The sequence below is a fragment of the Cyclobacterium sp. SYSU L10401 genome (genome assembly GCF_010993705.1).
In the GTDB taxonomy this organism is placed as follows: Bacteria; Bacteroidota; Bacteroidia; order Cytophagales; family Cyclobacteriaceae; genus Cyclobacterium.
Window position 1 is genome coordinate 171,573 of sequence record NZ_WOFO01000005.1, and the last position, 57,671, is coordinate 229,243.

General features: G+C 44.1%; 53 protein-coding genes (2 of these 53 cut by a window edge). 16 read left to right on the plus strand and 37 right to left on the minus strand.

The window, feature by feature from the left end:
- The 3 genes from GL182_RS13755 to GL182_RS13765 all read left to right on the plus strand — a co-directional run.
- Positions 1–310, plus strand: the final stretch of a protein-coding gene (locus tag GL182_RS13755; protein WP_163380263.1) for an alpha/beta hydrolase. 845 nt of this gene lie to the left of the window's left edge; the window shows 310 of its 1,155 coding nt (coding positions 846–1,155); its start codon lies beyond the left edge, outside the window; the stop codon is at positions 308–310.
- Positions 311–481: 171 nt separating this feature from the next.
- Entirely contained in the window at positions 482–712 is a 231-nt protein-coding gene (gene vap15, locus GL182_RS13760) for a type II toxin-antitoxin system VapB15 family antitoxin (protein ID WP_163380264.1), read from the plus strand.
- A complete protein-coding gene (locus tag GL182_RS13765) occupies positions 693–1,127 on the plus strand; it encodes a putative toxin-antitoxin system toxin component, PIN family (protein ID WP_163380265.1) in 435 nt (144 codons plus the stop codon). Before vap15 ends, GL182_RS13765 begins: the two co-directional genes overlap by 20 nt.
- A gap of 100 nt (positions 1,128–1,227) precedes the next feature.
- Here the strand turns inward: GL182_RS13765 and ftsY are convergent, their stop codons facing one another.
- The 4 genes from ftsY to rpmB all read right to left on the minus strand — a co-directional run bounded on the left by ftsY (position 1,228) and on the right by rpmB (position 2,922).
- A complete protein-coding gene (ftsY, locus tag GL182_RS13770) occupies positions 1,228–2,184 on the minus strand; it encodes a signal recognition particle-docking protein FtsY (protein WP_163380266.1) in 957 nt (318 codons plus the stop codon).
- A gap of 90 nt (positions 2,185–2,274) precedes the next feature.
- Positions 2,275–2,427, minus strand: a complete 153-nt coding sequence (locus GL182_RS13775) for a DUF4295 domain-containing protein (protein WP_162341906.1) — start codon at positions 2,425–2,427, stop codon at positions 2,275–2,277.
- 33 nt (positions 2,428–2,460) lie between these two features.
- Positions 2,461–2,643 carry a 50S ribosomal protein L33 gene (gene rpmG, locus GL182_RS13780; RefSeq protein WP_163380267.1) on the minus strand — a complete coding sequence of 61 codons (183 nt, stop codon included), beginning with the start codon at positions 2,641–2,643 and terminating at the stop codon, positions 2,461–2,463.
- 36 nt (positions 2,644–2,679) lie between these two features.
- A complete protein-coding gene (gene rpmB, locus GL182_RS13785) occupies positions 2,680–2,922 on the minus strand; it encodes a 50S ribosomal protein L28 (RefSeq protein ID WP_073095464.1) in 243 nt (80 codons plus the stop codon).
- A 211-nt stretch (positions 2,923–3,133) separates the two neighbouring features.
- Between rpmB and rocD the strand changes: the two genes are divergently transcribed.
- From rocD to GL182_RS13805, 4 genes are all read left to right on the plus strand, one after another.
- Positions 3,134–4,426 carry an ornithine--oxo-acid transaminase gene (gene rocD / locus GL182_RS13790; protein WP_317167805.1) on the plus strand — a complete coding sequence of 431 codons (1,293 nt, stop codon included), beginning with the start codon at positions 3,134–3,136 and terminating at the stop codon, positions 4,424–4,426.
- Positions 4,423–5,094, plus strand: coding sequence for an HAD family hydrolase (locus GL182_RS13795; RefSeq protein WP_163380268.1), 672 nt, complete (start codon positions 4,423–4,425; stop codon positions 5,092–5,094). Before rocD ends, GL182_RS13795 begins: the two co-directional genes overlap by 4 nt.
- 69 nt (positions 5,095–5,163) lie before the next feature.
- Positions 5,164–6,132, plus strand: a complete 969-nt coding sequence (hemB, locus tag GL182_RS13800; RefSeq protein ID WP_163380269.1) for a porphobilinogen synthase — start codon at positions 5,164–5,166, stop codon at positions 6,130–6,132.
- A gap of 503 nt (positions 6,133–6,635) precedes the next feature.
- A complete protein-coding gene (locus GL182_RS13805; RefSeq protein ID WP_163380270.1) occupies positions 6,636–7,934 on the plus strand; it encodes an ammonium transporter in 1,299 nt (432 codons plus the stop codon).
- 1,298 nt (positions 7,935–9,232) lie between these two features.
- On the opposite strand, the gene GL182_RS13810 is transcribed toward GL182_RS13805, so the two are convergent.
- From GL182_RS13810 to dnaK, 3 genes are all read right to left on the minus strand, one after another.
- Positions 9,233–9,994 carry a DUF6733 family protein gene (locus GL182_RS13810; RefSeq protein ID WP_163380271.1) on the minus strand — a complete coding sequence of 254 codons (762 nt, stop codon included), beginning with the start codon at positions 9,992–9,994 and terminating at the stop codon, positions 9,233–9,235.
- A 423-nt stretch (positions 9,995–10,417) separates the two neighbouring features.
- Positions 10,418–10,792 (minus strand): co-chaperone GroES family protein, encoded by a 375-nt coding sequence (locus GL182_RS13815; protein ID WP_163380272.1) that lies wholly within the window; start codon positions 10,790–10,792, stop codon positions 10,418–10,420.
- A gap of 110 nt (positions 10,793–10,902) precedes the next feature.
- Complete coding sequence (gene dnaK, locus GL182_RS13820) at positions 10,903–12,840, minus strand: molecular chaperone DnaK (protein ID WP_163380273.1); 1,938 nt, start codon at positions 12,838–12,840, stop codon at positions 10,903–10,905.
- Between the two features lie 196 nt (positions 12,841–13,036).
- Between dnaK and GL182_RS13825 the strand changes: the two genes are divergently transcribed.
- Both GL182_RS13825 and GL182_RS13830 read left to right on the plus strand, forming a co-directional pair.
- Entirely contained in the window at positions 13,037–13,828 is a 792-nt protein-coding gene (locus GL182_RS13825; protein ID WP_163380274.1) for an MOSC domain-containing protein, read from the plus strand.
- Between the two features lie 495 nt (positions 13,829–14,323).
- Positions 14,324–18,904: a malectin domain-containing carbohydrate-binding protein gene (locus GL182_RS13830; protein ID WP_163380275.1), complete on the plus strand. Its 4,581-nt coding sequence runs from the start codon at positions 14,324–14,326 to the stop codon at positions 18,902–18,904.
- A gap of 331 nt (positions 18,905–19,235) precedes the next feature.
- Here GL182_RS13830 and GL182_RS13835 read toward each other — a convergent pair whose 3' ends face one another.
- The 8 genes from GL182_RS13835 to GL182_RS13870 all read right to left on the minus strand — a co-directional run bounded on the left by GL182_RS13835 (position 19,236) and on the right by GL182_RS13870 (position 26,300).
- A complete protein-coding gene (locus GL182_RS13835) occupies positions 19,236–20,810 on the minus strand; it encodes a glycoside hydrolase family 43 protein (RefSeq protein WP_163380276.1) in 1,575 nt (524 codons plus the stop codon).
- 24 nt (positions 20,811–20,834) lie between these two features.
- The gene (locus GL182_RS13840; RefSeq protein WP_240469839.1) at positions 20,835–21,914 is read right to left on the minus strand and encodes a family 43 glycosylhydrolase; all 1,080 of its coding nucleotides are present in this window, start codon (positions 21,912–21,914) and stop codon (positions 20,835–20,837) included.
- 330 nt (positions 21,915–22,244) lie between these two features.
- Positions 22,245–22,571, minus strand: a complete 327-nt coding sequence (locus tag GL182_RS13845) for a nucleotide pyrophosphohydrolase (protein WP_163380277.1) — start codon at positions 22,569–22,571, stop codon at positions 22,245–22,247.
- The gene (locus tag GL182_RS13850) at positions 22,568–24,088 is read right to left on the minus strand and encodes an ATP-binding cassette domain-containing protein (RefSeq protein WP_163380278.1); all 1,521 of its coding nucleotides are present in this window, start codon (positions 24,086–24,088) and stop codon (positions 22,568–22,570) included. Before GL182_RS13850 ends, GL182_RS13845 begins: the two co-directional genes overlap by 4 nt.
- A 76-nt stretch (positions 24,089–24,164) precedes the next feature.
- A complete protein-coding gene (gene dtd / locus GL182_RS13855) occupies positions 24,165–24,617 on the minus strand; it encodes a D-aminoacyl-tRNA deacylase (protein ID WP_163380279.1) in 453 nt (150 codons plus the stop codon).
- Positions 24,614–25,339 (minus strand): oxidoreductase, encoded by a 726-nt coding sequence (locus GL182_RS13860; protein ID WP_163380280.1) that lies wholly within the window; start codon positions 25,337–25,339, stop codon positions 24,614–24,616. The genes dtd and GL182_RS13860 overlap by 4 nt, the downstream gene beginning before the upstream one ends.
- Positions 25,336–25,752 (minus strand): YkvA family protein, encoded by a 417-nt coding sequence (locus GL182_RS13865; protein ID WP_163380281.1) that lies wholly within the window; start codon positions 25,750–25,752, stop codon positions 25,336–25,338. Before GL182_RS13865 ends, GL182_RS13860 begins: the two co-directional genes overlap by 4 nt.
- Positions 25,753–25,778: 26 nt before the next feature.
- Positions 25,779–26,300 carry a hypothetical protein gene (locus GL182_RS13870; RefSeq protein WP_163380282.1) on the minus strand — a complete coding sequence of 174 codons (522 nt, stop codon included), beginning with the start codon at positions 26,298–26,300 and terminating at the stop codon, positions 25,779–25,781.
- A 111-nt stretch (positions 26,301–26,411) separates the two neighbouring features.
- On the opposite strand from GL182_RS13870, the gene GL182_RS13875 reads away from it, so the two are divergent.
- Positions 26,412–26,726, plus strand: coding sequence for a HesB/IscA family protein (locus tag GL182_RS13875; protein ID WP_163380283.1), 315 nt, complete (start codon positions 26,412–26,414; stop codon positions 26,724–26,726).
- 45 nt (positions 26,727–26,771) lie between these two features.
- Here the strand turns inward: GL182_RS13875 and GL182_RS13880 are convergent, their stop codons facing one another.
- The 4 genes from GL182_RS13880 to GL182_RS13895 are packed head-to-tail and all read right to left on the minus strand — an operon-like array spanning position 26,772 to position 29,418.
- Positions 26,772–27,233 (minus strand): DUF4268 domain-containing protein, encoded by a 462-nt coding sequence (locus GL182_RS13880; RefSeq protein WP_163380284.1) that lies wholly within the window; start codon positions 27,231–27,233, stop codon positions 26,772–26,774.
- A gap of 11 nt (positions 27,234–27,244) precedes the next feature.
- Complete coding sequence (gene folB / locus GL182_RS13885) at positions 27,245–27,610, minus strand: dihydroneopterin aldolase (protein ID WP_163380285.1); 366 nt, start codon at positions 27,608–27,610, stop codon at positions 27,245–27,247.
- Entirely contained in the window at positions 27,610–28,464 is an 855-nt protein-coding gene (locus tag GL182_RS13890) for a DivIVA domain-containing protein (RefSeq protein WP_163380286.1), read from the minus strand. The genes folB and GL182_RS13890 overlap by 1 nt, the downstream gene beginning before the upstream one ends.
- 39 nt (positions 28,465–28,503) lie before the next feature.
- The gene (locus GL182_RS13895; RefSeq protein ID WP_163380287.1) at positions 28,504–29,418 is read right to left on the minus strand and encodes a WD40 repeat domain-containing protein; all 915 of its coding nucleotides are present in this window, start codon (positions 29,416–29,418) and stop codon (positions 28,504–28,506) included.
- Positions 29,419–29,461: 43 nt separating this feature from the next.
- Between GL182_RS13895 and GL182_RS13900 the strand changes: the two genes are divergently transcribed.
- Both GL182_RS13900 and GL182_RS13905 read left to right on the plus strand, forming a co-directional pair.
- Entirely contained in the window at positions 29,462–30,091 is a 630-nt protein-coding gene (locus GL182_RS13900; RefSeq protein ID WP_163380288.1) for a 4'-phosphopantetheinyl transferase family protein, read from the plus strand.
- A 35-nt stretch (positions 30,092–30,126) separates the two neighbouring features.
- On the plus strand, positions 30,127–30,705 hold the full coding sequence (locus GL182_RS13905; RefSeq protein WP_163380289.1) for a ubiquitin carboxyl-hydrolase: 579 nt from the start codon (positions 30,127–30,129) through the stop codon (positions 30,703–30,705).
- Here the strand turns inward: GL182_RS13905 and GL182_RS13910 are convergent.
- Positions 30,702–31,550 (minus strand): transglutaminase-like domain-containing protein, encoded by an 849-nt coding sequence (locus tag GL182_RS13910; protein WP_163380290.1) that lies wholly within the window; start codon positions 31,548–31,550, stop codon positions 30,702–30,704. The two genes, GL182_RS13905 and GL182_RS13910, sit on opposite strands and share 4 nt — an antisense overlap.
- A 111-nt stretch (positions 31,551–31,661) precedes the next feature.
- Positions 31,662–32,462 carry an N-acetylmuramoyl-L-alanine amidase gene (locus tag GL182_RS13915; RefSeq protein ID WP_163380291.1) on the minus strand — a complete coding sequence of 267 codons (801 nt, stop codon included), beginning with the start codon at positions 32,460–32,462 and terminating at the stop codon, positions 31,662–31,664.
- Between the two features lie 99 nt (positions 32,463–32,561).
- Between GL182_RS13915 and GL182_RS13920 the strand changes: the two genes are divergently transcribed.
- Entirely contained in the window at positions 32,562–35,294 is a 2,733-nt protein-coding gene (locus tag GL182_RS13920; protein ID WP_163380462.1) for a putative LPS assembly protein LptD, read from the plus strand.
- A gap of 54 nt (positions 35,295–35,348) precedes the next feature.
- Here the strand turns inward: GL182_RS13920 and GL182_RS13925 are convergent, their stop codons facing one another.
- The 10 genes from GL182_RS13925 to GL182_RS13970 all read right to left on the minus strand — a co-directional run bounded on the left by GL182_RS13925 (position 35,349) and on the right by GL182_RS13970 (position 44,977).
- Positions 35,349–35,912, minus strand: coding sequence for a DUF4256 domain-containing protein (locus tag GL182_RS13925; RefSeq protein ID WP_163380292.1), 564 nt, complete (start codon positions 35,910–35,912; stop codon positions 35,349–35,351).
- 159 nt (positions 35,913–36,071) lie between these two features.
- Positions 36,072–37,286 carry an arginine deiminase family protein gene (locus GL182_RS13930; RefSeq protein ID WP_163380293.1) on the minus strand — a complete coding sequence of 405 codons (1,215 nt, stop codon included), beginning with the start codon at positions 37,284–37,286 and terminating at the stop codon, positions 36,072–36,074.
- Between the two features lie 59 nt (positions 37,287–37,345).
- Complete coding sequence (locus GL182_RS13935; RefSeq protein WP_163380294.1) at positions 37,346–38,194, minus strand: prephenate dehydrogenase; 849 nt, start codon at positions 38,192–38,194, stop codon at positions 37,346–37,348.
- A 6-nt stretch (positions 38,195–38,200) separates the two neighbouring features.
- Entirely contained in the window at positions 38,201–39,349 is a 1,149-nt protein-coding gene (locus GL182_RS13940; RefSeq protein WP_163380464.1) for a pyridoxal phosphate-dependent aminotransferase, read from the minus strand.
- Positions 39,349–40,176, minus strand: a complete 828-nt coding sequence (locus tag GL182_RS13945; protein ID WP_410492714.1) for a prephenate dehydratase — start codon at positions 40,174–40,176, stop codon at positions 39,349–39,351. The genes GL182_RS13940 and GL182_RS13945 overlap by 1 nt, the downstream gene beginning before the upstream one ends.
- Before the next feature lie 5 nt (positions 40,177–40,181).
- Positions 40,182–40,550, minus strand: coding sequence for a DMT family protein (locus GL182_RS13950; RefSeq protein WP_163380295.1), 369 nt, complete (start codon positions 40,548–40,550; stop codon positions 40,182–40,184).
- An 18-nt stretch (positions 40,551–40,568) separates the two neighbouring features.
- Positions 40,569–41,795 carry a 3-phosphoshikimate 1-carboxyvinyltransferase gene (locus GL182_RS13955; protein WP_163380296.1) on the minus strand — a complete coding sequence of 409 codons (1,227 nt, stop codon included), beginning with the start codon at positions 41,793–41,795 and terminating at the stop codon, positions 40,569–40,571.
- A gap of 56 nt (positions 41,796–41,851) precedes the next feature.
- Positions 41,852–42,889: a 3-dehydroquinate synthase gene (gene aroB, locus GL182_RS13960; protein WP_163380297.1), complete on the minus strand. Its 1,038-nt coding sequence runs from the start codon at positions 42,887–42,889 to the stop codon at positions 41,852–41,854.
- 173 nt (positions 42,890–43,062) lie between these two features.
- Positions 43,063–44,169, minus strand: coding sequence for a chorismate mutase (locus GL182_RS13965; protein ID WP_163380298.1), 1,107 nt, complete (start codon positions 44,167–44,169; stop codon positions 43,063–43,065).
- Positions 44,170–44,533: 364 nt separating this feature from the next.
- Positions 44,534–44,977: a hypothetical protein gene (locus tag GL182_RS13970; RefSeq protein WP_163380299.1), complete on the minus strand. Its 444-nt coding sequence runs from the start codon at positions 44,975–44,977 to the stop codon at positions 44,534–44,536.
- Positions 44,978–45,109: 132 nt separating this feature from the next.
- Between GL182_RS13970 and GL182_RS13975 the strand changes: the two genes are divergently transcribed.
- Genes GL182_RS13975 through GL182_RS13985 form a run of 3 tightly spaced genes read left to right on the plus strand, consistent with a single transcriptional unit; the run spans position 45,110 to position 48,815 of the window.
- Entirely contained in the window at positions 45,110–46,312 is a 1,203-nt protein-coding gene (locus tag GL182_RS13975; RefSeq protein ID WP_163380300.1) for a proline dehydrogenase family protein, read from the plus strand.
- A 12-nt stretch (positions 46,313–46,324) separates the two neighbouring features.
- Positions 46,325–48,049, plus strand: a complete 1,725-nt coding sequence (lysS, locus tag GL182_RS13980) for a lysine--tRNA ligase (RefSeq protein ID WP_163380301.1) — start codon at positions 46,325–46,327, stop codon at positions 48,047–48,049.
- Between the two features lie 52 nt (positions 48,050–48,101).
- Positions 48,102–48,815, plus strand: a complete 714-nt coding sequence (locus tag GL182_RS13985; RefSeq protein WP_163380302.1) for a ThuA domain-containing protein — start codon at positions 48,102–48,104, stop codon at positions 48,813–48,815.
- Between the two features lie 291 nt (positions 48,816–49,106).
- Here GL182_RS13985 and GL182_RS13990 read toward each other — a convergent pair whose 3' ends face one another.
- The 6 genes from GL182_RS13990 to cysM all read right to left on the minus strand — a co-directional run.
- A complete protein-coding gene (locus GL182_RS13990; protein ID WP_163380303.1) occupies positions 49,107–51,533 on the minus strand; it encodes an ABC transporter permease in 2,427 nt (808 codons plus the stop codon).
- A 473-nt stretch (positions 51,534–52,006) separates the two neighbouring features.
- Positions 52,007–53,035: a sugar phosphate isomerase/epimerase family protein gene (locus GL182_RS13995; RefSeq protein WP_163380304.1), complete on the minus strand. Its 1,029-nt coding sequence runs from the start codon at positions 53,033–53,035 to the stop codon at positions 52,007–52,009.
- A 265-nt stretch (positions 53,036–53,300) separates the two neighbouring features.
- A complete protein-coding gene (locus tag GL182_RS14000) occupies positions 53,301–54,323 on the minus strand; it encodes a TlpA disulfide reductase family protein (protein ID WP_163380305.1) in 1,023 nt (340 codons plus the stop codon).
- 39 nt (positions 54,324–54,362) lie between these two features.
- On the minus strand, positions 54,363–55,580 hold the full coding sequence (locus GL182_RS14005; protein WP_163380306.1) for a hypothetical protein: 1,218 nt from the start codon (positions 55,578–55,580) through the stop codon (positions 54,363–54,365).
- Between the two features lie 226 nt (positions 55,581–55,806).
- Complete coding sequence (locus tag GL182_RS14010; RefSeq protein WP_163380307.1) at positions 55,807–56,256, minus strand: hypothetical protein; 450 nt, start codon at positions 56,254–56,256, stop codon at positions 55,807–55,809.
- 637 nt (positions 56,257–56,893) lie between these two features.
- Positions 56,894–57,671: the 3' portion of a cysteine synthase CysM gene (gene cysM, locus GL182_RS14015; RefSeq protein ID WP_163380308.1), read on the minus strand. Its footprint extends 101 nt past the window's final position; the window shows 778 of its 879 coding nt (coding positions 102–879); its start codon lies beyond the right edge, outside the window; it ends in the stop codon at positions 56,894–56,896.

Genomic DNA, 57,671 nt, shown 5'->3' on the forward strand with positions numbered 1-57,671 from the left:
TTTTTTTTCGGTGCATGGAGTGGATTACGACAAAGGCAGGCTGTTCGAAGGAAAGGTACTGATCGTGGGCGCTGCCCATGACAAACTGCTATCCAGGTATTGTTACGATGTATTGGCGGAGTTCTACCCCCAGTCCAGCCTTATGCTGCTCCGGGATGGACATGCTTTGGGGAAATTGAGGGCTACCGGATTGCAGCGGGAGCTTATCCGCTCCTTTTTACTTGAGGATAATCAGGAAAAAATCGGCGTTTACCAATCCCTTCGGGAAGCCGGTCTGCTTTATGATAAAAGGGATAGGTATAACCTTTGAGGTCTTTGAGACTTCGAAAGTTTTTTCGTTAATGTTCTAGAAAAGAACTTCGGGGTTCGGAAAACCCCAAAGGTCAATGCCCGAAACCTTTACTAATTACAATTTGTAAGGCACCATATTTATTTTTCAGGCTTTTTTTGTAAATTCAATTTAAATTAATTTTAAAGAAAGATGAAAACGGCCATACAAATAGATTTAACCTTTGACCAAATCATGTCGATCGTCCGACAATTGCCCAAAAACCAAAAAATCAAGCTAACCCAAGAATTGGAGAAAGAAGTGATTGGCAGCAAGCTTTCTCATTTATTAAAGTCCCTAAGGACTGATAAACTTGACCTGGATACCATAACGGAAGAAGTGGAAATAGTCCGACAAGAATTGTATGCAAAACAAAAGCATTAAAGTTATTTTTGACACAAAGGTTTGGATCAGCTTCTTAATTGGCAAGCGTCTGGCAAAAATCAGACATCATATTGCGGACGGAAGTCTAATTATTATAACCACCGAACAACTCCTTATTGAAATCAAGACGGTTACCCGCCGTGAAAAATTGAAAAAATATTTTCCAAAAGGAAGAGTAGAAGAATTAATTGAGCTTTTAGAGACCATAGCCGAAAAAGTAGCTATTCATCCTACACATTTTATTAGCCGCGACCCAAAAGATAATTTTTTATTGGACTTAATAGATTTTTCAAAGGCTGATTTCTTGGTTACCGGAGACAAGGACTTATTAGAACAACATCCCTTTAAAACGGCTAAAATTGTAACCCCGGACGAATTTGAAAAACAACTTCAAAATGCAAGAGCTAAGCGTTGACCGAAATGCTTCCTCGTCAAAAAATAAATTGCGACCTTTCATTGCCCGGTTCTTCATCACCGCATCACCACATCACCGCATCACCACATCATCAAATCACTTACTTCTTCTTAAACAAAGAATCCACAAATTCCCTTCGGTCAAAGACCTGCAAATCGGTCATCTTCTCTCCTACCCCAATGTACTTTACCGGAATCTTGAATTGATCTGAAATACCGATGACCACACCTCCTTTGGCCGTCCCATCCAGCTTGGTGATGGCCAGGGCGCTGATTTCGGTGGCTTTGGTGAATTCTTTGGCCTGTATAAAGGCATTCTGACCGGTAGAGCCATCCAATACCAGCAAAATCTCATGGGGTGCCTCGGGGATGAATTTCTGCATCACCCGCTTGATCTTGGTCAGTTCGTTCATCAGGTTGACCTTGGTATGCAGCCGGCCGGCCGTATCCACGATCACCACATCTGCCTTCATTTCCACAGCCCTTTTTACCGTATCGAAGGCCACCGAAGCAGGATCAGTGTTCATGCCATGGGAGATTACCGGCACATCCACCCGCTCTCCCCAAAGGATGAGCTGGTCCACAGCAGCCGCCCGGAAGGTGTCGGCCGCCCCCAGCACCACTGACTTTCCGGCCTGCTTGAATTGGTGGGCGAGTTTTCCGATGGTGGTGGTCTTGCCCACCCCGTTTACGCCCACCACCATGATCACATAGGGCTTTTTGCCTTCGGGAAGGTCAAAGTCGCCCTGGTACGGGGTATTGTTTTCCGCCAGCAGTCCGGCGACTTCCTCGCGCAGCAAAACGTCCAATTCTGAAGTATTGATGTATTTGTCCCGCTCCACCCGCGCTTCGATGCGCCGGATGATTTTGATGGTGGTATCCACACCCACATCTGAGGTGATCAGAATCTCTTCCAACTCATCCAGGATATCGTCATCTACTTTGGACTTGCCTACAATGGCTTTTCCTAATTTGGAAAAGAGGTTTTTGCTGGACTTCTCCAGTCCCTTATCTAAACTTTCTTTTTTCTCGCTGGAAAAAAAACCAAATACTCCCATAATTTTTACTGTAAGACCCGAATATACGCAAAAATCCCTTTCGATAAGAACCGAAAGGGATGTATACATGCTTTAAGGAAGGATATCTCCTTATTTTTTTAATGTCTCCTGAACCAGGGGACTAGGCACCATTTCCTCTTTGAAGGTATACGCCCCGGTCTTTTCTGAACGGACAGCCTTGATCACTTTGGCATACGATACGCCACCTTCTTTTTTCAGTGTTGCTACTACTTTCTTAGCCATAATAGTATTATTTTATCCCCGAGGGGATAGTTCTTATTTGATTTCTTTGTGAACCGTCACCTTTTTCAATATGGGATTGAATTTTTTCAATTCCAAGCGCTCGGTGGTGTTTTTTCTGTTCTTGGTGGTGATGTAGCGGGAAGTACCGGCCATTCCGCTTTGCTTGTGCTCCGTGCATTCCAGGATCACCTGAACTCTGTTACCTTTCTTAGCCATTTCGTTTTGTAATTTATATTGGTGTTGAGGTAAATCTTATTTGATAACGATGTCCCCTTTTTTCTGCGCATCTTTCAATACGGCGCTGATTCCTTTTTTATTGATGGTCCTCAAAGCAGAGGAGGAAACCTTCAAAGTAATCCAGGCATCTTCTTCGGGAATATAAAAGCTCTTCTTGTGCAGGTTGGGGTAAAATCTACGCTTGGTTTTATTATTGGCGTGAGATACGTTATTGCCTACCTGAGGCCTTTTTCCGGTAATGTCACAAATTTTTGCCATGATATATGTATACAGTAATGATTGACTTTTTTCAATTGGGTTTGCAAATATCGGAAGAAATCATTAAATAACAAAAGCAGGCCCTATAAATATTTAATAAATCCCTGCTTACCAACTTTTTGGTTTTGGGGCATGATTACAGGCTCCTTTTCTTATATTTGCCCTTTGGGTTCAAAACCCATGCAATGATAATGATTTAATAAGGAGATCCATGATGCAGGAGATCAGTTCAAGCCAGGAAGCCATACAGCTGGAAAACAAATATGGCGCACACAACTACCATCCCCTACCCGTAGTCCTCAGCAGGGGTGAGGGCGTTTATCTTTGGGATGTGGAAGGAAAAAAATACTTTGACTTCCTTTCCGCCTATTCGGCCGTCAACCAGGGACACTGCCATACAAGAATAAAGGAGGCCCTGATCGAACAGGCCGGTACCCTTACCCTTACCTCCAGGGCATTTTACAATGATGTGCTGGGACCCTATGAAAAGTACATCACCGAATACTTTGGCTTCGATAAGGTACTGCCCATGAATACAGGTGTGGAAGCCGTGGAGACCGCCATCAAAATTGCACGTAAGTGGGGTTATGAGAAAAAAGGTGTACCCGAGCAGCAGGCGAAAATCATCGTGGCAGAAGACAACTTTCACGGCCGCACCACTACGGTGATTTCCTTTTCCAACGATGAAAATGCCCGCAAGAATTTTGGACCTTACACCCCGGGATTTATCCGGATACCCTACAATGACCTGACAGCCCTGAAAGCAGCACTGGCCAATAATCCCGACACGGTGGGCTTTCTCATTGAGCCCATTCAGGGAGAAGCGGGCGTCAATACCCCGGATGCGGACTATATGAAGGAGGCAAAAAAACTCTGTCTGGAATACAATGCCTTATTGCTGGCAGATGAAATACAAACCGGTATCGCCCGGACAGGTTCATTGCTGGCCGTCTGCGGTGATTGCAGCTGTGAGGGGCATTGTGAAAAACAGGAGACCTATGTGGAACCGGATATGCTGATCCTGGGCAAGGCCCTTTCCGGAGGCTTCTTTCCGGTCTCAGCAGTTTTGGCCAATGAGGAAATCATGGACGTGATCCATCCGGGGCAGCATGGCTCCACCTTTGGAGGCAACCCCCTGGGCGTCAAAATAGCGATGACCGCCCTGGAAGTGGTAAGGGATGAAAAGCTCGCCCAAAATGCCCGAGCCCTGGGCAAGGTATTTCGGGAGCGCATGGCACTGCTGGCGGATAATTCCCATTGGGTAAAACTGGTGAGGGGCCGGGGCCTGCTCAATGCCGTAGTGATCAACGATAGTCCGGACAGCAGCACGGCCTGGGACACATGCCTGGCATTAAAGGACAATGGGCTCTTGGCCAAACCCACCCATGGCAATATCATTCGCTTTGCCCCCCCACTGGTCATGACCTTGGAAGAGTTGCACAGCTGCTGCGATATCATAGAAAAAACCATTCTGGCCTTTGAAAAACCTGGTGTAAAAGCATGAAAAAACAAGCTGTCATTTTTGATATGGATGGGGTGATCTGTCACACCAACCCCTACCACTCAGAAGCCTTCCGGGTGTTTTTTGGCAAAAGGGGTCTTAACCCTACAGAGGAAGAGTTTGCCCAACACATGTATGGCAAGAGCAACAAATACATCTTCCGCCACTTTTTAGGCAGAGAAGTCACAGGGGAAGAATTTTCGGCTTTAGAAAACGAAAAGGAAGGACTGTTCCGGGAGATCTATGCCCCGAAAGTGGCCACCATTCCAGGCTTTCTGCCCTTTCTGGAAGAATTGAAAACAAGCGGCTTCCGCACCGGAGTGGCCACCTCCGCTCCGGAAGCCAACCTGTTACTGATCATGGAATCACTGGGCTTTAAGTCAAAAATGGAGTCCATTATGGCAAGCGAGCATGTGAAAAAACACAAACCCGACCCGGAAGTCTATCTCACTTCTGCCAGCAACCTGGGAGTAGATCCGGAAAACTGTCTGGTTTTTGAAGACTCCTACAGCGGCGTTTCTGCAGCCCGAAATGCCGGCATGCGGGTAGTTGGTGTGCTCTCTTCTCACAGCAGGGAGGAATTACCCCCCTGCAACCTCCACATCAATGACTTCCACGAAGTGAATGCACGGAAAATCCTGGATTTGCTAACTGGAACGGAAACGGTATAAGCTGCAGAAGGGCTGCAGTAAAATGGAAATTCCATACCTTTGCATAACTAGAAGTTAGGAACCATTCTTATGAACAGAAGACCCAGAAGAAACAGGAAATCAGCTGCCATCCGCTCCATGATAGAGGAAACCCGGCTATCGGTAAAGGATTTTATTTTTCCGCTCTTTCTGATCGATGGCATCAATCAAAAAGTAGAAGTAAAATCCATGCCGGGTATCTACCGGTATTCCCTGGACCTGATGCTGGAAGAAATCGATTCCTGCCTGAGGCTGGGGATCAATGCCTTTGATATTTTTCCGGCCTATCCGGAAGACAAAAAGGACCGCTTTGCGACAGAGAGCTACCGGAAAGACACTTTTTACTTAAAGGCTTTACGGCAGATCAAACAGACTTTTCCCCAAGCCTGCATCATGACCGATGTGGCCATGGATCCCTACAATTCCGACGGGCATGATGGCCTGGTAGAAAACGGTAAAATCCTGAATGACGAGACCCTGGAAATACTGGGCAAGATGACCCTGGCCCAGGCGAGGGCCGGAGCGGATATCATCGGCCCCTCCGACATGATGGATGGCCGGGTGGGCTATCTGAGAAAATTACTGGATGAAAACGACTTCAAAGAAGTTTCCATCATGTCCTACACCGCCAAATATGCCAGTGCCTTTTACAATCCTTTCCGTGATGCCCTGGATTCTGCCCCTAAATCAGGGGATAAAAAAACCTATCAGATGGATCCTGCCAACAGCCAGGAGGCCTTGATCGAGGGGCAGCTGGACATGGAAGAGGGAGCCGATTTTTTAATGGTAAAACCGGCATTGGCCTATCTGGATATCATCAAACTGCTTCATGACCGTTTCCCCCTTCCCATTGCTGCCTACAATGTCAGTGGGGAATATGCCATGATCAAAGCTTCGGCCGCCAATGGCTGGCTGGATGAAGAAAGGGCCATGCTGGAATCCCTGCTCAGCATCAAGAGGGCCGGTGCCAAAATCATCCTGACCTACTTTGCCAAGGAAGTGGCCCTATTGGAATCCTGAGTAAGGATTTAATATTTTTTTTGGTCAGAACTTGTCCCGATTTATCGGGGTGGAATCTCGAATAGTTAATCATCATTGACCTGTGTGCTTAATGATGATTTTAATCGTGTCGATTTCGTCAAGTGATTTTTTTCGCTATAAAACACCATTTCTAAGATAGCACTGGTCCAAATTCACGCCAGTAGTAAAAGGATTATTCATTCGTTTTTAATATATTTAACAGTATTTTATTTCTTTAATATATATTTTTTTATTTTATAATATTTATTTATTGGTATTTTATTACTATTTATTCTAATTTTGTTTGGGCTACTTAACACATTAACCATTTCAGATTATTTAATTTTTAATCTGTTAAAATATATTATTAAACCTTATGTTTGACTTAGGACAATCTTTTACTTCTTTTTTGGTTGCATTTTTAACCTATTATTGGTTAGATTTGGTAGGAATGCTCAATTAAAATAACATTCCTAACCATAACTCTTAAAAAATAGGTTTCTATGAAAAACATTGCCTCACCTTTAATCCAGGTAAGCACAGATGGAGTCGATCTAGCTGATGCAATAGCGCAAAACCTGCTTACCACAAATAATGTATGGATGATGCTGGCAACAGCATTGGTATTTATCATGCACCTTGGCTTTGCCGGGGTGGAAGCCGGTTTTGGCCAGGCCAAAAATACGGTTAACATCCTTTTTAAAAATACAGTCACTCCCATTATAGGTATTGTGACCTATGGCCTGATGGGATTTTTTCTGATGTACCCAGGATACGAGGAGCCGGGCTGGTTTGGCTTCGATGGGTCCGGTTGGAGCATGTTTTGGTTTAGCCCTGCGGATGCGGATGTCACCACAGCCTATGCAGACGGAAACTATACTTATTGGACAGATTTTCTTTTCCAGGCCATGTTTGCGGCCACTGCCGCTACCATTGTATCCGGTGCCATCGCTGAGAGGGTAAAATTATGGGCCTACCTGATGTTTACGGTCGTTTTTGTAGGCATCGTTTACCCCATTATCGGAAGCTGGAAATGGGGCGGAGGAGCCCTGGATAACATGGGGTTTTATGACTTTGCCGGATCTACGCTTGTACATTCAGTCGGTGGATGGGGTGCCCTGGCCGGTGTGATCATGGTTGGTCCCAGGATCGGTAAATATGTCAACGGAAAAACAATAGAAAAACCGGGTTCGAGTGTTCCCCTGGCTGTCATAGGGGTATTCCTTTTGTGGTTGGGCTGGTTTGGATTTAACGGCGGCTCCGTTCTATCTGCAGATCCGGGACTGGTATCTTTTGTATTGGTTACCACCTCGCTCGGCGCCTGTGCAGGAGGTCTGGGCGGATTCTTTGCTGCCTACTTCGCCTTCAAACGGCTGGACCTCGGAATGGTCCTGAATGGCATTCTGGCCGGACTGGTAGGCATTACGGCTGGCGCAGATGTTATCAATCCGATATTTGCCCTGTTAGTGGGATTCGTTGCCGGCATCCTGGTGGTGTTGTCTGCCATATTCCTGGACAAATTGAAACTCGACGATGTAGTAGGGGCCGTGTCTGTCCACCTTACCTGCGGGGTTTGGGGAACTCTGGCGGTGGGTATTTTCTCTACCAATCCAGATCATACTTTTTTTACCCAACTGATAGGTGTACTGATTTGTGGGTCCGTTGCCTTCCTTTCTGCTTTGACCATATTTTTTATACTGAAGAAAACAGTGGGCATAAGGGTATCAGAAGAACATGAAAAAACAGGATTGGATAGCCAGGAGCATGGCATCAGAGGATATACCATTGTCTATGATGAATAAATCAAATGATTTGATATCTAGTTAGAAAAACAACCCTTGCCCATAGAAAGGTTTCTTCTTTTTTGGGTAAGGGTTTTAATATTCGCCGGAGTTAATGAATGCTGTCAATTGCGGATACTCATCCCTGCCCAAGCAAATGGGAATTTGCCTGGCAATGCCAACCACCTTAGAATCAATCCAAATCTCCTTTTTAGCAGCTCCCACTTATGGGTAAAGGGTCTGCTGCGACTGACTCGTTCGAAAAAAATAATTTACAGGTGCAATTTTTTTACTGTTTGTCCCTGGTGGCGTTCGGCGGAATCTCTGAAAATAAATCCCTGGCAAGGCTACTGATGAATCATTTACTAAATAGTTGTTAATAAATGTATCGTAAAACCTTTGCATCATCCTGATCCCTGCGTCTAGAGAAAATGTTAGTTCTCACCACAGCGGGTCCTTTCGTTACTGCGAGACCTAACATTTAGAAACGTAGAAATCGTGATGACGATGTTGGTTTTTATCATGTAGATTTTCAGCGATTTAACAAACACGTCATCGGTAGACCTAACATTTTAAAAAACGCAGAAATCGGGATGACGATAGGTTTTTTGCATTATATGGCAATATATAATTCTCATTGTTTAATGGATAATGGTGAGTCATAGGTTGTTTATGGTATTTTTGCTTGTTTCTATTGTACTTTTTGCTTGATCAAAAAGTACCAAAAAATCAAGACAAAAAAATCCTTCCCCCCACATACCTCCCGCACCCCCGGTTTTTTGTCGGGCCAGTGCTCTTTTCGTTTTAAAATTTATCTCTTCTTTATCTAACAGATTTTTTAGGGTTTCTTCTTTATCAAAAATAACTGATTCAATTACGTCACCGGTAGGCTAAGTATTTAGAAAATACACCAATCAGGATGATAATGTTTTTTCAACACATTTATTTCCAGTATTTAACAAAAACGTCATCGGTAGGGTGCAGACGTAGATTCAGTCAAATGGCAGAAATCGTATCGGCACCCCTGGCAGTCTGAAGTAATACGCATTCGCCTATCCGAAATGACTGTCCTTTATCTTAAAAATGTGGATTTCCCTGATTTATTGGTTTTATTCCCATTCCTAAACGGGACCTGCTTAACCGAAAAAAAATAAAGCTTCTTTCATCGTTCAAAAAAACCGGCATCCTAAAGCGGGGGCAGGCTTTACATCCAATCTTTTGAAAGCTAAGGCACTTGCTGGCAAAGGCACCCCGCCCGTAGAACAAAAAAAGGAGACCGTCAGACAGCCTCCTTTTGTTATTCAAGTCTTGTATAAGTCTTAGAAACTAAGACCGGTAGTAACTTTGAAAAAGGAATCATTTCCTTCCACCAGGTCACCGCCGGCAGATAGCCTGGCAAAGGCTTTTCCATTCGGATCTGAAAACTGAATGTAGGGACCAAACCACTGGTACACATCAGAAGACTCAGAAACATTAGATCCTCCTGAGTTGATCAGGTGCTCATAATGCAATCCCAAAGAAAAGAAGTCTGAAGCTTTTACTCCGAAATTAGCCCAATAGTGAATATAAGCCAAAGTAGTACCACCGTCCGGTGCCAGGTCCCTCAATGGAGAATACAATCCAAAATAGATCTCACCTTCCGTTTTGGCTTTATCCAAACCAATGGTAAGATTGGGCACCAAACCATCTCCAAATACCCCTGGACCAGCCGTACCGGATGAAAGCAAGTTTCCGCCAGTCACACCAATCTGTGGGTTGATACTCAAACCATCTGCAGCATCAAAGCTATAACCCACACCAAATTCAGTCCAGTTGCCCCAGCCTCCGCCAGATCCCTGAACTCCACCGGTACCTCCAGACCAAAGGATACCATAAAAGGTAAAAGCTGAAGTTTCACTGACCGCATATGATCCGGCAAAAAACGGATAAAAACCGAAAAACTGGTCCGAGTTAACGGTAATTGTGTAACTAAACTTATCATCTGTCTCAGTCTGTGCTGAAGCAGTACTTACCGCAAAGACAAAAAACAAAGAAAGCGCAATAATGCTTTTCATTAAAGTTGGAATGTTAATTTTTCTCATGATTTTGATAATTAAGGTTAATTTTTAAACTACAACTGATTCAAAATTTAATTTTAAAATAACTAGGGGTTATTTTGGATTCAATATTACCCTATTATTATCAATTTTGCAAAAATAAATTTATTTTTGGTTAAAATTTTTACCTATTTCTGATTTTAATATGATTTTTAAGAATTATAAAGCCTTTTTATTATATCATACAGAATATTAAAAAAAACCATCACAAATCATTTTTGAAGGATTTATGAATATATAAAAATATTTAACCGAATTTTAAACTGATAATTTTTCAAATTTTAAAATATTTATTAAACTTATTCAAGGTTAATAATATCTACTTAAAATGCTTTTATACTCAAAAACAAAAAAACCACAGTAGGAACACCCACTGTGGCTAATTAATCAAAGAATTTGAACTAATATTTAGAGATCTTCTTCCCTTTCAAGCATCAGAATGGCGTTTTGAGGCACGATGTAATATTTTTCGCCTTCATAAATGACTTCAAAGGCACCATTCATCAGAAAAACTGCCAGATCACCTTCCTTTGCTTGCAGGGGGATGTATTTTACATTTTCCCCATGATCCTTCCAGGGTTCCTCTTCTTCCACAGGCAGTGGAATGGGATATCCTGGCCCTGCTTTAATGATGTAACCTTGCTGCACTTTTTCTTTTTCTCTAACGCCGGGAGGCAGGTAAAGGCCACTGGAAGTCTTCTGGTCTTGTTTCTTCAGTTTGATCAACAAGCGATCCCCAACGATAATCAGTTTTTTTAATCTATTTTCAGATGTCAGTTGCATGCTTTTTTTGTTTCGTTTAAGGTAACCTGATGTTTCGGTCAAAAATAATGGCATCCCCACCAGGTGAAGACGCCATCATTTGATTTTATCTGTGCCAGACTAAATGAGGGTTACTTTTTGTCTTCCTCATTCACTTCTTCATAATCCACATCGGAAACACCATCTCCGGAAGCAGCGTCACCAGCTCCTTCAGCTGCTCCACCCGCAGGACCGCCCTGTCCGGCAGCACCTTCTGCACCCTGAGTGGCATTGTACATCTCCTGCGAAGCAGCACTCCAGGCAGCATTCAGAGCTTCCATACCTGCATCAATCGCTGCAAGGTCCTGACTCTGGTGAGCGGCCTTCAGTTTTTCCAGGGCCTCGTTTACAGCCGTTTTGTTTCCTTCAGAGAGTTTATCTCCGAATTCCTTCAACTGTTTTTCGGTCTGGAAAATCAAACTATCTGCCTGATTGATTTTATCAATCTTCTCTTTTTCCACCTTGTCAGTGGCTGCATTGGCCTCTGCTTCTTTCTTCATCCTGTCGATTTCTTCCTGAGAAAGACCTGAAGAAGCTTCAATCTTGATTTTTTGCTCCTTGCCGGTACCCTTATCCTTAGCTGATACATTCAAAATACCGTTGGCATCAATATCGAAAGTCACTTCAATTTGTGGTACTCCCCTGGGAGCAGGTGGTATGTCTGTCAGCTGGAACCTTCCAATAGCCCTGTTGTCTTTGGCCATGGATCTTTCCCCCTGAAGCACATGGATATCTACTGCAGGCTGGTTATCCGCCGCTGTGGAAAACACCTCTGACTTTTTGGTTGGAATGGTAGTATTGGACTCTATGAGTTTGGTGAAAACCCCTCCCATGGTCTCGATACCCAGAGACAATGGCGTAACGTCCAAAAGCAATACATCCTTCACCTCACCGGTCAGTACGCCACCTTGTATGGCCGCACCGATGGCAACCACTTCATCCGGATTTACACCCTTAGATGGCTTCTTGCCAAAGTATTTTTCTACTTCTTCCTGGATTTTCGGGATTCTGGTGGAGCCTCCTACGAGGATTACCTCATCAATATCAGAAGGGGATAAACCCGAATCAGCAATGGCTTTTCTGACAGGATCCATTGATCTTCTGACCAAATCATCCGAAAGTTGCTCAAACTTGGCCCTGGACAGGTTCCTTACCAGGTGTTTTGGCCCGGATTGGGTAGCTGTAATATAAGGCAGGTTGATTTCTGTACTGGAAGAACTTGAAAGTTCAATCTTGGCTTTTTCTGCGGCTTCTTTCAATCTTTGCAGCGCCATGGGATCTTTCCTAAGGTCAATATCCTCTTCTGCCTTAAATTCATCAGCCAGCCAGTTGATGATTACCTGGTCAAAGTCATCTCCACCCAGGTGCACATCACCGTTGGTAGATTTTACTTCAAAGACGCCATCTCCTAATTCCAGGACGGAAATATCAAAAGTACCACCGCCCAGGTCATAGACCGCAATCTTCATGTCTTTGTTTTTCTTGTCCAGACCATATGCCAGGGCAGCAGCAGTAGGCTCATTGATAATCCTTTTTACATCAAGGCCCGCAATCTGACCGGCCTCCTTTGTCGCTTGTCGCTCTGAATCATTAAAATAGGCAGGAACAGTAATTACTGCTTCTGTCACTTCCTGACCCAGAAAATCTTCCGCTGTAGATTTCATTTTCTGAAGGATCATGGCCGAAAGTTCCTGAGGAGTATAAGACCTGTCTCCTATTTTTATAGCCACGGTATCATTAGATCCCTGATCTACCTTATAAGAGGCATGTTTTCTTTCTTCCGAAATTTCAGAGAATTTCTTTCCCATAAATCTTTTTACAGAGGATATGGTATTTGCAGGATTGGTAATGGCCTGCCTTTTGGCGGGATCACCTACTTTCCTCTCTCCATTTCCGTTGTCCAAAAATGCCACGATAGAAGGTGTTGTCCTTCTACCTTCACTGTTTTGAATGACCACGGGCTCACTACCTTCCATTACCGCAACGCAAGAGTTGGTCGTACCCAAGTCTATACCAATAATTTTTCCCATAATTATATTTATTTTGTCGTTTTCGTTTTAGTTACAAAACTTGAACAACAACCAATGTGCCAAGTGAATGAATGAAAAATTTAATGCCACATTGTCATAATACATGACAGTTTTCGGATTAGATATGTCAGCATTTTTAATTAATTTTCCAAATCCGTAAGCATTAGCTATCCCCTATCCCTGAATCCTCTCAGTCATGCAAGTCAGTGCCATCCATGTATATCCCATCAAATCCCTCGCAGGCCTATCACTAAGCAGCAGTCAGGTAGAAATTACTGGCTTTCAATACGACAGACAATGGATGCTGGTAGACAAACAGGGGAAATTCCTGAGCCAGAGAACTCATCCTGAGATGGCTCTCATTCAGGTAAATTTGGAAAAAGATCAGCTGCTTCTGAGTCACAAGTATGATACAAATGCCTTTTTCCGCTTACCTTTTATAATGGATTCAGGGAAAAAGAAACAAGTTAGCATATGGGAGGACCAGCTGGAAGCTTCCCTTCCGGGACCAGAGGTGGACGAATGGTTTTCGGACCTGCTCCACATGGATTGCCAGCTGGTAAAGATGGGCAGGGGTGAAAAGCGCTGGATTAAGGAAAAATATCAGGTCAACAGGGAACATGTGAGTTTTGCTGACAGCATGCCATATCTTATTATCGGTCAATCTTCCCTGGATGATCTCAATAGCAGGCTGGACACACCGGTACCCATGGAACGATTCCGGCCCAACATCGTTTTTTCTGGTGGCCCTGCATTTGCAGAAGAGGCCTGGGATCGGTTTACCATCGGTCAGGTGAAATTCAAGTCGACAAAACCTTGTGCAAGATGTGTCCTTACAACTATAGATCAGAACACGGGGAAGAAAGGGAAAGAGCCTTTATATACCTTATCGCAATATAGAAAAAGTGGAGAAAAAATCTTTTTTGGACAGAATCTCATCGCCTTGAACAGGGGTAAATTAGCTGTAGGAGACAACATACTTTTGTAAATCTTGACAATAATTGTGTAACATTTATACACTTTGGGGGCACAATCCATTTCTTTGTTGCGTTTTTTTTAGTCTCAGGTTGAAAAAAATGTCAAAATTTATTTTTTATCCACTCATTAATAGTATCTTAAATACATTTTTGTTAATATTAGATGCTGAATTTTAAGTACGAAATTTCTTATACCTACAATTGTGTAAATTGAATACATGAGGGCTGATTTGGAAGGAGCATGAAATGAAAACTTTGCTTACATTTGGCATGAAATTTAGATCATTGGAACTAAAAGTGACCAACTTAATTACCCATAATACTACCAAAGTACTTAGTTTCAAGTAGTTAATAATTACAACCGGCAGAGGAGGTTTTTGATAGGGTTTGATGTGTAATTTCAAACTGCAGTAAATTGGTATGCCTTAATCATCCAGGCAAAGAGTGGGATAACTTTGATTTAGAAAAAACCATACATATACAAACACCAACCAAATTAATTTTCAATGAATACAGTTTTATCAAAACTAATCCTGTGTTGCTCTTTATTGTTATTTGGCCTGCAGGTAAGCGCAGCCAATTACTATTTCTCCAGCGAAACCGGCGATGACTCCAGAAGTTCATCACAAGCACAAAATGCAAACACTCCATGGAAATCCATCAATAAACTGAATGCTATTATTCCCAGTTTAAGCCCCGGAGACAAAGTCTATTTCCGTAGGGGAGATGTTTTTTACGGCTCCATTTTGATCAATGAATCCGGCAGAGCAGGTGCCCCGATTACTTTTGGAGCCTATGGTTCTGGCCCCGACCCTGTCCTTACTTCTTTTGTAAGCCTTTCTAATTGGCAATCGGTAGGGAATGGCGTATATGAAGCGGCCGACAGCAGGTTGCCGAGCCATAAGGTAAATATGGTAGCTATAAACGATACCCCACAGGAAATGGGCAGGTATCCCAATTCCAACACCAGCAATAAAGGATATTTAACTTACGATTCTCATTCGGGAAATCGTGCGATAACTGATTACCAACTTTCTTCCAGCCCAAATTGGACAGGAGGAGAGGTTGTTTTGAGAAAAGTTTATTGGATTACAGACAGGCACCGGATTACCTCCCATTCCGGCAACACCCTGAATTACGCTTCTAATCCGGATTCTTCCTATGAACCAAGGCCAGGTTACGGGTATTTCATCCAGGATCACCCCAGCACCCTGGACCGGTATGGAGAATGGTATTACAATACCTCCCAAAGAAAGTTACGGGTTTATTTCGGTAGCAACCCCGGTTCTACCAAAGTGGAAGTCAGCACCTTTGATTTTATCGTTCGAAGTACAGGGTCAGCCCGGTATGTTAATTTTGAAAATCTCCATTTCAAAGGCGCAAATAGGAACGCCTTTCAATTTGAAGGAGGAAGTGACATAAAAATCATTAATTGTAAAATCGATAATTCCGGAGAAGATGGTATGTTCCTGGCGGGGGTCTCCGATCTGGTCGTTGAAAATTCTGAGGTAAACCATGCCAACAACGTTGGCATGAATATCAAAATCTCGGATGGGGCCGTGATACGTGGAAATAAGATTTCCAATACCTATATTTTCCCAGGCCACGGAAGAAGTGGTGATAATGTTGGTTTGGCCATATTTGCAACAGGAGATGCCAATCTAATCGAGTACAATGAAATCAAGAAAACCGGATATATTGGAATCCGGTTTGGAGGGAATGATAGCCAGGTCAAGTCCAATTACATTGATGGGTTTTGTCTGACCAAGAATGATGGCGCCGGCATCTATACCTATCAACAAAAATATGACAATTTCAAAAATAGAAAAGTCAGCAACAATATCATTATTAACGGTATTGGCGCAAAGGAAGGTACCACCATAAAAAACTACGTAGACAAACCTCAGGCTGAAGGAATTTACCTGGATGACAATGTGACGGATGTGGAGGTGTCAGGAAATACTGTCGCCCACATCACCTCCAAAGGTATCTACTTGCATAATACTGATAACATAAGGGTAATCAATAATACCATCTACGATTCAGAAAACCTGATATTCTTACGGAATGACCTGATGGGCAACCCTCTTGCCAATACCACCATTGAAAACAATAAATTACTGGCAAAGGATGCCTCTCAGAATTTTGTATATATCTATACCTTATTCGATGATGTTGCCGATTTGGCCCGGTTTAATTATAACGAGTATTCAGCACCTTTTTCTGACAATTACAGATTCAGGGTACGGTACAATGCCAACTCAAGCAATGAAGCCAGGAAGTTTTTTGATTTGAAAGGCTGGCAGCGCATGTACAATAAGGACTGGAACTCCAAGTCGGGAAGCCAGGTAAATGATCTCTACCAGGTTAATAAGAAGATTGGCTCCAATCGGTATGCTAATGGATCATTTGATCGGAATGTAAATTATGTGAGTTGCTCCGATTGTAGTACTTCCTGGGATGGAGGGAAATTAGATGGAGGCTCGCTGAAAATAAGTACCAAGGGCGTAAGCCAAACCTCCATTGGAATTGGCTCACTAAAGAAAGGGAAACATTACCTGCTTAAGTTTAGCGCAATCGGCAACAAAAGTATCCCTGTATCCTTTTACCTTCGTCAGGTCGGATCTCCCTGGTACACCCTTTCCAATAAGCACAAAGTGGGAATCGATTGGCAAAAAGATCAACATGAGGTCTTGATTAAATCTTTGGCTGACATGGAAAGTGCCCGACTGGTGATGGAAATCGGCACCGGTGAAAGCGGGGAATTATGGATGGATAACATAGAATTCTACGAAGTTGAGGCCAGTGTCACCAAACCAGAGGAAAAGGTGCTTTTTGAAAAAAACCCTTCCCGTCAAAAACAAACATTTTCCACTTCTGGTGGATTCGTAGGCCTCCTCAATCAATACCTGTCACAAACCCTGAGCATAGAACCTTATTCTTCACTTTTACTGCTTAAAAGTGGAAGTGGGGTTATTGAAAAAGAATTGGCCAGTCCGACAGTTAAACTAACCAAACCTGAATCCAATGCGAGTTCAACGCAAGGTGAAACAGTAATGCTGGAAGCTGAAGCATCCATCACTGAGGGTGACATCACACAGGTAGATTTTTACAGCGGTTCAGACAAACTGGGTTCCATTTCCTCCCCACCCTATACCTTTGCCTGGGAAAACCCACCTTCAGGATCTTTTGATATTTCTGCAGTAGCTATTGCAGATAACGGTCAGGAAGCCTCTAGTTCTACTATTGCTCTAAAAATAAATGCCCCCAGCTCAACGGCAAAACCTGAAACAAATTATTTTATCAATGCCGGTACAAGTGCTGATGCAGAACTGAATGGGCTGAAATTTTCAGGAGAAAACCAAAACAACAACTTCTACAGCTCTTCCAAGGTGCATGAAGTCACCAATTCCAGCCCATACAGCCTCTTTCAGACCGAAAGATTTGGCTCCGACCTCTCTTACGATATCCCCGTGCCCAATGGCACCTATTATGTGTACACATTCCACAATGAACTCTGGTTTGGGAAAGAAGGCCCCTCCAGCGAGGCCGGACAAAGGGTTTTTGATATCACGGTGGAAAATAATACTGTCAAAGAAAACTTTGACCTTTACAGGGAAAACCAAAACAAACCGTTGGTATTGTCGTTCTCAGGCGTAAAGGTTTCGGATGGTGTATTAAATTTGGATTTTGCAGCATCAGCAGACAATGCCTCCATTTCGGGAATTGTCATCAGCGAGAACCCAATTAGCATCCCCTCGGATTTAACTGAGGGCGTGCCTTCCGCAGGAAATGAAGAACTAACCGGTTATTCAGACTTCCTGATGATCAATGCAGGTAGTAGAGACGATGTCTCCCATGATGGAAAAACTTTTGTTTCCGATTACAAAACCAGTTATTTCACCAGTCATACAGCTAATTTCAACGGTACGGTATCCGATGATCCCCTTTTCCAGACAGAGAGGTATGCTAAAAACATGAGTATCCGGATTCCCCTGGAAAATGGAACCTATCAGGTAAAAACTTATCACAATGAACTGTGGTTTGGATCTTACGGACCGGCATCAGCTGCAGGAAGACGGGTATTTGATATCTCTATCGAAGGTGAACTCAAAAAAGACAATTTCGATATCTATGCAGAAAAAGGAAATGCTCCAACGGTATTGACATTTGAGAATGTAGTGGTTACCGATGGCGCGCTGAATCTGGACTTGAATGCCAGTAAGGATAATGCCACCATTTCCGGTTTATCTATTGCAAAAGCTTCGGACAGTTCGCAACCAGGAGTGACGAAACCAAACCAAAGCCCCATTTTCCTGAATGCAGGCAGTTACGACGGTGCTGCTTATAACAACCAATCTTATGTGGGCGACAGGAACACCAATTATCCTGGAACTTCCAAAATCAATTTCAACTACACGGTAAATGGTTCCAAAATGTTTCTTACCGAGCGGTTTGCACTTAACCTCAACTATAGCATACCGGTAGAAAACGGAACCTATACCGTAATTACCTACCACAATGAACTTTGGTTCGGGTCATTTGGACCTGCCGCCAAGTCGGGAAACAGGGTATTTAATATAGATATTGAAGGGAATCGGGTGAAATCAAACTTTGATATCTTTAAGGAAAACAACAATAATCCAACTACCCTTACCTTCAGATCAATAAAGGTGGGTGACGGGATTCTGGACATCTCCATGGCCGCTATCTCCAATAACGCTACCGTATCCGGAATAGCCGTGATTCCTGAAGGAACTTCTAGCTCATCTAATCTTAGGTTAGGGGAACAAAACCAGGATATGGATACCATGGAATCAGAAGCATCTCTCGTTTCAGAAACAAAGGTTTACCCCAACCCTGCTTCTTCCCAGACTTCCCTTACCATTGGCAGAGATGTTTCTATCAGTGAAATTTATCTCCAAAGCACCTCTGGAGCTCTGGTCAAAAGTATAGATCCAAAAACTGCATCTGATGGCTTTGGAACCTATACTATCCCATTGGAAGGATTACAATCAGGCGTTTACGTTCTGACCGTTTCGAATGGAAGGGATTGGATCAAAAAAATAAAGCTCATTGTAGAATAAGCTTAGGCGATTAAAACCCCAAAAAAAATCCGGGCTGAAGTTCAGCCCGGATTTTTTTGCTTTATGGGTAAATTGTTTCCTTCCTGGTCAGGGCTCTCCTTTCAACCCGTATTAGGTTTCGTTATGAAGGCTGAAATCGCAAGAAAATCAGGTCGTTTGGAATCTATCAACGCTGTAGTGGAGTTGAAAAATGCAACGAAGTGACTGATTTTGAAGTAATTTCAGCTTGAATTAGAATTCCTAATGCATATATCGGGTGCTATAATCCCAAACACAGGTTGGTAAATCAGTGCCCTATTGGGAATAAAAAAAATCATTTTTAAAATCATTTTTAATGGTTGGTAATGCTTGTTTGAATGAAATTTACTGACTGGTTTTCCTTTCCTTTTGCAAACATCCCCAATCTAAACCCCATTCCCCAAGGGACCAGGTGGTTGGCATCAAGCTCCTCACCAATAGATTCCCACGATCCCTGTTCGGTTTTGTACGCAAAACTTAAAAGATGACCCGCAGCCACTTCCATTTTTATGGTTATCAATCCTTTTGAATCCAATTCCTTTTGGTACAGGATCGTTTCTTCCTGATCCCTCGCTTCAAAAAGTTCCAAGCCACTCTTTCCTACAGCAATACCTATTCCTGCAATGGGAGCACCAAAACCATTGTTGGCTGCACCCACCAGCAAAATTCCGCCTTTGGCATCGGATTGGTCCACATTAATGGTGCTTTCTAACGCATAATCGGTAGATTTGGTGCTTTGTACCAGCAAACTACCCATATTCTCGTTATCTTCAGACGCTTCCAGTATCAGCCCATTCTCACCGGTTTCAAAAACAATATCCTGGGTGACCCGCCATTGCCATAAAGGGTGGAGTCCCTGTTGAAAATCATCATCGAAATCAATCATTCCCTTTCCTCTGGTATAGGTGGCCTTGTTCTCAAAAACAGGCCATTGATCGTCTCTCCACACTAATTTCTCCAATACTCCTTCTCTCCCAACAAAAACAGAGCCCTCAGTATTATAGGCATGGTATAGCATAAAATGTTCCTCATTTACTTTTAGGACCGTTCCATGCCCGGCACAATGCCAGTCCTCATTATCTGTCAAAATAGGGTTGCCCTCATACTTTTCCCAAGGGCCCAATAATTTTTCCGACCTGGCTACCCCGGTCTGATAATTGCATGCTCTATCACAACAGGCACCTGCAGCATATGTCGCATAGAAATACCCGTTTTCCTTAAACACGCTGACACCCTCAACCAGGTTCTTTTCCCAGGGCTGATCATTCTTGAAAAGCACTACCGGCTGGCCGAGCAAATGAGTGCGCTGGGCATTGATTTCCTGTGCCCAAATGGGTGTAGGAAGGCCCTGACTATTTCCATCCTCCTTCCACAATACATAAATTTTACCCTCATAGTCCCTGACTTCATAGGCATCTATAGAACCAAATTCCTGAGCTACAAGCGGGCCGTGATCTTCGAAAATACCAGTAGGAGAATCTGAGCTTGCCACCGCCACACTCAGGCGGTTGCTGCTTTTGTCCCGTGCCGTGTAATAAGCATAAATTTTACCCTGCGCTTTATCATAGGAAAGCTCAGGGGCCCAAAAGTTGTTTTTTGCCCATTCGGGTGCCCTATCTGGAAAAACGTAATTGACCAACTCCCATTCCTGCAAATCTGAAGAATTATATATAGGAAACAAGGGAGCCCACTCATTGGAAGTAGTGGAAGCATAGAATTCTTCCCCAACTTGTATGACTGTAGGATCAGGCCGGTCACCGGGTAACACCGGATTGACGATGGTCCTGGATAGAAGGTTCCCGGCAGATTCATGGTTATCCTTGGTTGTGTTTTGCTGACATGATGCCATCAGCAACAAGTATATGATGGAATAGAAAATCGATTTCATGCAGTTTCTTCTTTTATATTTTAACTATTTCTCTCCAGAGGGTACGTTCAATGGCAGGCCTACAGGTACGGGAGTACCAAAATCCGGGCTTCCATCCACTTTCCATTGGAAAGGCTGCAGCCTGATATTCCTGTCCCATCCTGGCTCAGTGCTCTTTTTGGAATGGTAAAGTATCCATTCTTCGGATCCGTCCGGCGAGCTGGCAAAACTAAAATGCCCTACACCGTAAACCGCTGCAGTGCCTGAAAATACAGGCCCGCTTTTTTTCCAATTTTCAGGAATCATTGGGTTTGACCCGGGTGTAATCAAGGTCAGTTGTCCAAGCCGATACTCCTTTAACCAGGACTCCCTGGTGGAGTAAATGACAAAAGTCCGCTCCCCATTTTTCAACACCTGTGGTCCTTCGTTAAGGTCCAGTTCTCCTCCGGTTTCCCAGCTTTCTTTCGGCGAGGAAAGCTTCACCCGGTTGCTGCTGATGGTGGCTGGATCACTCATTTTGGCAATGTAAAGGTGTTGGGGTGTTCGGTCCGTGTGCCTGTCATCCTCCCAACCTGACCAGATGGCATAAAGTTGCCCCTCATGTTCAAAAGGAGTAAGGTCAATGGCCCACTTTGCTGATTCGGGATCATTGATGTCATCTCCGGTGTACAACATGCCCAAATCCTCATAGGGGCCAAAAGGGTCCTCTCCGTGTGATTTTAATACGCCTGATTTTTGGTGGATAAAAGGTCCTCCCGGCTTTTCCCCTGCAGCGTAATAAATGTACCAATGACCAGCTATAAAATGTAATTCAGGTGCCCATATATTAGCCGCATTCCACCCCTGAGCAGGTGAATCCCATACTTTCTGAAAGTCCCCATGATGGGTAAGCTTCGACGATCTGGAAATGGCAATACCTCCACCCACGGAAGCACAATAATAATACCCTTCCCCTTTTTGAAAAACCCAGGGATCTGCACCATCTCGGATGGGATTGCTGAAGGTAGCTTCCTGAGAATATCCCATGCATCCGTTCAGCATCAGTAAAGTAATGAATAACAGCCAAAAAATTGGCTTCCCTGGAAATTGCCTGGAATACAAGTAAGAAATAAAGAAATCAATCATGGTGCTTTCATAGATTTTAGAGATTTATTACTATCACTAACCTAACGCAACCGGTCTTCCTTTTCAATAATCCGGAGCCCGGAGAAACATTTTCCGCCCTATACATCACCCCTCTTCAAAGGAAATTCATCGGCGGGCTTTTTCCTATTTTTTGAAATTTTTGGAAAGGTAAATTTCTGATCCCTAACCGGCATTTTTTTATGGGTATAAAGCCGTTGAAATAAACGGAGAAAACCAGCATTAATGGAAAGTCCGACCGTACCTAACGCAGGTAACCATTCAAACAAAAGACCGAACCAATCCGCACCTGGATTTCCCGGACAAAAATCTTCATCCCAATTTCTCGTTATTTTTGTGCCTGTCTTTATCCCGGGTGGTTTTCTTTTCAAAGTTTTTTTCCAACGCGCTGGTAAGATCCACTCCCGTCTGATTCGCCAGACAAATCAATACCCAAAGTACATCCGCCATTTCATCAGCCAATTCCTTATCCTTATCGCTTTCCTTAAAGGATTGTTCACCGTATTTCCGGGCCATGATACGGGCCACCTCCCCCACTTCCTCGGTCAGGATGGCCATATTGGTCAATTCATTGAAGTACCGGACCCCATGACTGCGGATCCACTGATCTACTTTTTCCTGTGCTTCTGCAATGCTCATAATGATACGTTTTTTTGAATGGCCTTTCCCTGGTTTAATTCAAGGACCTGGTCTATACAGTCCGGCACGTCCTCTTTATAGTGACTTACAAACAAAAGGGTCATCCCGGTTTGCTCACAAAAATGGTCTACCAGCCACCGAAACCTGATGCGTTGTTCTTCATCCATTCCCTGGGAGGCCTCATCCAAGACCAGTAACCTGGGATTTTTGATCATGGCCCTGGCCAGAAGGCAGAATCTCTGCTCCTCCAGACTTACCTGCTGCAGCCTTAATGCTCCAATATGAGACAGCTGCAAGGCCTTCAACCAGGCATCTGCCAAAGCCTCCTGATCAGAACTGGTTTTTTTAAAAAGACCCATGGTATCAAAGAATCCGGATAAGACCACTTTTCTGCAAGTTTGATTGGAAGGGAAAAACCTGGCCAGGTCAGAAGAAACAAATCCCGTGGGTTTTTTGACCTCCCAAATGCTCTCTCCCGTTCCTCTTTTCCGATTGAATAAGGTAATGTCATTGGCATAGGACTGGGGGTTTTCTCCTAATATCAAACTGATCAAAGTAGATTTTCCTGCCCCGTTATGTCCCTTGACCAGCCATTTTTCACCGGGGCGCACCTGCCAGTTTACTTTATCCAGAAGCCTGCTGTTGCCATATTGGATGGATACATCCTCCATCAGGATGACTGAAGAAAGCTTGCCCTCCTGGTTTACTTTTTTTAGCAAGCCCTGGAAAGGTGTCTCCGAAAAATGCTGCGAATGGACTGATTCCCTTTGCATCAATTCCTCCTTATTCTGAATGGTTTGCAATCTCCCTTCCCCTATCCAGGCCCAATGCTGAATGGAAGCAGGGATTTCCCTGGCTGTAGTGGACATGATCACCTGTACTCCGGATGCCATTATGGCTTGCAACACCTTATCAAATTTCTCTCTGGTTTGCACATCCAGGCCTGTTAAGGGCATGTCCATTAGAAAAAGTCGCGGGTTTTTCAGTAGGGCAACAGCCATGGCCAGCCGTCTGGTTTCTCCATTGGAGAGTTTGATCAGTGATTTATTTTTAAACTGATCGAGATCAAAAAGTCGGATTACCCTTTCCATGTTCCATGGGCCATCTCTCCTGCTTTCTACCCGGGACAAATAGTCTCCTACTGTTTCCGTTTCCTCAGACTCCGAGCTATTGAAACGCTGCTGATAATAGAAGTTTTGTTGATTGGATTTGTCTTTGAAGGTATATTTTTGTGAAATAAAAGCCACCAAATCCCTGAAGCTGTTCACCTGGCCCCTTTGGCGCTGTTCTTCCTGATAAGCATGGGCAAAGGGCCTTGTAATTTGCCCTTCTACCAGAGATGTCCGGCCCAGCAGGGTTTCAAGAAATGCGGTCCTTTCCTTACCGGATGCCCCCAATATTGCCCAGGAATCTCCATTTTTCACCCTGAAGTTCAAATCCTGAAACAAAGTCTTTCCAAAGTAACTTACCCTTGCATTTTTAATTACTAAAAAATCGTCCTCCTGGTAATGGTCCATGATTAATTATTCTTTCGGCTCCTGAAAAAACCGGGGGATAAATTTATATACGTAGCTTTAGCTATCATGATAACAGTTACATTTTATTTTTGGAATCAATAATAATGGTCACCGGACCATCATTGATTAACGACACCTGCATGTTCGCCCCAAATTCACCGGTAGCCACAGGCTTCCCCAACTGAATGGACAATTCCCTGATGCAGCTTTCGTACAGGGGAATGGCGGTATCAGGCTTAGCTGCCTTGATATAAGAGGGGCGGTTTCCCTTTTTAGTACTGGCATGCAATGTAAACTGACTGATGAGCAAAATATCTCCTTCTTTATCAAGGATGCTCCTGTTCATAACGCCATCCTCATCAGGAAAAATTCGCATATTGACCATTTTGCGGCAAATCCAGGAAATATCCTCATCGGAATCGGAATCGGCTATCCCCAGCAAAACCATCAAACCGGTACCAATGGCTGCTTTCTCTATTCCTGCGATACTTACAGCAGCTTGTTTTACACGTTGTATTACGGCAATCATTCTGTCATGGTATGCATTTCTGAAGACGTAACGGTCTCATTGCCCGAAATTTCTCCATTTAAAGATCTTTTTACCATGGCCTTCGCTACCTGATGGTCATAAATGGGTTTGTATTTTTTGAAAAGTCCCAGGAAAGTAACTCCCCTCATCAAAACCTTGGCCACTTCCTCACCCAATCGGTTTTCCTTCCGCTCTCCCAATAGCAAGGAAGGCTGAAAAATACCCACATAATCAAAATCCATTCTTTTTAAATCGTTCTCTACCTCACCTTTCACCTTATTGTAATAAATGGACGATTGCGCATCTGCTCCTAGGGCACTCACATATAAAAACCGCTTCACCCCTAGTCGCAAAGCCATTCTGGCAAAATGAATTACATAATCATGGTCTATGCGATAAAAATTTTCTTTTGATCCGGCCTGTTTTATCGTAGTTCCCAGGCTGCAAAAGGCCAGGGGCCGGGCATTTCCTGAGTCCAATGCCTTGATCAGGGGCTGGAAATCCCCACCCATATTCTGATTCCTGATTTGCTCTTTTACATCTTCCTGATCCAGATCTCCAAAATCCACTTTCACTTGCACCAATTTATGGTGTTTGAGGGCCAGGTAACGTCGCCCAAAAGAAATCACCCAATCAAACTCAGGGTTTTGAAAAAGCTGATGGAGCAGTTTCATACCTACCAATCCGGATGAACCGGATACAATTGCGATTTTCCTGCTCATGCTTGTTGATCCCTTTCCCAGTCCAGAAATCGTGCAATATCGGACTGTAAACTTTTAAAGATGGCCAGCAGCACGGTTATGTCATCCACATAACCTATGAAGGGAATAAAATCGGGAATTAGATCAGTCGGTAAAGCAAAATAAAATAATCCCAATGCCAGCAAGCCCAAAGACCGGTTGGAAAGCCCGGAATATTTTTTGTTTAAGTGCGACCTGATCATTCGGATAAATACCTCCACCTGAAATTTCACCTGAGCAAAGGTGGGGTTTTGGGAAAGTTCCTGCCACTTCAGGCTGGCTTTCTCCAGCAAGGCATGTAATTTCTTCTCCGTACTGGCAATATGCATCGCCCGGTTCATGTAGATAGCTTTCACCTTTTCAAAAAGGTTTTGCTCCTCATAATTTGCATCCATAATTTCTTATCCAATTAGTAAGGGAATCAAAAATAAATCCGTATTTCATCTTTTATATTTCGTAAAGCCTGTCCGATAATGTCCTTTTCCTGAGCCAGGGCGGCCTGGAAAATTTTTTTGGCCAGTTCAAGGCTCTTTTCATCTCCCTCCACTTCCTGATAGGATCGGTTTACCAGGGAAATGGTTTGTTCAACAGCCGTTCGGACAGACTCCCAGGAATCATCTGTGAAATATACCTGCTGAGAAAGGTTGTGATTGAATTCATTTCGTATTTCTTCAATCAATCTGCCATGCAATTCCCCTGCTGTAAAACCAGGTTCATTGACCCTCCTGATTAAATTGTTTGGGGAAATACGCTCTAATAATAAGCACAATCGCTCGCCGGCCTGTAAACGTAGGGGTAGCAGCAACTCGGTGTTTTTGGTTTTGATGTCCACCCATTTCATCTCTTTTTCTTTCTTCAAAAATGATACCGTAATGATAAACATGCCATAAATGACCAGTCCTGCAGGGAGTACAATTTTCAAAAGCTCTGTAAGGTATTCCATTGTTTGATGTTTTGAACCACAATATCCAAAATAATGGCAAGTTATGCTATGCAACAACTATTTTCTCCATTAATTTTGGAACCTTTCACACTTGATTGACATTTTCAAAACATGTTGGTACCAATAAAAATAACAGCCCAGGCCCTGAATGAAATCAAAAACATCATGACTTCCAAAAACATCCCGAAGGAATACGCCCTGAGGGTCGGCATCAAAGGTGGGGGTTGTGGGGGAGTCTCCTTCGTCCTGGGTTTTGACCAGTCGAGGGAAGGGGACCAGCAATTTTCTGTCGGTGGCTTATCAGTGCTCGTAGAAAAAAGGCACGTCATGTTTCTAATGGGTATGCAAGTAGATTTTCACGAAAGCAATGAGGCCAGGGGCTTTGTGTTTAGCAATCCTGATATTCCTGAAAGACATGATAAGTGACACCTTATCAAAAGGATGAATGACCCGGCCATCAATAATCAGTTGTCAAACCAATCCTTCGAAACCATACCTGGCAGTGGCCCAAAAGGCATCCAGTCCTATGATTCTGGGCTTCAAAAAAGAAATAATCTCCGGCCAGTATTTTTTTTCGAGAACATTGACCATTTCCAGCTTTTTTTCAACCGTATACCTGTATTGATCCAGGTCATCCTGTTCCTTTGTCATCCAGCTCCAGGTCTCTCCCAACTCCATTTCCAGTATATGCTTCAGTTCAAACAATTGCTCATAAAGCAACTCACCGATATCGGCATCCGGGTGTTGAATTTCTATGGAAATGGAAGCAAAATCTCTTTCCGCCTTCATCCGAAAGTAAAGGTGCCGGATACCGGTTTTATAGTTTTTCCAATTTACCGGAGGACCCTCAGCTGAAGGGACAGGTTTCATATACCATCCGAAAGCTGTCCAAAATTCCTGTTTCATCTGGCTAACCTGATTTTTGCTATACATGGACAATCGGTTTAATCGTAATCCTGCGGATAGTTTACTTCAACTACGGAATAATTGACTACTCCCCCAATCGCAGGGTTGTGCTTTTTTATGATCACCCTGATCTTCCGGATTTCAGGATAAACCTTCAATATATCCTGTATCATCAAGTGGGCGAGGTGTTCGAGCAATTTAACCGGTACCTGCATGTGGGCTTTGGCTATCTGGTACAATTTAAAATAGTCTACCGTCTTCTTTAGGTCATCATGGAGCATGGCCTTTTGGAAGTCGGTATGCACATGTAAATCCACTGTAAAGCGGTTGCCTAGTTTTTTTTCTTCCGAAAACACCCCATGATAAGCGTGGAATTCAATGCCCTCCAATGAAACCTTACCCATTATTCAAATTGATCAAAAAATGAACCTGACTGTTTATTTTGGGGTTTATCTTCCGCCCGGGAATTTTTTCCTGATGTCTCCTTTTCTCCAGACTCCTCGTTTTCGGTGGCTGAATCCTGGTTTTCGAGGCCGCTTGGGATACCGCCTTCATCTTTTTCTTTTTGCTCTATGGGAGCTTCTCCGGCATCCGGTTTATCCCAGGTATACGTGTTGGATACATCTTCCTTGCTCGTCCCTGAGCCAGATTCCAGGGGAGGCTTACTCATAGAATTATAGTACTTATCCTTCCGCTGAATATCCTTGACCAGTCTGGTATGTGCTACCGCATCAATTTCATTGAACCCATCCTGCACCGTTTTTACATTCTCCAGTGTCTCGGTCGCCGTTTTTTTAAGGTGCTTCAGCAAGTAGTCTCGCTGTACCTGCAATTTCTCATAATTGTCTACCAGCAATTGCACATCCTCTTTCAGGTCTTCCATGATATTTTTAGCCTGTGATTCGGCTTGCTCTACGATATTTTTTGCATTACCCCTGGATTCTGCACTAAGTGCATCAGCATTCATTTGGGCCTCTTTCAGAATCAGTTCTGCCGTTTTATTGGCTTGTTCAATGATGCTGGCACCGGTATCTTCGGCTGTTTTAAGTGTTTTAAAAAGGGATTGCTCCACCTCCCGGAGTTTCGAAGCCTCTTTTTCAGCTTGTTCGTATTTGAGCCTCAATGCATTTTTTTCCTCCACCAGCTTTTCCCATTCCTGGGACAGGTAGCTTAAAAATGCAGCAACTTCATCTTTATCGTAACCCCTGATTTTTTTTTCAAAGGTTTTCTGGCGAATATCCAAGGGTGTTATTTTCATTTCTCGATTTTTATTTTCCAGATAATATTTCTCCGGAAGTCATTGGCTGATGTCTAAATCCCAAACGGTAACGGTATGATCATCACTGATGGCCACTACCTGATCTTTGTAGGCAGACCAATACACTTTATTTATAGACGTCCCATGTCCAGCGTGCCTGGCTTTATCAATTACTTTCAGAAGCTTGCGTTCCACCGGATCCCAAACCTTAATTGACTTGTCCATGCTACAAGTTACAAAATACCTGCCATCATCCCGAAAAGATAGGTAATTGATGGCATACATGTGCGCTGCAATGCTCGTCTTTTCCTTAAAATCGGCAATATTCCAAAATTTCAACCGCGCATCTCTACCTCCACTGATCAGCATCTTACCATCCATAGAATATTGCAGGGCAAAGACGGAGTTGCTGTGTCCTTCGAGCTTGGCTACCGGCTTCCAACCCTCAAAGTCAAATACTTTGATCTGGTGATCGCTGGCTCCAACGCTAAATTGGTTCCTGACTGGATCTATGGCCAGCACCCTCAGGTGTTGATCACTGATTTTCAAATGCTTTACCGGAGATTGGGCTTCTATATTCAAAACCACCAGCACACCATCTCCGGTAGCTACCAACAACAGGTCACCTACCACCTTCATATCATATATGGCATTGGCAGTGATTTTAAGGGACCATACCTCCTTTTTACTGACAAGATCAATGGCATGAACCCCCTCAAAATTCTGCCCAATGAAAAGTAAATTTCTTTTGGGGTCTACTGTTAAGGCATAAACCGAACGGGGCAACTTTGCAAGTAATAAGCCATCTTTAGGCTCCCGGAGATCCCATTCTACCACCATTCCGTCTCCGGATGCGGTATAAAAATGATGGGGAGCCAATCCCTCCGAAAGTGCAAAAACAGAATGGTTATGCCCGCTTAATGTGTGGAGTTTATTTACTTGAATTTTTGGCATATATTGCATCATGTATTTATCACCCAGCTCATTTTGAGTAACCATGCAAACAAAAATAGAAAAAATTAGCCCTTTATCTGCTTTTGCTATCAACAATATTCATGAATCCGAAAACAGTCCCATGGACTTTTTGAGTTTTAGGGAAAAACTTTCCCTGGCCAATATCGGGCATCCCCAAAAAAGAAAAGAATGGAAAGGTGCCAGGCTGGCCATTAAATCTGCCCTGGACCATATTAATCTTCCTTATCCGGGATTTTACAAAGACCCACACGGTAAATCCCATGCGATGGACGGCTACGGGTATGTCTCCCTTACCCACCATGGAGATTTTTCCGGAGCCATTTTTCATAAAGAAATCCCCGTAGGCATCGATCTGGAAAAGGTCCGGGAGAAAACTGTTCCCCTGGGTCCAAAATACCTGGATGCCACAGAAATGGACTTTCTGGACAAAGATCCCTACCTGTACACCTTGGCCTGGTCGGTAAAGGAAACCATCTTCAAATGCCAGGGCAGAAAGGGTATCAGTCTTCGCCAAAACATACTGCTCCAGCCCTTTACCTGCAGTGACCGGGTGATAAAAGGGAAAATCCGTGGGACCGATTTTGCTGATCACCACTATGCAGTAAAGGTCTTGACTGAAAATGATATGATCCTTACCTATACCATTTGGTGATTTTTCCTATATTTGTTAATAAAACAGCTTGTTCTATGAAGTATGTAAGGTGTTTTATGCTTTTTTTTCTTGTGTCTTCCCTGGCTATTGGCCAGCAGGTTTCTAACGTAGAATTGGTAGATGCCTTTTCTGGAAAAACTTTTTCCACTGCACGTCATCCATCTTCCACTACCATGGTTTTTGTATTTACAAGCCTGACTTGCCCTTATGCCAAACTGTACGAAGACCGGATCCTGGCCCTGCATCAAAAATACAGCGGCCAGAATGTAATTTTCATGCTGGTAAACCCCCATGCCGGCCAGACGGATGAAAGCAAGGAGCAAATGGCTACTTTGACATGGGCAAGGGATTCAGGAATTCCTTTTTTAATGGATAATGATCAGGCTTTCACCCAACAAACAAGTGTCAGAAAAATTCCGGAAGTAGTGCTCATCTCATCCGGACCTACAGGATACTCCATTGCTTATCAGGGGGCCATTGACAACAATGCCCAATCTGCTTCCAGCGCCACCGTACATTACCTGGACAATGCCCTCCGGGATATCCTGTCCAAAAAAAGGCCCAGCCCTGCCATCACCCGCGCCGTGGGTTGTAATATCCGTCTGAAAAATTAGTCCTTGTCTATTATCTGCAACAATCCCTTGATTTCTTCCGCCTTGTCCACTTCACCGATTTTATCGAAAGCAAAAATGAGATTCCTAAGGGTCCTTCGGATAATATCCATGTTTTCACAGGGTCCGAAATAAGAGGGTTTGGGCTCCAGTTTAAGGTGTTCCAGGTAATTATTGATATCTTGTTTGGTAAAAATCAGGCCCTTATTGAATGCATTGATGTAAAATTTAAATTTTCCGGACTGATAGGTAAGCACAAACAGGTTGGGCAGGTTTACTCCGTAAATGGGCAGCCCCAGCTTTCTGGCTACCAGGAGATATACAGAACACAAACTAATGGGATTGCCTTTTTTGGTTTCCAAAACCGTTCTGATCATGCTATTGCCCGGACTATGAAAATTTTTGGTATTGGCAGAAAACTTCAGATCATTGAACAGTACGTTATTGATCAATTTGATCTTATCGTAAACAGAAAATTCATTTTTGAAATTGGTCCAGACATTAAAGTAGATCTGCTGCATCACCGCATTCAGTTGCTCAAATTCCAACTCCGGATAAAGATAGGTATTGATGATCCATAAACCCTCCAACAATTCCTGCTCTTCCGAATTTTTCCAATCAAAGAGCCTCTTTCTGAGCAGGTTGATCTGTAATTCGTGGACCAACTCTTCGATCTCCTTTTGTACTTCAGGGTTGAAGGAGCTTTCCCATTTGTTTTCCAGATAGGGGATGACATCGTTCCCCAAAGAAATGATCTTTCCCCGCACATGGGCCTTGATCTCCTGGTCCGTATCATCCAAAAGGGAAATCAAAGCATTCAATTCTTTATCAGTTAGTTGGTTATCCATTTGATCAATTACTCACTTATGGTATCCTAAAGTTACCGAATTTTAATTAAAAAACAGGCTTCCTTCCCATCCCCCTGTGCTTTCAACAAGTTGGTGGGGATTCCCATAATATCAGAGAGATTCAATTTCTTCTTTATAGGCTTTGATGGCCCTGAATATCCCTGAAGCCACATAGGTCTGCCCATTTTTGCTATTGAGGTACCGCTCCTCGCTAAGATTGGAAAGAAATCCAGCCTCAATCAGCACACTGGGCATGCTCGTGGTCCAGAGCACATAAAAAGGAGCCTGCTTCACCCCTCTGGAATACCTGTTGACACGGGTAGAAAAGTCCCTTTCGATTTTTTCTGCCAGGGAAAGGCTATTTGAAAAATAGGCCCTTTGCATCAGGTTAAACATCATGTAGGATTCCGGCGATTGGGGATCAAATCCCTCATAATTCTCCTGGTAGTCATCTTCTAAAAGAATCACCGCATTTTCCCGTTTGACAATTTCAAAATTGGCATCAAAATTCTTATTTCCCATAACAAAGGTCTCCGTACCATGCACCCGGGTGGAAGATGTCGCATTGCAATGAATGGATATAAATAGATCTGCCCTGTTTCTGTTGGCAATATTGGCCCTTTCTTTGAGCTCAATAAATTTATCGGTCTTCCGCGTATATATGACCTCTACCTCGGGCAACAAATCCTGTACATAAGCGCCAACCTTCAAGGCCAGGGCCAGGGCTACATCCTTTTCCCGGGATATTTTCCCGACAGTTCCCGGATCTTTGCCTCCATGCCCTGCATCTATAACGATGCGCCTGAGTTTAAACTCTGCACTTCTCTCTCCGGTGGGTATAAAACCCACAAAAACAAAGGTCATGGAGAGCAGGGAAATTATAAGAATATTTTTCAGCCTGGTTCGTTTCATAAACGTTAATAACGTTAACTTTACGCAAAAATTAGAAATTTTTAAAGCAAACAGAAATTATCAGTGCATAATATTAAGCTCGCTTTTCTTTCCATAGTTATGGCCATGCTTTTTGGGCAGGCTTCCTTTGGGCAGGAAACCGGGAAAATCGGCTCCTCTGAAATTGAACTGACTGCTCCAGACACCTTAATTAGGCCTGATGCAAAAGCAGACACCCTGCTTCCCACTTTGCCCGATAGCATACTAAATATTTCCACGGCTGATCTTGACTCTGCCATCAACCAGGAAATTGGCGATATTACCACAACTATCAATTATTACGCCGAAGACAGTATCGTTTCAGATTTTACTCAAAATAAGGTTTATTTATATAAAGGGGCTTGGTTTGAATACGGAAATATCCGGCTGGATGCCGATTATATCATTATAGACTGGGAGAAAAGTGAGCTTTATGCCTCCGGTCTGGAAGACAGTACGGGCGTGGTACAGGGAACCCCTGTATTCAAGGAAGGAGAAAGCATTTATGAGATCAGAAAAAAGATGCGCTACAATTTCGAAAGCCAAAAAGCCATCATTTCTGATGTGGTCACCCAACAGGATGAAGGGCTGCTCAGGGGAGAAACCGTCAAAAAAACCAAAGACGGATCGGTTTACCTTAACAAAGGCTTTTATACCACCTGCGATCTGGTAGAACCTCATTGGCACATTTCCTCTTCGAAAATTAAATCGGTCCGGGGCAAACATGTAATCTCTGGCCCTTTTAACCTGTATTTTAATAATATCCCCACCCCCCTGGGATTGCCCTTTGGGATTATTCCTGATACACCGGAAGAGAAAACCTCCGGGATCATTTTCCCTTCCTATGGGGAAGAACAAAGACGGGGTTTTTTCCTCCGGGATTTTGGCTACTATTTTGCTTTTAATGATTATGTGCATACCCGTGTTACGGGAGAGATTTTCTCCAAAGGTGGTTATGGTGCCAAAACAGCTTCGGTTTATAACAAGAGATACAGATTTAAGGGCGGCTTGAACATAGACTACCAGAAATTTCAAAGTCCTGAAACCGCAGAACAACCTCTGGAATACGATGCTTTTTGGTTCAGATGGAATCACACCCCCGAATCCAGGGGCAATTCAAGGTTTTCAGCCTCTGCCAATTTCGGAACGAAATCCTATAACGACAATATCCTGAATCAGGGAAATTTCCAGCAAAACCAACAATCGGATTTTTCCTCCAATATTTCTTACAGCAAAACCTTTACGGGCACGCCTTTCAGCATGTCAGCCAACCTGCGGCATTCTCAAAACCAGGTCACTGACGAAGTAAACCTGTTATTACCAGATGTGGCCGTCAACATGAACCGTCAAAACCCCTTTAGGAATATCAGGTTCGAGCCGCTAAAAACATTGAACATTGCCTGGAATTTTAATGCACAAAACTCAATCAATAACAGGATTACCCCTGAGCTCGGGGTAGACCCCGACTTGCAGCAACAAATTGAAGAGTTGGGCCAGCCCAATGCTCCGGATGTACTGCCCTTTACTTTTGCTAATTTGCCTCAACTGCTCCGGGACGCAGATAATGGCTTCAGACATACCGTACCCATATCCTCAAATTTCAGCCTTTTTCGATTTTTTACCGGTACCGCTTCCATGAACTTTACAGAGCTATGGTACCTGGACCGGATCAACTATTATTACAATCCTTCTGAAGAGCGGCTGGACCGCATTTTAGAAAGCGGCTTCAACCGCGTCAATTATTACAATTCCTCTTTTAACCTATCCACCAATATATACGGATTTTATACCTTTAAAAAAGGATCGAAAATTGAAGCCATCAGGCACCACATGCAGCCTACTTTTGGTTTTACCAGCACGCCTGATTTCTCAGACCCCAAATACGGGTATTACCAGGAAGTACAAACCAACGCAGAGGGCCGCATTCAAAGGCTTTCCAGGTACCAGGGGTTCATCTATGGCGGCGCACCCATGGGAGAATCCAAGTCCCTTAGTATCAATATCCGCAATGTAGTGGAAGCCAAGGTAAGAACAGAAAGCGATACCACGGAGGCCGAAACAAAAAAAGTACCCATACTTCAAACCTTGAATGTGTCCACCAGCTATAACTTTGCCGTAGATTCCTTTAACCTGGCCCCTCTGAATTTCAATACCCGAACATCCCTGTTCCAAAACAAATTATCCGTCAACATGAGTGCCAATTTTGATCCTTATGCCACCGGGACCTTCCAGAGCGGAGAAAGACAGGTGACCAGAAGAGTCAATGATTTTGCCTGGAGAAGGGGACAAGGACTGGGCACGATCCGCCGGGCATCTCTCAATATCAATGGCAGTATCAACCCCAGCAAAACAGAAAAATCTCCGGGCGAAGTGCAGGATGAGCTCACCAACGAATTTCTGAACCAGGGAGGGCAGATGAACGATTTTGTAGAAAACGAAATCAATAGGATAGCCAATGATCCCAGCCAATACATTGACTGGTCCATTCCCTGGAACATGACCTTTGGATATAACCTGAGTTACAATAAAGCTGCTGCCGGCACTACCAATATCACCCAGGCCATCAATATTTCAGGTGACCTGAGCCTTTCAGACAAATGGAAAATCAATTTTAATTCCGGCTATGATGTGGCTGCTGCCAGGATCACCCAAACCATGATCGGGATTGCCCGTGACCTGCACTGCTGGCAGATGAATGTAAACTGGGTTCCTTTTGGCCGTTTTACCTCCTACAACATCGATATCCGGGTAAAATCAAATATCTTGAGGGACCTAAAGGTATCCAGAAGAAGGTCATTCTTTGATAGCTTTTAAGTGACACTCCGGAACATCCGTTTATTATACGACCCTTATCCCCAGCTTTCAGGTTTAAACCCTTAATGAACCCCGAAATCCTCTCGCTCCATAGTAGGACTCCGCACCATTGTGGTAAATGAAAACTCTCCCGAACCGGAAATCCCCAAAAATTGCTCCTCCAAGCACTCTTATGTCTTTGGGGGTAGCAAGCCAGCTGGAAGTTTTGGTGTCGAAATTCCCGAATTGTTGTAGGGTAAAATATTCTTCTTCCGTCAAAATATTGATTCCCATTTCCATTGCCATGCCCAGGGCACTGTCTTTAGGTTTATAGGTTTTCCGGGATTCAAGAGCTTCCCCGTCATAACAAAGACTTCTGCGTCCTTTTGGACTCTCTGGTGAGCAATCGTAAAAAAGGTAGTTCTGACCAGGGTCATCCAACCCGATTACATCTGGTTCGCCCCCGGTTTCCTCCATGGCCTGCAGGGCCCACATTTTTTCAGGTCTGGACTCGATTTTAGTCTTGATATTGACCCATTTCAGGCCCTTGTGCCGATGCATGTTATGCTCAAAGCGAGCCTTCAGAATCTCCAGCAATTTTTTGCTTTGCTCAGCTGACAAGGTTTTGTTCTTTTCCATGGTCCTCCAGATGATGCTATTTGCTATTTTCTTACAAAAATCTTTTAACAAAATCTAAGCCTGCACATAAAGGAAAAAGTAAGTCCCGGAATGTGCCTGGCCCTTTGGGACCTAAAACTAAGAATTAATATACAACTCTCAATCGGTCTGAAAATTTATTTAACGTTTTTCTCTGCTAATGGGCATACTCATGCACCTGGGACCCCCTAGGCCTCTGGAAAGTTCAGAAGAGGGAATTTCCATAACTTCTATCCCAAATTCACGCAAGGCCCGGTTGGTATGCTTGTTGCGATTATAGGAAATCACTTTTCCTGGCCCGATAGTAAACACATTGGCCCCATCAAACCACTGCTCACGAAGGGCATACTCCTGATTTACCCGGTCGGTACCGATGATCTCCAGCCCGGGGATCTCTCGCTTCAGGATCTCCCTAAGCTGTTCCTTCAAATGCAGCCGCTTCACATGCACTTCATCCCCTTTATCCTCCTTGCGCACATACAATGAAATCCGCTGCACGGACTGTATGGCATCCGGGTAAGTAAGCACCTTGGTTTCATCCAAAATGGTAAAAACCGTGTCCAGGTGCATGAAATTTCTTTTCTTGGGCAAATGGACCTCATAGATTCGTTCTACCGTACCTGCTGCGATCAGGCTTTTAGCCACGTGGTAGATGGCCTTTTCATCTGTCCTTTCAGAATATCCTATCGCCACCGCTTTTTCGTTCAATATGATCACATCACCCCCTTCCAGGGAAGCCGGGTTTTGGTGTACATCCAAGGGATACTGCTTGCGGATCTTATGTTTAAATAAAGGGTGATTTTCAAAAATACTCCGCACCATATTGGCCTCACGCTGCCGCTCTGGCAAACGCATTCTGGAAAAAATCATTCCACCAGGCACTACGGCAGCCGTATCCCGCTGAAAGTACAGGTTGGGACAGGGGGGAATCAAAAAGGCCACATCCATAAGATCTGCCAAACCTGCTGAACTTAGCTTCCTCCTCACTTCATGAACTTTGATGCCCGACATCAATGCCTTGGCGCATTCTGCAACCGAAAGCACGCCTAGCAGCTCTTCTGTCAGGTGCCCCAGCCGGGATGCAAACAAAGCTTCCTGTATCAATTCTTTTCTCAATTGATCATGAGCCAACACTTCCAGCAATAAATCTTCAAAAAAATAAACGGTTGCTCCGCAATTATCCCGAATCGTCCCGGTAAAGACATCGTGCTCCCGCTGCATTTCTTCCAAGTAAGGGACATCTTCAAATAAAAGTAATTTCTTATTGTAGGGTGTCAACCTGTCAATCTCTCCTCCGGGCCGATGCATTAACACCTCCTTGAGGGTTCTGAATTCTGATGCTATAGATAAATGCATGTTAATCAATCTACAAAATAATCAGCAATGATTGTTAATGTAGAAATAAATATTTGCATTTATTCCTTAATATCTAAAATATCCCTGATTTTATTGGCTTCCTGCATTTCCTGATTCAACCCATCCACATCCCCTTCAGCTATCATATCTCTGAAATGTGAGAGGTGTTGGATATAACTATCCATGGCCGCCAGTACATTTTTTTTATTTTCTAAAAATATCGGTGCCCACATGGCCGGAGAGCTTTTTGCCAGTCGAACCGTAGAAGCAAAGCCACTCCCTGCCATATCAAAAATATTCTTTTCGTCACTGGTTTTGTCTAGGACGGTTTTACCCAGAACAAAGGAAGAAACATGAGAAAGGTGAGATACAAATGCCAGGTGAAGATCATGATCTCCGGGATCCATGAACCGAAGCTTCATGTTCACCGCCTCAAAGATATCATAGGCCAGACCTTTCAAGTGTATGTTTGTTTTTTCCATTTCACAAATGATCAAAACCTTCCCATCAAATAAATTCCCCACGGCGGCCCCGGGGCCTGAATTTTCTGTGCCTGCGATAGGGTGAACAGCCAGGTACTGATTCCGCTTCGGGTGAGCGGCCATTTGACGACACAGCTGTTCTTTGGTAGAACCAAAATCCATGACCAGGGTGTTTGCCCCTACCTGTTCCAGTGTTTTTTCCAGCAAGTCAAAAAGGGTATCCACAGGTGTTGCCAGAATGACTACATCCGTATCCCTATCCGGAACCTCCTGCTGTCGGGCAATTAAACCCATTTCCAGAGCCATGTCCAGGTGTTTCTGGCGATTGTCAAATCCTGTAATGTCGCAATCCGGCAATGCTTTTTTGAGGGCAAGGGCGAAAGAACCACCCAATAATCCCAATCCAATGATATGTATCTTTTTCATGCTGTATTATTTAGTTAGCCTGTTCAATGCTTCTTTGATCAATCCTTCGTCAACGCATAGAGAAAAACGGACATGGTCCTTTCCTTTGCTGCCAAATACCATCCCCGGAGTGATGAAGATATCCTTTTCATAGAGCAGCCGGTCTACCAGTTCCAAAGCCTGCATGCCTTCAGGTACCCTGGCCCAGACAAACAAACCTACGGCCCCTTCATCCACCTCTAGTTGCAACTGCCTGGCCATTTCCCAAACCAAGGCCCTCCGTCTGGCATAAATGGCATTCATGGAACTGATCCATGAAGCATCCAGGTGAAGGGCAGCCACAGCTCCCGCCTGAATACCTAAAAACATCCCGGAATCCATGTTGCTCTTCACCCGCAAAACAGCCTGAAGGTAATCTTTCCTTCCGGACAACATGCCCACACGCCAGCCCGGAATATTGAATGTCTTACTCAATGAGTTTAACTCCAGTACATGGTCCATTGACCCGGGAAGGGAAAGAAAACTCAGGGGCTCCTCATTCAAAATAAAGCTATACGGATTATCATGAACCAATAAAATATTGTTTCTGCTGGCGAAATTTAATAGTTTGATAAAGAGTTCCCTGGAGCCTTTTGCCCCTGTTGGCATGTGGGGATAATTGATCCACATGAGTTTTACCCTGGAAAGGTCCAGGTTTTCCAGGGCCTCCCAGTCAGGTTCCCAACCACTTCGCTCCATCAAATCAAAATACACCGGCTTTGCTTTTAAAAGTTTGGTTACTGAAGTATAGGTGGGGTATCCGGGATTGGGCACCAATACCTCATCACCCTCATCGAGAAATGCCATAGAAATGTGCATGATTCCCTCCTTTGAGCCCATCAGGGGAAGGATTTGGGTTTTCGGATCCAGGCTTACCCCATAATTTCTGGAGTAAAAGTCTGCCATGGCCTGTCTGAGTTCGGCCGTGCCCTGATAGGATTGGTATCCATGGGCATTGGGTAAGGCAGTCGTCTCATGGAGTGCCACCGTTACCCTGGGATCCGGTGGCAGGTCGGGACTACCTATCCCCATGTTGATAATGGGTTTACCAGCATTTCTGAGTTCCTGGACTTCCTGGAGTTTTTTGGAAAAGTAATATTCCTGTACTTCTTGCAATCTTTCTGAATACCCTTTCATCATTTCCTGTTTTGGTAGGTCCCAAATATTTTCACATCCCCATAGTTCGCTTCAATGGATTCAATTGCCGCATTAAATTGGCTTTCATCTGCTATCAAGGTATCAATAAAAAAAGTGTATTCCCAGGGCTTACTCATGACAGGTATAGACTGGATTTTGGTCAGGTCCAGGTCATGCGCACTCATCACGGTAAGCAATTTGGCCAGCACACCCTTTTCATTGCGAACAGTAATTTTCAAACTGGCTTTGGTAGGCGCCTTGCGCTGTACCGGCTTTTCTTTTTGAAGAATAATAAAACGGGTGAAATTATCCTTTACGGTCTGTATGTCCCTTGCCAGAATTTCCAATCCATAAAATTCAGCGGCTTTGGTACTGGCCACGGCAGCTAGTCCCTGAAGCTTTTGTTCTGAGATTAATTTGGCCACATAGGCAGTATCTACATCATCTACCGGAACGATGTCCGGGTGTCTGGCAAAAAATTGCTTGCATTGCAGCAGGGCCATGGGGTGGGATCTGGCTTCCCTGATGTCTGAAAGCTGCTGGCCGGGAAGCACCATCAGGTTATGAGATATGGGCAGGTAATACTCATCCACTACAAACAAATCATGCCGGTCGATGATGTCGTAGTTCGGCAATATGGCTCCTGCAATGGAGTTTTCTATGGCCATGACCGCAAAGTCCACTGAACCAGACTCCACGCTTTTGGCCACCTCCTCAAAGGTATTGAAACCAAAAACAGCGATATCCTCTCCAAAATACTGTTGGGCCACCTGGTGATGAAAGGATCCAAGTACCCCCTGGATGGCAATTTTCAATTTTTTTTCCAATAGCTTTACTTTTTAAATATACAATAAACTGAGACCACCAAAAAGAAGAAGCCTACCAAATGATTCCATCGAAAGCTTTCATTCTTAAAAAACAGGAAAGTAAATATCATGAACACCACCAAAGTGATCACTTCCTGCAATACTTTCAGCTCCACCAAACTAAACGGACCTCCATTTCCTTTAAAGCCTATCCTGTTTGCCGGAACCTGAAAGAAATATTCAAAGAGTGCAATGCCCCAGCTGATCAACACAACAGCTATCAGCCCCAGATTTTCAAACCACTTTAGCTCCTTAAACTTCAAGTGTCCGTACCAGGCAAGGGTCATAAAGGCATTGGATAGCAGCAACAAGACAATGGTGTACAAGCCCTTCATCGTTTTTACAATAGGGCATCAATTTTTAAACACAGGATTTATTCCCAGCAATTCGCAATGCTTCCAGAAACTGGGATAGGATTTATTCACCACTTCAGGGTCTAAAATGCGCATCTTTGTTTTGGTGATCAGGGGCATAAATGCCATCGCCATGCGGTGATCATCATAGGTCTCTACCTCCACTATTTCCGGGATTTGCGCTGCAGGAGTAAGGGTAAAGACTCCGGTTCGACCTTCCCTTAGATGGGCCCCGATCTTTGCCAGTTCTCTTTGCAGTGCATCGATGCGATCGGTCTCTTTGATCCGTAAACTTTCCAGCCCGGTAAAATCTGCTTGCTGACCGGTCAGGGCACAGGTAACGGCTACGGTCTGGGCCAGGTCGGGGCAATGGGTAAAATCAAATTCAGACAATCCAAGGACCGGTTGTTTTTGCAGCAGGACGCCTCCTTCCTGGAAAGTACTTTTTACGCCCAGGCGATCCATAATGGATACGATCCGGGCATCGCCTTGCAGGCTATCCGCTTTCAATCCTTCCAAAAACAACTCGCCAGCTCCTGCGCATGCCAGTAAACTGAACCAGTAACTGGCTCCTGACCAATCGCTTTCCACCGAGAATGAGGTCGCCTGGTATTCCTGTGGAGCAACCCTGATTTGGTTCCCTTCAAATTGATAATTTACGCCAAAGGTTTTCATCAATTCCAGCGTCATGGTGATGTAGGTGCGTGAGCCCACCTTACCGGTAAGGTTCAGGATTAGCCCTTGGGGAAGCAGGGGCGCATTCATCAACAGGGCTGAAATGTACTGGCTGCTGACATCTCCCCGAATACTGATTTCACGGGATTTTTGGCCCCCAAAACCTCGGGTCTGAAGAGGAGGATAACCTTCCTCTTTCAGGTAGTCAATCTCTGCTCCAATCTCCCTCAGTGCATCCACCAAAATTCCTATGGGCCGCTCGCACATTCTGGGGGTGCCGGTCAGGGTTTTGATTTTGTTGTTCAGGGCGGCAAAAGCCGTTAAAAACCTCATGGTGGTACCTGCGTCTAGCACATCATAGACTTCAGGATCATCTTTCAGCAAGCGAATCATGGTCTGGGTATCCCGGGCTTCGGCCAGGTTGGACAAGAGATTTTTTCCTTTGGTGAGGGCATCAATGATCAGTACCCTGTTGCTTTCGCTTTTTGAAGAAGGCAAGGGTATACGAACCTGACCAAGGGATTCCAGTAAGGGTAAATCAATGCTTTTCATGAATATATATTCTTATAGGTGGATGGTAAATTGAGGAATAATGACACACGCAATGCTCATTCCTCCAGGTTATTATAATATTCCATGGCCTCCACGACCGATTGCTTGTCCACCACAATATTAAAGTCACATTCCCCTATTTTCTTCAGCAAGGAGAAATTAAGTTTTTCACCATCATTTTTCTTGTCCTGAAAACAAAGCTTGATAATGGCATCAAAATCTTTGTCGGAAATAGAAATTTTACCAAAAACTGCCAACACCTTTTGTTGTATGGTGTCCAGCTGAGCTTGGGGAAGTCGCAAAAACTTGTGGGAAAGATAGGCTTCCGTAACCATACCAATGGCGATGGCTTCACCATGGAGAAGGCGGTAGGGGCCATTCAGGTAATGAGACTCAATGGCATGTCCGATCGTGTGTCCAAAATTAAGAATTTTCCTTAATCCGTTTTCTTTGGGATCCTTGTCTACCACTTCCCGCTTGATGCCCACCGATACCTCAATGATGTCTTTCCAGGGCTGGTTTTGCCAGTTCTCCGTTTTCAGGCTATTGAAGTAATTCTCATTACGTATCAGGCCATGTTTAATCACTTCGGCATAGCCTGAACGCAATTCTGCCTCAGGCAGGGTTTTTAAAAACTCATCACAGATCAATACCCCTTCCGGTTGATTAAAAACGCCAATGTGGTTTTTGAAGCCATTGAAATCTATACCTAATTTTCCTCCAACACTGGCATCCACCTGGGACAGCAGGGTGGTTGGAATATTGATAAAGCGGATTCCCCGTTTATAGGTACTGGCGCAAAACCCACCCATGTCTCCGGCCACCCCTCCTCCGATATTGATAATCAAGGTTTTGCGGTCAAAATTATTTTCCGTCATCCATTGCCAGATTCCCTGGCAAGTGTCCAGGTTTTTATGGATTTCTCCCGCATCAAAAGCATGCAGGCAATGTTCAGGCAGGCCTTCCGAAACAAGCGGGTAGCAATGCTTGATGGTATGACTGTCCATAATAATCCCTAAGCGGGAATATTTTTTATTATGGAGATAGCGTGGCAGATCCTCTGCTATATGGGAAGAAAATATAATTGTTTCCAAAACAGTACTTTTTGGTAAAGGTAAAAAATTAAACCCGTTTTATTTCCTGAATATAGACTGCAACGATTCATACCTCCCGGTCTGCTGGTACCATAAATTTGATTGTTAAGGTTTTACCAGAAAATCAAAAACCGTCCAATGTATATTCCAAAGAAATAAAACGGGTTTAACCGTCAAACTGATTTATTAGAAGGTTGCTCCTCTCGCAACTTTTTCTCCTGGCGCTTTACGGACTCTTCATGAATGCAATAAAGCAATTCCTTCATGAATTTTTCACTCAGGTTTTTGGACATTCCTTTTTGAGTCCTGGAATCCATCACCTGCTTCCAGCGATCAGCCTGAAAAACGGTCAGGTTATGTTCTCTTTTGTGAGCGCCAATTTGATCGATAATGGAAAAGCGTTCCGCCAATAGATCCATTAACTGGTCATCCAAATGGTCTACCGCATTTCTAAGGTCTTGCAGTTTTTCTGATGGGTGCTCGGTTTGGAGGGTATGCTTGAAATCAATCTGATCGAGAATTTCTCTCAGCTGCCTGGGAGTTACCTGCTGCTTGGCATCACTCCACGCATTGTCGGGGTCATGATGGGTTTCAATCATCAGCCCGTCCAAACCAAAATTAATGGCTCGCTGGGCGGTTTCCAATAATCCCGTCCTGTTACCTACAATGTGACTGGGGTCATTGATTACCTGCATGCCTTTCCAAATCCTTTTCAGGTGGATGGGCATGGACCAGTTGGGCTTGTTGCGGAATTTTTTATCGTACGCATCACTGAATCCCCGGTGAATCGCAGCCAACTTATTAACCCCTACTGCCTGAAGTCTTTCCAGGGCTCCTCTCCACAGTTCCAAATCGGGATTCATAGGGTTTTTCACCATCACAGGTATGTCTACACCTTTCAGGGCTTCAGCAATCTCCTGAACGGCAAAGGGATTTACCGTAGTCCGGGCACCTATCCAAAGGATGTCTACCCCATGCTTCAGAGCCGATTCCACGTGGGCGGTGTTTCCCACCTCGGTTGTAATCGGAATATTCAGGTGATGTCGGACGATTTCCATCCATTTCAACCCATCTTCCCCGATTCCTTCGAAACTCCCGGGTCTGGTTCTTGGCTTCCAAATCCCTGCCCTGAATACATCAGGGACCACATTTGCCGCTATCATGTCCTGACAAACCTTTTCGATTTGTTCGGGTGTTTCGGCGCTACAGGGCCCTGCAATGATCAGGTGCTCCTTTTCCAGGCCCAGGCCCCAGTCTTTCGTTTGTAAGTGATTTTCCATTGTTTGATTTACGGTTAAATAAAAAAGCCCGACTCTCTCGAATCGGGCTCCTGTGTTTGTTTATCTTTAATTATTTTTTTTCAAGACAATACGCAGCTCCGATTCGGCCGTGGGGACGAAAATAAAAGTAAAAGAAGCTAAAATATGTAGCTGCGAATTTTTTCATGCGTCAAATGTAATCTTTCCCCATTTAAAAATCAAACAGTTATTCATTTTTTTTGTCAGCATCATGTCAAAACCTCCAGTGAAAACAACCTATCAGCCAGGTCCTAGCCACGAAAAACACCAGTCTGTCAGGATCCAATACAAACAACTTTGATCCGATTCCCTTGTATTAGACCGTTGTATTAGACGGCTGGAAATGTCAGGGCTTCTTTTTTTCTGATAGCAAGCCAAATTTCCGTTTCAGTCTGGGGATGTTTTCGACTTTTCGGAAACGCAAGGCAGACCAGTCCTGATCTATGGCTACCTGCCTGACCGGTTCCATCCCCCATTCGCCGAGCAGGTCCCATCCGCTATCCCTGTTGTAATCTGTAGTATATTTCTTTGAACTAACCTTGGGATAGGCGATCCAAAATACGGCATCGGACCCTAGTTTGGGAAGTAAGGGAAGGACTTCTGCTTCCATTTCGGCTTTGGTTCTTCCAAAAACCAAAGCAAATTCAATTTCTCCCGGTTCATCCAGGTGCTCGCTGATCAGGGTATGCCTGTCCATGGCCTCCATGTGCGGCTTAAATGTATCAGGAGCAGCCAGTATTACTGCCTTTTCTTGAGATTTAAAGTTTAATTTTTTAAAAAGGGCATCCATTGTTCGGGCTTTTGGATTTAAAATTAAGGATTCTTTCTTAAAATAAATGCCTGAAATATTCAGTCAATGAAGAAATTGAAAGCAGAAATACCCCTCCTAACCTGTTTTTTTTGGTATCTTTGCCCCTTGAAAATGGAAAAAAAACCTGCTTTTTCTTTTGATAATCTGGAAACAGCCTTTGCCCACCTTTCGGACGATGATTTAAAAAAAACACAAGCATTGTTCCGGCTAATGGGCTATCCTGCACTGGTGAAAATGGGTATCTGGCTCAGCAAAATGTCTTTTTCAATGGGCCTGCCGCTGGAGAAGGTGATCAAAGATACTGTCTTCCGCCAGTTTTGCGGAGGGGAGCATATCGAGGCGTGTAAACCTACAGTAGATCGGCTGGCCAGGTTTGGAGTCAAATCCATACTGGATTATTCTGTGGAGGGAAACAAAGGTGAAAGCAGCTTTGCTGCTGCAAAAGAGGAGATTCTGCAGACCATTCAGGCTGCCCAAGCCAACGAAAACCTGCCTTTTGCTGTATTTAAGGCTTCCGGAATAGTGGATACTGGCCTACTTACCCAAGCCCAGGCAAAGGAACCGCTGTCTGAGGAAATGCAGGATTCCCTGTCCATGGGCAAAGACAGGTTCATGACCATTTGTGAAGCAGCCTTTCAAGCCCAGGTACGCCTTATGGTAGATGGTGAAGAAAGTTGGTTCCAGGGAGTTATTGATCAATGGGTCCGGGAAGCCATGCGGCAATTCAACAAGGAAAATGCTTTGGTTTTCAACACCTACCAGTTGTATCGCAAAGACATGTTGCGCCATTTGAAAGATGCGCACCATGATGCCGTGGCCAGGGGATATTTCCTGGGGGCCAAATTGGTGAGGGGGGCTTACATGGAAAAAGAGCGTGAAATGGCAGCCGCCAAAGGTTATCCTGACCCCATTCATTCCAACAAGTCAGACACGGACCAGGATTATGACAGGGCCCTGCAGTTCTGCATCAACAACAAACAAAGGATCTCTCTGGTCAGCGGATCTCACAACGAAATGAGCAATACCGTGCTGGCTGAATTGATAGACCTTCATGGGCTATCCCGGGCAGACGAAAGGGTTTATTTTTCCCAACTTTACGGCATGAGCGACCCCATTTCATTTAACCTGGCCAAAGCAGGTTTTAATGTAGTCAAATACCTTCCCTATGGACCGGTAAAAGAAGTACTGCCTTACCTGGCCAGGAGGGCGGAAGAAAATTCCGGGATTTCCGGGCAAACCGGCCGCGAGCTGAAACTGATCAAACAAGAAATACGCAGGCGTAAAAGCCTGCCTGAATTTCCAACAATAGCATAACCACCTTTATACATGCAATTACTGAACGAACAGGAGATAGAAAGAAGAAAAGACAGGGAGGCACTGATGCAGCTGGGCATAGATCCTTACCCTGCCCTATCCTACCCCATCAATGCCAGCTCGGCAGATATCCATAAAAACTACGAAAATCGTAAAAACGATTACAAGAACATCAGTATCGCCGGGAGGCTCATGAGTCGGCGCATCATGGGTTCGGCAAGTTTTGCAGAGATTCAGGATAGTTCCGGCAGACTACAGATTTATGTAAGAAGGGACGATATCTGTCCAGAAGAGGATAAGACCCTTTACAATACCGTGTTTAAAAAGTTGCTGGGCATTGGTGATTTTATAGGACTTAAAGGCTTTATTTTTACCACTCAAACGGGTGAAATTTCGCTTCATGTGCAGGAGCTGACCTTGCTTTCCAAATCTCTGAAACCGCTTCCGGTAGTAAAAAGAGATGAGGAAGGGAATGTTTATGATGGCTTTACTGACCCGGAGCTTCGGTACCGGCAGCGGTATGTGGATCTGGTGGTCAATCCCGAAGTAAAGGACACCTTTGTAGCCCGGTCAAGAGTGATCTCTTCTATGAGAAGGTATTTTGATGATAATGGCTGGCTGGAAGTAGAAACCCCCATTCTTCAGCAGGTACATGGAGGAGCTGCTGCCAAACCATTCGATACTCACCACAATGCCCTGGACATTCCGCTATTTTTAAGGATCGCTAATGAGCTTTACCTGAAGCGGCTGATCGTAGGTGGGTTTGAAGGGGTGTATGAAATCGGGAAAATGTTCCGAAATGAAGGCATGGACCGTACCCATAATCCGGAATTTACCTCCATGGAAATCTATGTAGCCCACAAAGACTATAATTGGATGATGGAAATGGTGGAAGAACTGCTGGGGCAGATTGCCCATAGCGTACTGGGCACCACCCAGGCCAAGGTCGGGGAGCATGTCATTGAATTTGCGGGACCCTACAAGCGCCTTTCCATGTTTGAAGCCATTCAGGAATTTACGGGCATAGATGTCAGTGCTATGGATGAATCTGGCCTGCGAAAAGTCTGCGCCGATCTGGAAATTGAAGTGGATGACAGCATGGGAAAAGGAAAGCTGATTGATGAGATTTTTGGTGAAAAAGTAGAGGATCAGCTGATCCAACCTACCTATATCACAGACTACCCCATAGAGATGACCCCTCTGGCCAAAAAGCACCGGGAAAAGCCCGGTTTGGTGGAGCGTTTTGAGCTATTTGTGAACGGCAAGGAAATCGCCAACGCTTACACAGAGCTCAATGACCCTATCGATCAGCGGGAGCGTTTCGAAGAACAACTCAAACTGGCGGCAAGAGGGGATGATGAAGCCATGGCCATGGATGAGGATTTCCTCCGGGCATTGGAATATGGGATGCCGCCCACCTCGGGACTGGGTATAGGTATAGACCGGCTTTGCATGCTGCTGACCAACAAAAGCACCATACAGGAGGTATTGTTCTTCCCCCAGATGAAGCCGGAGAAAAAAGTGCAGGTGGCTACAGACGAGGATTTTATAGCTTTGGGTATACATCCCGGATTGGTTCCGGCGATTCGGGAACTGAACATCCATACCCTGGAACAACTCAGAGGGCAAAACCCCAATAAATTGTTCAATGATGTCTGTGGAAAGCGGAAAAAACTCAAACTAGAGGCCCCCAACCCCAGCAAAGAAGAGGTGGAAAACTGGGTCAATGGTGCATAAACCGTTCAAAACCAATGGCGTATCTGCCTAAAAGAGATTTTCTATAACCGATATGAAAACTTTTGCTGCTTTCCTGTTACTGTTTATAAACCTCTCCGGTCTGACCCATGCCCAGGAGGAGAAAATTTCTGTGTTGCTGTTAACGGGAGGCCATGGATTTGATCGTCCGGCTTTTTTTGACATGTTGGACTCTTTTGAAAACATTGAATACAAGGAAATGCGCCACCCCAATGCCAATGCCGGTTTTCTCCAACCTGAAGGTTATGATGTCATCCTCTTTTATGACATGGTCCAGCAAATCAGCGAAGCAGAAAAGGCAGCCTTCGAAGGCCTGGTAAATCAGGGCATTGGCCTGGTATTTCTTCACCACGCCATCGTATCTTACCAGGATTGGGATTTTTACAGGGAAGTAGTAGGTGGCAGGTACATTGAAAATGGAGAGGATACCCAAACACAATCCAATTACCGGCATGATGTACAGTTTGATGCGTGGATAGCAGACAAAACACATCCCATCACCCGAGGTATGAAAGCTTTTGACATCGATGATGAAATTTACGGTCAGGTATTTATTGCTCCGGAAGTGAATGTATTGATCAGTACCTCCCATCCGGAAAGCATGGAGCACCTGATGTGGTGCCGGGAAGTCAACCCAAAAACCCGATCAGTATACCTGCAACCAGGCCATGGCCCGGGAATTTTTGCTGAATCCAGTTACCAGAAATTGCTAAAATACAGCCTGGAATGGGCGGCTTTCCGGAGGTGAGGCGGGATTGAAAAAGCCTGTGTGAAATGAAAACTGTCCCCTCAGGGAAATCATTTGGGTAAAAAATATCTGACAATGCTGATGTTCCTTCCCGTGCGGGACGGGATACCTGGAGGATTGCTAATCTTGACTCACATTGGATGCTTAACGGCATTATCCAAAATCGATCCCAATTCGCTATTTCCTTTCTTAACCAGATAAAAATTTCCAATCTTAGACTATGGGACCTAAGATGTGAAAGGCCTTATCCCTCTTTGTCCAGGCAAACATGGAAATAATTTTCTGGCATGCTTACTCTTTCCTAAAGGTATCTACCGGATTGACCAAGGCTGCACGAAAAGATTGCGAACTAACGGTAACGGCAGCTATCAGTATGGCCAGTAAACCGGAAATGGCCATTACCTCCCATGAGACCGAAATATGGTAGGCAAAATTTCCAAGCCATTGATTCATTCCAAACCAGGCAAGGGGCACGGCGATGATAAAACCGATGCCTACCAATGTCAAAAAGTCCTTTCCAAGAAGTAAAACGATGTTCCAGCTACCTGCTCCCAGTACCTTTCGGATGCCGATTTCTTTGATCCTTTGTTCGGTAGCATATGTGGATAAGCCAAACAAGCCCAATATGGATATCAATATGGCCAGGGCGGCAAAAAAACCAAAAACGGTCCCAATTTTTTCCTCTGCCAGGTATTGCTCATCAAATTTCTCTGCGACAAAGGTTATTTCCAAGGGGTAATCAGGTCGCATGGCCAACCACTCTTCACGCAGGTAACGTAGCGTCGCTTCCTTGTCCTCTTTTCTGAGTTTTACAGCAACCTGATTAAAGCGGGAGTCCGGGACCATGAAAACCATCGGACTGATAGGTTGGTGCAGGGATTCAAAATGAAAATCCTTAACCACTCCAATGACCTGCCCTCTCCTGTTTCCATAATTGAACTGCCTGCCGATGGCTGTTTTGGGCGATTCCCAGCCTATTGCCCTTACCGCTGATTCATTCAGGATAAAAGACTGGGTAGAGTCCCCTGCCATGTCGAAGTCGAAGTCCCTGCCTTCCAATATTTCCATACCGAAGGCTTCCATAAAGGTATGGCTGATATGGATATCAGAAATCCGGGTATTGATTGGCGTAAGGGTGCCATTAATTTCCGCCTGTGCGCCCTGAGAATCCAACAACCTCCCCGAAGGAATCCTACTGGAAATGGCCACCTCCTCAACCCCCGGGTGTTGCATGAGTCTGTCACGCATAAGGGCATAGTTACTGGTAAATTCTTCAAATGCGGGAAGGATGGCGATCTCATCTTTATCAAATCCCAGGTCTTTGTTTTTCATGAAATCCAATTGGCCGATCACTATCATCACTGCCACGATCAACACGATCGATATGGCAAACTGACCAACTACCAACAAGGCCCTTAACTTCTCATGGATGGACCCAATTTTATAGGTACCTTTCAACACATTGGCCGGCTGAAATCCGGAAAGGAACAAAGAAGGATAACTTCCGGCGATCAATCCCACGAAAATCACAAGGCCCAAAAAACCTACCAGGTATTCGGGCTGATCCACCAGGTTCAGACTTAACGTTTTACCGGTAAAGCTGCTGAACACCGGCAAAGTAAGCCAAACCAGAAGCAATGCAATCAGTAAGGCAAAAATTGACATCAGAGTAGTTTCTCCCATGAACTGTTTGACCAATAATTGTCGGTCAGCACCCATCACTTTCCTCAAGCCCACTTCCAACGCCCTTTTGGCGGAGCGTGCGGTGGACAGGTTCATGAAATTAATACAAGCGATCAAAAGGATAAACAAGGCGATGGCTCCATAAATATATACATATTCTATACTACTATTGGGTTCGACTTCAGAGTCAAGATTGGAATACAGGTGGATATCCGTCAAAGGCCATAAATAGAGCTGCGTGCCCAACGAGGCGGGAACCCCCTGCCCGCTTGCCGGGATGTGGCGGTCCACAAAATCGGGAAGCTGATCTGCTATCGCATCTGCACTCAGTCCCTCTTTAAGTAAAAGGTAAGTAGCAAAATTATTGCTTCCGAAATTCGCCATCATGGCCTCATATCCTCCATAGAAATTTACAACAGGCTCCATGGAAGCAAAAAAATCCGATTTAAAATGGGAATTATCAGGAAAGTCAGCCATAATGCCCCTGACCTGCCCCTCAAAAACATTGGATCCTACCCGCACTTCCAATGCCCTACCCATTGGATCCTCCTCTCCAAAATATTTTTTCGCCATGGATGCACTGATAACAAGACCATCCGGAAAGGAAAGGGCATTTTGTGAATTACCTTCCAGCATTTCCCAGGAAAAAACCTCAAATATTTCCGGATCTGCGAAGAAGAAGCGTTCCTCTTTGAATACCTTGTCATCCTCACCGATAATCACTGAAGTACTCATTAGCCGAACGGCTAGTTCTATTTGTTCCTCAAAATCGGATTTCAATAATGGCCCAAACGGTGGGGCAGCATGGCCAAGGTGTAAACTGACAGCCCCATCCTGATTGAACCATGCCCTGGAAACCCTAAATATCCTATCCGACTTATCGTGGTAACGGTCATAACTGAGCTCATGCTGCACAAACATAAAAATCAAAATACTGGATGCCATACCCACAGCCAAACCAAAAATATTGATCAAGGTGTATGTAGGGCTTTTTTTGAGATTACGGAAAAATATACGGAAGTAATTCTTTATCATAATCCTTTGGTTTTCAGAGAGCAGGTCAACCTTCTCACCCGCTACATTGGCAGTATTCCAATATGGTGCCAGTACAAAAAATGTCCTCAAGGCCTTTCCTGGGCATTTCCCCGATTTTCCAAAATAAAAAAACGAACACTTTTGTCCGCTCACGGGCGTGTGGAAGACGTTTTGGTTGACCTAAAAATCTTAGGAACTTAAAATATTTGCTTTTATTGTCTCCTTGCTTTCGTCCCCTTTTTCCTGCTACATAATAGCAAAGAAAATCACCGGCCACTCAGGGAGTTTGAATGGGGCATACCCGGTTTTATCCATACATGTGGCACTTTTAGTAAGAGGTTTACCTTATCCCAACAAATTCGGGGCATACCAACCCTGCTTACCTGTAGTAGAGGGAAGGCGATTATATCGCTATGGCTGAAATACTCCCAGGACCCAAACCCTTCTCTGGGACCATGGGTTAGTCACAGGGATCAGGAAAGAGCCTTTTTACAATATTCCAGGCATTGTTGTACTTCTTTGATGGCATCCGAACCCTCCGGGATCTGGTGTTCCAATTCGATAGAAGCAGGAAATTTGTACTTGTTTTGCTGCATTTTTTGCAAAATCTCTACAATGGGCGTATCGCCAGTTCCCCATGGCAGATTTCCTTTTCCATTGGCTGGGGTCTGCCGGTCTTTGGTATGCATACTCAGAATCCGGGTATGCTGTTTTTCCAGCAGTGCCATGATATCCGCATGTCCAGCCGCGATATAGTGGCCTGCATCAAAATTCAATGCGTTTCTAGGACTTTGAGCCAGAGCGGTATCCCAAAAAGTAAAAGTCTGCTGCTCATGTCCATGATAGGCCACCGACATCTTGTGTTGCTCTCCCATTTTACCCAACTTCAGGGTATGGGCATCGTCAGAAGGGTGTTCCAAAGTCACGTGGGTGGCTCCCAGGGCTCTGGCTGCTTTCATGCCATAGGCAATTTCTGCATCCGAATTGTTCTGTCCGAAAGCACTGGGTTTAAAAGCATAAATACTGACACCGGCATTTTTGTACATCTTTCGGAGCTGGTCGAACTTCTTAAAATCCACCTGATTCCTCCAATCTGCTACCACCTTTCCATAGGCAGCGGCCTCTTCTTGAAGGGAAGCGAATTCTTTGGACTCTTCATCTGTCAGGGATTCTCCGTTGCGCTGTTTACCTCCCAACTGATACAACCGTCTTCGGTCTAAAGTGGATTGAGGCATCCCTGCAAATGTTTCAGCCGGTCCTCCCATCAATTCAATGGCACTGATGCCGCAATCGGTGACATACTTCAAAGTAGCTTCTGCACTTTGGTCCGGGAGGGAGCGAAAGGAATAGGTAATGCATCCGATCTGCACACCATTGATTTTTGAATCAGGTTTGTTATAACTTTTTATAATGGCCGGTGCGGCATTTAACCAGGTAGGGGCCAAAGCGATACCAGCAGCACCAAAGGCCGATTTGATTAAAAATTCTCTTCTTTTGTTCATCTTAGGATTTTTAGCTTGTAAAAGCAATTTAGTTATCTTTTTTAAAAAAAACACAAAATTACTTCCATCATGGTATCATGGCAAAGCCTGATTGGTAGGTATATTTTGAGTCAGGTCAAAACACAAAAAACGAGTATAACCCTAGCCTTGTACACTTTTTATAAGGCTGAAATAGCTCCAGATTCGCATCAAAATACCCATATAGTTTGACTCGAACTAATTGAACTACAGTGCTTGAAATAAATACCCTTTTGACCAATGTTGACTAGGGATTTATCAGATTATTCAGTCGTTCCTCCAATTCGAAGGGGGAAATATTTATCGCTAAGATTTTTCCTTCCCTATCAAGAAGGTAATTGGACGGGATATATTGGATGAGTAATTTCTGGATGGTTTCATTTTGGAACCCTCCTTCTGCCAAAACCTGTGGCCATAAAAGGCCATCTTTTTGAATGGCATATTGCCAGGCAGATTCCTTTTCATCCAAAGAAACCCCAAAGATTTCCAATCCTTTTGATTTGTAAGATTTGTAAACTTTAACCAATTTTGGATTGGATTGCCTGCAGGGTCCACACCAGGCGGCCCAGAACTCTACCAAAAGATAATCCCCCTCAAAATCATCCGTATTTAGGATATTGCCATTGACATCTTTCATCCCAAAATGACTAAAAGTATTGCCAATCCTGGTGTGCTTAAGTTTTTCCAAAGAGATTTTTATTTGGGCCAAATCATCTGGTTGTTGGACGAGGGTATCGAGTTTACCATAAAGCCCCATTGCCTCTTCAAAACTAAAAATCGGATCCAAAAATAAATCAGATAACAGGGCACCGCTAAACTGATTCCCAGGTTGAAGCGTGACAATGCTGTCAATTTTATGATAAAGTAAACGGGTGAAATCATCGTCAGATTGATGATCTTCAAAAAAATCCTGCAATTGGGTCAACATCAAATGGGTTTGGTTTCCCTCAACGGAAATAATTTCTGTAACATTATACTGAATGTTAATTGTTAAGTCCATTTCTCCAGCTTCAAGGTAAAAATTGTCTGTCACCTGCCCATTTTTGGTTTTTACGATGGCTGCCATGGGATGGGAAATTTCCCCTTCAAAACCGAAGCTTTGGTCCTGCACCAATGTACTGTCCAGGATTCCACCATACGATAAATAAATGTATCCCTTATATTCCTTTTCTATGGAACCATTTACACGAAATTCCCCACCTTCCTGAGCAGAGACGGTGCATAAAAAACATAAAATAATAAAAAAGCAGCATATCACTTGTTTAGTCATTCTAAAAAAGGTTTAATGGTTCCCTACCAAATTACAGTTTTATCCCTTCCTTTTTCCCTTGATATCTTCAAATATGGCGGTGAGGGTTTCCATATTTGCTTCCACATCCAAACCAACCTGCTGTGCCAGGGCTTCCAGATCAGGATCTTTTCCCTGATTGATAACAGGAATTGCCAGGGCCATCAGCTCATTTAGCTTTTTCATTTCCACATCTGCATCCCCCTGATCAATATCCTCCTCAAAAAGCAATTCATAAGGCAGGAGTTCGATTTCTCTTTTCAGAATTTCCTGGGCAGCAGTAAGCATGGAAGGGCGAACATAGATATCTGCAAAAGCACCTACCGGAACCTTCAGCGTTTGGAAGGCCTCTGCTAGCGCTGTATAACCTTTTTCCGTCATGGCTGTTACCTGGAGGAATTTTTCTTCCTTGTCATAATAAGCGGCTGCAAAATGAGGCTTGTTTTCCATACCTTTTAATTTCATCCGGTACACCGAATCTATCCTGTCCACCTGAAATTTCTTTTCCAATCCCGCCTCATTCAGTTCGACATCCTCCAGTTCCGATACAACGATTTCCAGCACCTGACCCTCATGAATGGTCAGCGGGTAATTGGACCGGGCAAAAAGCATCATATAAGGTACCGGATTTCGGGAAACATCCTCCATCAATGCATCCTCATCAGCTATCAAAGGGTTGACTTCGGTGGCAAAAAAGAATACATCATCTCCTGAAAAACTCCTGTAGCCACTCAGCGGGCCAAAGGTTTGCCAGCAGGAACCATTGTAACCAATGAGGTTAAACCAAAGCTCAACGGATTCTTTTTTTAGTATATCAGACATCCCCGGAGAATAAAGCAGGTAAGTATCCCCGGTAAACACATCTTCCATGTTATAAAAATCAGCTTCCGGACTCTCCACAACCCTGGCAAAACTGAATTTCCAGGGAGAAGCTGCCTGTTCCTCCAGCCAGGACTTCTCTTCTTCCTCCATGCGTTTAATGGCCGCATGCTTTAAGTATTTGTGGATCAGCCCCCCTTCTTTCATCACCCGATGCATGATATACTGGGTTTTGAGCATGTTGTACCAGCTCTTGTCTATGCTTTGGGTAATGTGTCGGTAAGTTCCCAGCCTTTGATCTGCTTCTTTGTCAAGTTTATCTTTATCTGCCGCATAGTAAACCAAAAACTCATCCAGAATTCGGGAAGTAAATTTCGAATTTGACTGACAGGCAGCTTTGATTGCAGTATAATTTTTCATATTCAGAAAGATAAGAGATTCGAAAAGTTTGAGCAAGGTTTATTTTACAAGAAGGAACTTTCGGAATGATTTAGTAACTAAATTTTAACGCTTTATCCATACATACTCCCAAAAACCTAACTTTATCTGGGAAGCTGGTACATGATGCGCTGCAAAGCAGCCTTAAAACCTCCATTCAAAGGTTTGTACCTGTCAGTAAGTAAGCCCGTAATTCTACAGTAAATTTTCATTGAGATTCTGATTTTCCCCCAAAGTCAAAACCATATACAAGATTGGGCTTGAAGTGCATGACAGCAGTTAACACCAGTAGTACAACAGGCATTACCTGATCCCATAGCAGGACCTTTTGCTCCACAAGTGATTCCAGGTAATCATGGCTGTAACTAAAAAGAATCAGCAGAAGACCAAAAAGACAGCAAATCCAAGTTAGCCATCTTCTTATTTTCCGCTGTTCGGAATAGTGAATGTTTATCGGTTGGGCGAAAAACAATAACCTCAGCCCAAAAAGGAAATAAATTAGTAGGGAAACAAGTAATAATTCCTGAGGACAAACAAAAGGAAACGCCGAACCGCCTGGCATAACGAGTTCTATTGGTTCATGGACCTGAGAGGTAGAAAACAAAAAACCAGGCAACTCTTTCCTGGAAATATTGAGTACCAACGGGATTAATACCATAATTAATGGAATGAAATGGAGTAAATCCAGGTAGTTATTGCTTTTTGAACCAACTAGTGTGTTTCGAATAAAAAAGTAAAAAAAGGGACCTACACAAAGCATTAGCAAATACATCAGAACTGCGAGCCCCCCCATAACATATTCATAATGCTGGGTAAAAAGGAAACCACTAAAAAACAGGAGTGCAAACCCCATGTATTGCTGGGAGACTTTTGCTCTTTTTCCAGCCAGAATCAAAATAATAGCATTTATGATGGCAAGGGCTAAAACAAAATAAGTTACTAATTCACCAAATTCCATAGGTTAATTGCTGGTAAGCGTTCCGAAAGAATGGGTAAAAAGTATGCCAAACTCCTATTGAAATCAAGGAAAACATGAAATATTAAGCATTCAGGGTAATGGTCATGCAAAGGTATTGATTCCAGTATATTATGGATAAATTTAACGCAAATGTCTTACAGGTAAGGACCAATAGGCGGCGTACTACCATTCTTTTGGCAAGTGTCCCTTTGACCTTCCAAAAAATTCGTGACGTACTGCTGTTAAAGCAGGTGCTTCCTCAATCGAATAGGGGAAAACCATCTCTGTTTAGCAGTAATTTCCAGCGAAGAAACGTGGAATAAAAAGTTGGTATGATTTAACCAAATAGGTTGGAACTCAAATACCGGTCACCCCTGTCGCAGGTGATGCAAACAATCAGGCCTTCTTCCAGGGTTTTGGAAAGCTCGAGCGCAGCATGCAAGGCCCCGCCGCTACTCATACCCGCCAGAATACCTTCTTCTTTGGCCATCCTGCGAGTCATGGCTGTTGCCTGCTCTTCGCTCACGTCAATCACCTGATCTACCCTTTCCGGCTCAAAAATTCTGGGCAAGAATTCCGGAGACCACCTTCTGATGCCCGGAATGCTGGAGCCATCCGTAGGCTGGGTACCCACAATCCGAATGGCAGGATTTTTTTCTTTCAGGTACCGGGAGACTCCCATGATGGTACCCGTGGTGCCCATAGCTGAAACAAAATGAGTAATTTTTCCTTTGGTATCCTTGAATATTTCGGGGCCTGTAGTCTGGTAATGGGCCCTGAAGTTATCCGGATTGGCAAATTGGTTGAGCATAAAGTATCCTTTTTCTGCTGCCATTTCCTCGGCCAGGGTTCGCGCATACTCAATGGTTTTTTCCGCTGGAGTCAAGATCACTTTGGCCCCATAAGCTTCCATAGATAGGATCCTCTCCCGGGTAGAATTATCCGGCATGACCAGGGTCATCTCTACCCCAAGCAAATTGGCGACCATCGCCAAAGCTATACCGGTGTTTCCGGAAGTGGCCTCCACAAGTTTGGATCCTTTTCCTATCTCTCCCCTATTCAGGGCCTGTCGGATCATATGATAAGCGGCCCTGTCTTTTACAGAACCTCCCGGG

Bases quoted from the DNA above. Each gene is read 5' to 3' on its own strand.
- vap15 (WP_163380264.1), top strand. From the start codon at position 482: ATGAAAACGGCCATACAAATAGATTTAACCTTTGACCAAATCATGTCG.
- GL182_RS13765 (WP_163380265.1), top strand. From the start codon at position 693: ATGCAAAACAAAAGCATTAAAGTTATTTTTGACACAAAGGTTTGGATC.
- ftsY (WP_163380266.1), bottom strand. From the start codon at position 2,184: ATGGGAGTATTTGGTTTTTTTTCCAGCGAGAAAAAAGAAAGTTTAGAT.
- GL182_RS13775 (WP_162341906.1), bottom strand. From the start codon at position 2,427: ATGGCTAAGAAAGTAGTAGCAACACTGAAAAAAGAAGGTGGCGTATCG.
- rpmG (WP_163380267.1), bottom strand. From the start codon at position 2,643: ATGGCTAAGAAAGGTAACAGAGTTCAGGTGATCCTGGAATGCACGGAG.
- rpmB (WP_073095464.1), bottom strand. From the start codon at position 2,922: ATGGCAAAAATTTGTGACATTACCGGAAAAAGGCCTCAGGTAGGCAAT.
- rocD (WP_317167805.1), top strand. From the start codon at position 3,134: ATGATGCAGGAGATCAGTTCAAGCCAGGAAGCCATACAGCTGGAAAAC.
- GL182_RS13795 (WP_163380268.1), top strand. From the start codon at position 4,423: ATGAAAAAACAAGCTGTCATTTTTGATATGGATGGGGTGATCTGTCAC.
- hemB (WP_163380269.1), top strand. From the start codon at position 5,164: ATGAACAGAAGACCCAGAAGAAACAGGAAATCAGCTGCCATCCGCTCC.
- GL182_RS13805 (WP_163380270.1), top strand. From the start codon at position 6,636: ATGAAAAACATTGCCTCACCTTTAATCCAGGTAAGCACAGATGGAGTC.
- GL182_RS13810 (WP_163380271.1), bottom strand. From the start codon at position 9,994: ATGAGAAAAATTAACATTCCAACTTTAATGAAAAGCATTATTGCGCTT.
- GL182_RS13815 (WP_163380272.1), bottom strand. From the start codon at position 10,792: ATGCAACTGACATCTGAAAATAGATTAAAAAAACTGATTATCGTTGGG.
- dnaK (WP_163380273.1), bottom strand. From the start codon at position 12,840: ATGGGAAAAATTATTGGTATAGACTTGGGTACGACCAACTCTTGCGTT.
- GL182_RS13825 (WP_163380274.1), top strand. From the start codon at position 13,037: ATGCAAGTCAGTGCCATCCATGTATATCCCATCAAATCCCTCGCAGGC.
- GL182_RS13830 (WP_163380275.1), top strand. From the start codon at position 14,324: ATGAATACAGTTTTATCAAAACTAATCCTGTGTTGCTCTTTATTGTTA.
- GL182_RS13835 (WP_163380276.1), bottom strand. From the start codon at position 20,810: ATGAAATCGATTTTCTATTCCATCATATACTTGTTGCTGATGGCATCA.
- GL182_RS13840 (WP_240469839.1), bottom strand. From the start codon at position 21,914: ATGATTGATTTCTTTATTTCTTACTTGTATTCCAGGCAATTTCCAGGG.
- GL182_RS13845 (WP_163380277.1), bottom strand. From the start codon at position 22,571: ATGAGCATTGCAGAAGCACAGGAAAAAGTAGATCAGTGGATCCGCAGT.
- GL182_RS13850 (WP_163380278.1), bottom strand. From the start codon at position 24,088: ATGGACCATTACCAGGAGGACGATTTTTTAGTAATTAAAAATGCAAGG.
- dtd (WP_163380279.1), bottom strand. From the start codon at position 24,617: ATGATTGCCGTAATACAACGTGTAAAACAAGCTGCTGTAAGTATCGCA.
- GL182_RS13860 (WP_163380280.1), bottom strand. From the start codon at position 25,339: ATGAGCAGGAAAATCGCAATTGTATCCGGTTCATCCGGATTGGTAGGT.
- GL182_RS13865 (WP_163380281.1), bottom strand. From the start codon at position 25,752: ATGGATGCAAATTATGAGGAGCAAAACCTTTTTGAAAAGGTGAAAGCT.
- GL182_RS13870 (WP_163380282.1), bottom strand. From the start codon at position 26,300: ATGGAATACCTTACAGAGCTTTTGAAAATTGTACTCCCTGCAGGACTG.
- GL182_RS13875 (WP_163380283.1), top strand. From the start codon at position 26,412: ATGTTGGTACCAATAAAAATAACAGCCCAGGCCCTGAATGAAATCAAA.
- GL182_RS13880 (WP_163380284.1), bottom strand. From the start codon at position 27,233: ATGTATAGCAAAAATCAGGTTAGCCAGATGAAACAGGAATTTTGGACA.
- folB (WP_163380285.1), bottom strand. From the start codon at position 27,610: ATGGGTAAGGTTTCATTGGAGGGCATTGAATTCCACGCTTATCATGGG.
- GL182_RS13890 (WP_163380286.1), bottom strand. From the start codon at position 28,464: ATGAAAATAACACCCTTGGATATTCGCCAGAAAACCTTTGAAAAAAAA.
- GL182_RS13895 (WP_163380287.1), bottom strand. From the start codon at position 29,418: ATGCCAAAAATTCAAGTAAATAAACTCCACACATTAAGCGGGCATAAC.
- GL182_RS13900 (WP_163380288.1), top strand. From the start codon at position 29,462: ATGCAAACAAAAATAGAAAAAATTAGCCCTTTATCTGCTTTTGCTATC.
- GL182_RS13905 (WP_163380289.1), top strand. From the start codon at position 30,127: ATGAAGTATGTAAGGTGTTTTATGCTTTTTTTTCTTGTGTCTTCCCTG.
- GL182_RS13910 (WP_163380290.1), bottom strand. From the start codon at position 31,550: ATGGATAACCAACTAACTGATAAAGAATTGAATGCTTTGATTTCCCTT.
- GL182_RS13915 (WP_163380291.1), bottom strand. From the start codon at position 32,462: ATGAAACGAACCAGGCTGAAAAATATTCTTATAATTTCCCTGCTCTCC.
- GL182_RS13920 (WP_163380462.1), top strand. From the start codon at position 32,562: ATGGCCATGCTTTTTGGGCAGGCTTCCTTTGGGCAGGAAACCGGGAAA.
- GL182_RS13925 (WP_163380292.1), bottom strand. From the start codon at position 35,912: ATGGAAAAGAACAAAACCTTGTCAGCTGAGCAAAGCAAAAAATTGCTG.
- GL182_RS13930 (WP_163380293.1), bottom strand. From the start codon at position 37,286: ATGCATTTATCTATAGCATCAGAATTCAGAACCCTCAAGGAGGTGTTA.
- GL182_RS13935 (WP_163380294.1), bottom strand. From the start codon at position 38,194: ATGAAAAAGATACATATCATTGGATTGGGATTATTGGGTGGTTCTTTC.
- GL182_RS13940 (WP_163380464.1), bottom strand. From the start codon at position 39,349: ATGAAAGGGTATTCAGAAAGATTGCAAGAAGTACAGGAATATTACTTT.
- GL182_RS13950 (WP_163380295.1), bottom strand. From the start codon at position 40,550: ATGAAGGGCTTGTACACCATTGTCTTGTTGCTGCTATCCAATGCCTTT.
- GL182_RS13955 (WP_163380296.1), bottom strand. From the start codon at position 41,795: ATGAAAAGCATTGATTTACCCTTACTGGAATCCCTTGGTCAGGTTCGT.
- GL182_RS13965 (WP_163380298.1), bottom strand. From the start codon at position 44,169: ATGGAAAATCACTTACAAACGAAAGACTGGGGCCTGGGCCTGGAAAAG.
- GL182_RS13970 (WP_163380299.1), bottom strand. From the start codon at position 44,977: ATGGATGCCCTTTTTAAAAAATTAAACTTTAAATCTCAAGAAAAGGCA.
- GL182_RS13975 (WP_163380300.1), top strand. From the start codon at position 45,110: ATGGAAAAAAAACCTGCTTTTTCTTTTGATAATCTGGAAACAGCCTTT.
- lysS (WP_163380301.1), top strand. From the start codon at position 46,325: ATGCAATTACTGAACGAACAGGAGATAGAAAGAAGAAAAGACAGGGAG.
- GL182_RS13985 (WP_163380302.1), top strand. From the start codon at position 48,102: ATGAAAACTTTTGCTGCTTTCCTGTTACTGTTTATAAACCTCTCCGGT.
- GL182_RS13990 (WP_163380303.1), bottom strand. From the start codon at position 51,533: ATGATAAAGAATTACTTCCGTATATTTTTCCGTAATCTCAAAAAAAGC.
- GL182_RS13995 (WP_163380304.1), bottom strand. From the start codon at position 53,035: ATGAACAAAAGAAGAGAATTTTTAATCAAATCGGCCTTTGGTGCTGCT.
- GL182_RS14000 (WP_163380305.1), bottom strand. From the start codon at position 54,323: ATGACTAAACAAGTGATATGCTGCTTTTTTATTATTTTATGTTTTTTA.
- GL182_RS14005 (WP_163380306.1), bottom strand. From the start codon at position 55,580: ATGAAAAATTATACTGCAATCAAAGCTGCCTGTCAGTCAAATTCGAAA.
- GL182_RS14010 (WP_163380307.1), bottom strand. From the start codon at position 56,256: ATGGTATTAATCCCGTTGGTACTCAATATTTCCAGGAAAGAGTTGCCT.